General features: G+C 44.1%; 39 protein-coding genes, 1 tRNA gene and 1 rRNA gene (1 of these 41 only partly in view). 25 read left to right on the top strand and 16 right to left on the bottom strand.

The genetic code is table 11. The annotated features are described in order from the left end of the window. The 7 genes from AC5WJX_RS09845 to AC5WJX_RS09875 all read left to right on the top strand — a co-directional run. Positions 1 to 154, top strand: the final stretch of a protein-coding gene (locus AC5WJX_RS09845) for a Pycsar system effector family protein (RefSeq protein WP_494484366.1). Its footprint begins 1,064 nt before the window's first position; the window shows 154 of its 1,218 coding nt (coding positions 1,065–1,218); its start codon lies beyond the left edge, outside the window; its stop codon occupies positions 152 to 154. 1 nt (position 155) lies between these two features. Further along, positions 156 to 2,180, top strand: coding sequence for a polyphosphate kinase 1 (gene ppk1, locus AC5WJX_RS09850; protein WP_494484367.1), 2,025 nt, complete (start codon positions 156 to 158; stop codon positions 2,178 to 2,180). Positions 2,181 to 2,192: 12 nt separating this feature from the next. Then, positions 2,193 to 3,068, top strand: a complete 876-nt coding sequence (locus tag AC5WJX_RS09855; protein WP_494484368.1) for an SdiA-regulated domain-containing protein — start codon at positions 2,193 to 2,195, stop codon at positions 3,066 to 3,068. Between the two features lie 6 nt (positions 3,069 to 3,074). Then, entirely contained in the window at positions 3,075 to 4,181 is a 1,107-nt protein-coding gene (locus tag AC5WJX_RS09860) for a metallophosphoesterase (protein WP_494484369.1), read from the top strand. A 51-nt stretch (positions 4,182 to 4,232) separates the two neighbouring features. Beyond that, positions 4,233 to 6,599 carry a GAF domain-containing protein gene (locus tag AC5WJX_RS09865; RefSeq protein ID WP_494484370.1) on the top strand — a complete coding sequence of 789 codons (2,367 nt, stop codon included), beginning with the start codon at positions 4,233 to 4,235 and terminating at the stop codon, positions 6,597 to 6,599. Between the two features lie 34 nt (positions 6,600 to 6,633). After that, positions 6,634 to 9,195, top strand: coding sequence for a BamA/TamA family outer membrane protein (locus AC5WJX_RS09870; protein WP_494484371.1), 2,562 nt, complete (start codon positions 6,634 to 6,636; stop codon positions 9,193 to 9,195). 108 nt (positions 9,196 to 9,303) lie between these two features. Continuing rightward, entirely contained in the window at positions 9,304 to 10,596 is a 1,293-nt protein-coding gene (locus AC5WJX_RS09875; protein ID WP_494484372.1) for a metallophosphoesterase, read from the top strand. A gap of 385 nt (positions 10,597 to 10,981) precedes the next feature. On the opposite strand, the gene leuS is transcribed toward AC5WJX_RS09875, so the two are convergent. Further along, the gene (gene leuS / locus AC5WJX_RS09880; RefSeq protein WP_494484373.1) at positions 10,982 to 13,768 is read right to left on the bottom strand and encodes a leucine--tRNA ligase; all 2,787 of its coding nucleotides are present in this window, start codon (positions 13,766 to 13,768) and stop codon (positions 10,982 to 10,984) included. Between the two features lie 213 nt (positions 13,769 to 13,981). Between leuS and AC5WJX_RS09885 the strand changes: the two genes are divergently transcribed. Together AC5WJX_RS09885 and AC5WJX_RS09890 are read left to right on the top strand one after the other, a co-directional pair. After that, positions 13,982 to 15,610 (top strand): sodium/sugar symporter, encoded by a 1,629-nt coding sequence (locus AC5WJX_RS09885; protein ID WP_494484374.1) that lies wholly within the window; start codon positions 13,982 to 13,984, stop codon positions 15,608 to 15,610. Positions 15,611 to 15,637: 27 nt separating this feature from the next. Continuing rightward, positions 15,638 to 16,501 carry an inositol oxygenase family protein gene (locus tag AC5WJX_RS09890; RefSeq protein WP_494484375.1) on the top strand — a complete coding sequence of 288 codons (864 nt, stop codon included), beginning with the start codon at positions 15,638 to 15,640 and terminating at the stop codon, positions 16,499 to 16,501. Between the two features lie 376 nt (positions 16,502 to 16,877). Here the strand turns inward: AC5WJX_RS09890 and AC5WJX_RS09895 are convergent, their stop codons facing one another. The 4 genes from AC5WJX_RS09895 to AC5WJX_RS09910 all read right to left on the bottom strand — a co-directional run bounded on the left by AC5WJX_RS09895 (position 16,878) and on the right by AC5WJX_RS09910 (position 19,149). Next, the gene (locus tag AC5WJX_RS09895; RefSeq protein WP_494484376.1) at positions 16,878 to 17,051 is read right to left on the bottom strand and encodes a hypothetical protein; all 174 of its coding nucleotides are present in this window, start codon (positions 17,049 to 17,051) and stop codon (positions 16,878 to 16,880) included. 206 nt (positions 17,052 to 17,257) lie between these two features. Next, positions 17,258 to 18,061 carry a type I methionyl aminopeptidase gene (map, locus tag AC5WJX_RS09900; RefSeq protein ID WP_494484377.1) on the bottom strand — a complete coding sequence of 268 codons (804 nt, stop codon included), beginning with the start codon at positions 18,059 to 18,061 and terminating at the stop codon, positions 17,258 to 17,260. Between the two features lie 48 nt (positions 18,062 to 18,109). After that, complete coding sequence (locus AC5WJX_RS09905; RefSeq protein WP_494484378.1) at positions 18,110 to 18,994, bottom strand: hemolysin family protein; 885 nt, start codon at positions 18,992 to 18,994, stop codon at positions 18,110 to 18,112. Further along, entirely contained in the window at positions 18,991 to 19,149 is a 159-nt protein-coding gene (locus tag AC5WJX_RS09910; protein ID WP_494484379.1) for a CNNM domain-containing protein, read from the bottom strand. Before AC5WJX_RS09910 ends, AC5WJX_RS09905 begins: the two co-directional genes overlap by 4 nt. Positions 19,150 to 19,551: 402 nt before the next feature. Between AC5WJX_RS09910 and AC5WJX_RS09915 the strand changes: the two genes are divergently transcribed. From AC5WJX_RS09915 to AC5WJX_RS09950, 8 genes are all read left to right on the top strand, one after another. Further along, positions 19,552 to 20,430 carry a cell division protein FtsX gene (locus AC5WJX_RS09915; RefSeq protein WP_494484380.1) on the top strand — a complete coding sequence of 293 codons (879 nt, stop codon included), beginning with the start codon at positions 19,552 to 19,554 and terminating at the stop codon, positions 20,428 to 20,430. Further along, a complete protein-coding gene (locus tag AC5WJX_RS09920) occupies positions 20,430 to 20,654 on the top strand; it encodes a DUF3098 domain-containing protein (protein ID WP_494484381.1) in 225 nt (74 codons plus the stop codon). Before AC5WJX_RS09915 ends, AC5WJX_RS09920 begins: the two co-directional genes overlap by 1 nt. A 9-nt stretch (positions 20,655 to 20,663) precedes the next feature. Then, positions 20,664 to 21,458 (top strand): undecaprenyl-diphosphate phosphatase, encoded by a 795-nt coding sequence (locus tag AC5WJX_RS09925; RefSeq protein WP_494484382.1) that lies wholly within the window; start codon positions 20,664 to 20,666, stop codon positions 21,456 to 21,458. After that, the gene (truB, locus tag AC5WJX_RS09930) at positions 21,458 to 22,186 is read left to right on the top strand and encodes a tRNA pseudouridine(55) synthase TruB (protein ID WP_494484383.1); all 729 of its coding nucleotides are present in this window, start codon (positions 21,458 to 21,460) and stop codon (positions 22,184 to 22,186) included. Before AC5WJX_RS09925 ends, truB begins: the two co-directional genes overlap by 1 nt. A 2-nt stretch (positions 22,187 to 22,188) precedes the next feature. Further along, on the top strand, positions 22,189 to 23,052 hold the full coding sequence (locus AC5WJX_RS09935) for a YitT family protein (RefSeq protein ID WP_494484384.1): 864 nt from the start codon (positions 22,189 to 22,191) through the stop codon (positions 23,050 to 23,052). A 10-nt stretch (positions 23,053 to 23,062) separates the two neighbouring features. Next, on the top strand, positions 23,063 to 23,995 hold the full coding sequence (locus AC5WJX_RS09940) for a bifunctional riboflavin kinase/FAD synthetase (RefSeq protein ID WP_494484385.1): 933 nt from the start codon (positions 23,063 to 23,065) through the stop codon (positions 23,993 to 23,995). A 76-nt stretch (positions 23,996 to 24,071) separates the two neighbouring features. Further along, positions 24,072 to 26,291, top strand: coding sequence for a cation:proton antiporter domain-containing protein (locus tag AC5WJX_RS09945; protein ID WP_494484386.1), 2,220 nt, complete (start codon positions 24,072 to 24,074; stop codon positions 26,289 to 26,291). A gap of 26 nt (positions 26,292 to 26,317) precedes the next feature. Continuing rightward, entirely contained in the window at positions 26,318 to 27,358 is a 1,041-nt protein-coding gene (locus AC5WJX_RS09950; RefSeq protein WP_494484387.1) for a DUF2157 domain-containing protein, read from the top strand. On the opposite strand, the gene AC5WJX_RS09955 is transcribed toward AC5WJX_RS09950, so the two are convergent. Together AC5WJX_RS09955 and uvrA are read right to left on the bottom strand one after the other, a co-directional pair. Then, a complete protein-coding gene (locus AC5WJX_RS09955) occupies positions 27,359 to 27,982 on the bottom strand; it encodes a LysE family transporter (protein WP_494484388.1) in 624 nt (207 codons plus the stop codon). A gap of 14 nt (positions 27,983 to 27,996) precedes the next feature. Further along, positions 27,997 to 30,798, bottom strand: coding sequence for an excinuclease ABC subunit UvrA (uvrA, locus tag AC5WJX_RS09960; protein ID WP_494484389.1), 2,802 nt, complete (start codon positions 30,796 to 30,798; stop codon positions 27,997 to 27,999). 264 nt (positions 30,799 to 31,062) lie between these two features. Here uvrA and AC5WJX_RS09965 point away from each other — a divergent pair, with 264 nt between their 5' ends. The 4 genes from AC5WJX_RS09965 (at position 31,063) to recA (ending at position 34,174) form a co-directional block, all read left to right on the top strand. Next, complete coding sequence (locus AC5WJX_RS09965) at positions 31,063 to 31,638, top strand: RNA polymerase sigma factor (protein WP_188624780.1); 576 nt, start codon at positions 31,063 to 31,065, stop codon at positions 31,636 to 31,638. A gap of 84 nt (positions 31,639 to 31,722) precedes the next feature. Continuing rightward, complete coding sequence (locus AC5WJX_RS09970; RefSeq protein ID WP_494484390.1) at positions 31,723 to 31,923, top strand: hypothetical protein; 201 nt, start codon at positions 31,723 to 31,725, stop codon at positions 31,921 to 31,923. Positions 31,924 to 32,353: 430 nt separating this feature from the next. Beyond that, entirely contained in the window at positions 32,354 to 33,028 is a 675-nt protein-coding gene (nth, locus tag AC5WJX_RS09975) for an endonuclease III (RefSeq protein ID WP_494484391.1), read from the top strand. Between the two features lie 132 nt (positions 33,029 to 33,160). After that, a complete protein-coding gene (gene recA, locus AC5WJX_RS09980) occupies positions 33,161 to 34,174 on the top strand; it encodes a recombinase RecA (protein ID WP_440432167.1) in 1,014 nt (337 codons plus the stop codon). Positions 34,175 to 34,332: 158 nt separating this feature from the next. Here the strand turns inward: recA and tsaD are convergent, their stop codons facing one another. Beyond that, the gene (tsaD, locus tag AC5WJX_RS09985; RefSeq protein ID WP_494484392.1) at positions 34,333 to 35,334 is read right to left on the bottom strand and encodes a tRNA (adenosine(37)-N6)-threonylcarbamoyltransferase complex transferase subunit TsaD; all 1,002 of its coding nucleotides are present in this window, start codon (positions 35,332 to 35,334) and stop codon (positions 34,333 to 34,335) included. 78 nt (positions 35,335 to 35,412) lie between these two features. On the opposite strand from tsaD, the gene AC5WJX_RS09990 reads away from it, so the two are divergent. Further along, positions 35,413 to 39,948, top strand: coding sequence for a translocation/assembly module TamB domain-containing protein (locus AC5WJX_RS09990; RefSeq protein WP_494484393.1), 4,536 nt, complete (start codon positions 35,413 to 35,415; stop codon positions 39,946 to 39,948). A gap of 1 nt (position 39,949) precedes the next feature. On the opposite strand, the gene AC5WJX_RS09995 is transcribed toward AC5WJX_RS09990, so the two are convergent. The 3 genes from AC5WJX_RS09995 to AC5WJX_RS10005 form a co-directional block, all read right to left on the bottom strand. Next, entirely contained in the window at positions 39,950 to 41,161 is a 1,212-nt protein-coding gene (locus AC5WJX_RS09995) for a bifunctional 3,4-dihydroxy-2-butanone-4-phosphate synthase/GTP cyclohydrolase II (RefSeq protein WP_494484394.1), read from the bottom strand. Between the two features lie 236 nt (positions 41,162 to 41,397). Then, the gene (locus tag AC5WJX_RS10000; protein WP_494484395.1) at positions 41,398 to 42,831 is read right to left on the bottom strand and encodes an LptF/LptG family permease; all 1,434 of its coding nucleotides are present in this window, start codon (positions 42,829 to 42,831) and stop codon (positions 41,398 to 41,400) included. 29 nt (positions 42,832 to 42,860) lie between these two features. Further along, positions 42,861 to 43,241 carry an START-like domain-containing protein gene (locus AC5WJX_RS10005; RefSeq protein WP_188624774.1) on the bottom strand — a complete coding sequence of 127 codons (381 nt, stop codon included), beginning with the start codon at positions 43,239 to 43,241 and terminating at the stop codon, positions 42,861 to 42,863. A 108-nt stretch (positions 43,242 to 43,349) separates the two neighbouring features. Between AC5WJX_RS10005 and AC5WJX_RS10010 the strand changes: the two genes are divergently transcribed. The 3 genes from AC5WJX_RS10010 (at position 43,350) to AC5WJX_RS10020 (ending at position 44,467) form a co-directional block, all read left to right on the top strand. Then, a tRNA-Met gene (locus AC5WJX_RS10010) sits at positions 43,350 to 43,426 on the top strand. Positions 43,427 to 43,829: 403 nt separating this feature from the next. Further along, the gene (locus AC5WJX_RS10015) at positions 43,830 to 43,958 is read left to right on the top strand and encodes a hypothetical protein (protein WP_494484396.1); all 129 of its coding nucleotides are present in this window, start codon (positions 43,830 to 43,832) and stop codon (positions 43,956 to 43,958) included. A 53-nt stretch (positions 43,959 to 44,011) separates the two neighbouring features. Continuing rightward, positions 44,012 to 44,467 carry a nuclear transport factor 2 family protein gene (locus AC5WJX_RS10020; protein WP_494484397.1) on the top strand — a complete coding sequence of 152 codons (456 nt, stop codon included), beginning with the start codon at positions 44,012 to 44,014 and terminating at the stop codon, positions 44,465 to 44,467. 38 nt (positions 44,468 to 44,505) lie between these two features. Here the strand turns inward: AC5WJX_RS10020 and AC5WJX_RS10025 are convergent, their stop codons facing one another. The 5 genes from AC5WJX_RS10025 to rrf all read right to left on the bottom strand — a co-directional run bounded on the left by AC5WJX_RS10025 (position 44,506) and on the right by rrf (position 48,786). Beyond that, entirely contained in the window at positions 44,506 to 45,573 is a 1,068-nt protein-coding gene (locus AC5WJX_RS10025; RefSeq protein ID WP_494484398.1) for an SDR family oxidoreductase, read from the bottom strand. 143 nt (positions 45,574 to 45,716) lie between these two features. Beyond that, positions 45,717 to 45,944 carry a hypothetical protein gene (locus AC5WJX_RS10030; protein WP_440432181.1) on the bottom strand — a complete coding sequence of 76 codons (228 nt, stop codon included), beginning with the start codon at positions 45,942 to 45,944 and terminating at the stop codon, positions 45,717 to 45,719. Between the two features lie 18 nt (positions 45,945 to 45,962). Continuing rightward, the gene (locus AC5WJX_RS10035) at positions 45,963 to 46,511 is read right to left on the bottom strand and encodes an SRPBCC family protein (RefSeq protein ID WP_494484399.1); all 549 of its coding nucleotides are present in this window, start codon (positions 46,509 to 46,511) and stop codon (positions 45,963 to 45,965) included. Positions 46,512 to 46,589: 78 nt separating this feature from the next. Further along, entirely contained in the window at positions 46,590 to 48,362 is a 1,773-nt protein-coding gene (locus tag AC5WJX_RS10040) for a S8 family peptidase (RefSeq protein WP_494484400.1), read from the bottom strand. Positions 48,363 to 48,674: 312 nt separating this feature from the next. Further along, positions 48,675 to 48,786: ribosomal RNA gene (gene rrf / locus AC5WJX_RS10045) — 5S ribosomal RNA — on the bottom strand. Positions 48,787 to 48,935 lie beyond the last annotated feature (149 nt).

Consider the following 48,935-nt stretch of genomic DNA (forward strand, 5'->3'; position numbering starts at 1 on the left):
TTATCTTTACGGAAGTTTAATCAAAGACATTTACTCGCAAGGTATAGTGCTTGGCAGAAAATACCGTTTGTTGAGAATTGCTTATAATGTATTCATGTTCGGAATTATTGTTTCTGTACTAGGATTTATCCTGGCTGTAGCGTTTGAAGTATAACATGAATGAATACACCTTTTTTAACCGTGATCTGAGCTGGCTCACCTTCAACCAGAGGGTGCTGGAAGAGGCTGCCTCTGAAAAGGTGCCGCTGATGGAGAAGATCAGGTTCCTTTCCATTTACTCTTCCAATCTCGATGAGTTTTACCGGGTACGTATGCCTGTGTTGAAAGCTGTGGATAAGGATATTCAAAGTGATGACTTCGCCTACCGTGAAGCGAAAAGGCGCATAAACCTGCAACAACAGCGATATGGGGAAATCCTGCGCAAAATCATCATTCCTGAACTGGCCGCGAATAACTACCATTGGCTTTACCGGAAAGACATTCCGGAGAACATTGCCGCTACGGTGCGTGCGCTATTCGACGATAACATAAAACCCTTGCTAAAACCTGTTTATATGGAACAGGCAAATACGGCCTTCTTTGCAGAAAACAACAAGCTGTACCTTGGTGTTGTGCTCCGCAATAGTGCCGATATCGAGCAGCTGCTGATGCTAAATATCCCTTCAGACGTTTTGCAAAGGTTGTACGTAGTTCCGGACGGAGAGATCAAACACATCTTGTTTATAGACGACATCATTCGTTTCAACCTACAAAAAATGTTTGAGCATGATACTGTAACGGCAGCTTACGCCGTGAAGGTAACCAGAGATGCCGAACTGCACCTGGAGGAAGAAGTAGATGAGAATATTATTGCTGCGATGGAAAAAGAACTGGCCAAGCGCGATTTTGGCATTGCCTCAAGGTTCCTTTGTCAGCCTGATATTCCCCTCCGACATCTCTATAAGATGGTTTATGCACTTAATCTGCAGCATTCGTCGATCGTGTTGGGTGGCTTTTATCATAATCTTAAGGATTTAAACAGCTTTCCCTTAAACGGACCGGAGTTCAACTATCCCGATTGGCCAGCAATGCAACTGTTTCCACAGGGAAATGAACGTTCCATCTTTGACCGCATACAGCAGCAGGATCTGCTGATAAACCTGCCTTATCAGTCGTTCGAACGGATACTTCATTTTTTTGAAACCGCAGCTACAGACCCAGCAGTCACAGAAGTTTATTGCACACTGTACCGGGCGGCCAAGAACTCCCGCGTAGTCACTGCATTGATCAATGCGGCGAAGAACAACAAGAAAGTGGTGGTGATGTTGGAGTTGAAAGCCCGCTTTGACGAAGAGAATAACATCAAATGGGCAACAAAACTTAAGGCAGCAGGTGCAGAAGTCATTTACAGCAGTGTGAAGTATAAAGTCCACGCGAAGGTCGCAGTCGTAAAAAGAAGCTCCAGCCAGGGCATCCAACGGTTTGGCTTACTGTCGACCGGAAACTTAAACGAGAATACCGCGAAGTTCTACACCGATCATGCCTTACTTACCGCAGCGCCAAACCTTTTGCAAGAACTCGAATCGCTTTTTCAGTTTTTAGCTACTCCGAAGAAGACCATGGCACTAAAGAAAGCGTTGAACTTCCAGGAGTTATTGGTTGCGCAGTTTAACCTTCAGGATCAATTCTTATTACTTCTTGAGCGCGAGATACAGTTCGCAAAAGCCGGTCGCCCCGCAGCCATAACCATCAAACTGAATAATCTGGAAGAGCAAACACTGATCCGCAAGCTTTATGATGCCTCCAATGCCGGCGTGAAAATTAAACTGATCATCCGGGGTATCTGCTGCCTCATACCCGGGGTGCCGCGGCAAAGCGAAAACATCCGCATCATACGGATCGTAGACCGGTATCTGGAACATGGGCGGATTTTTATCTTTCATAACAATGGAAACAAAGACGTATTTATGGGCTCCGCAGACTGGATGAACCGGAATATTTATTCCAGAATAGAAGTATGCTTTCCAATCCATGACCCAAAACTGAAGACACAGCTCGAGCAACTCCTGGACATTCAACTCAACGATACTGAACAAGCAGTACAGCTGGACCCGATGCTCCAGAACATCCCTATAGCTCAAAAAAACGGAATACGTGCACAGGAGGAAATTCATAAGCTGCTTAGGGCGGCTCAATTTTAAACAGGAACTATCATGAAGCAAGCACTATCGAAAACACTTCAATTGTTGGTAATGCTGAGCATTGTCTCTTTTTTTGCCTGTAAACCCAAAATTAAGAGCAGTGCCCAGCAACCAGCGTTGAACTATGATTTGACGGCATCTGAGAAATTCAACATGCCCGAAAGCCTGTTGGAAATCTCCGGAATAACCTTCAACAACGATGGTCCCTCAAGCATCTATGCGATTCAGGATGAGGACGGCCGCCTTTTTAGCCTAAGCTGGGGCATAAAAAAAGCCAAGAGCATCAAGTTTGGTCCTAAAGGCGATTATGAAGATCTGGCCATTCTAAACGGAAGAGTGTATGTAATTACCAGCTCAAGCGACTTCTACAGCTTTCCACTGAATGCTGACAATGATGATATCAGTTCAATGGTACAACATTGGGAAAACTTCCTGCCGAAAGCAGAATATGAAAGTCTATATGCTGATGTAAAGGAGCAAACCCTGTATGTATTGACAAAAAGTGCTGGAAAGAAAAAACGTAATACACTGGGGTATAAAATCAAGATCGATACCAACAGCAAAGACCTGGGTACCATTTCGGAATTAAAGTTTGACCAGGATGTCGTCGAAAAACTGGGCTTTAAACTGAAGTCAGGCTTGCGTGTATCGGCAATTACACGGCACCCGAAAAGCCTGGAATGGTACATCCTCTCTTCTGCAGAGAAACTGCTTGTTGTTGCAAGCTCTGACTGGCAGATCAAAGCGGTATATGACCTTGATTCATCAACGTTCAACCAGCCTGAAGGCATCACTTTCGATAAAGACCTGAACCTGTATATTTCTAATGAAGGCGACGAAATCACGAATGGAAATATCCTGAAGTTCAAACCCTTGGTTACAAAATAAAGAACAATGAGAAAGCTCTTAGGCATCTGCTGCATATTCCTCTTAAGTTTTACCAGCAAGGCACAAGATAGCAGCACCATTGTTTCCAGGCTGATCTTCATTGGCGACGCTGGTGAAATTGATCCAGAACAAAGTCAGGTTATAAGTCATGCTGCTGAGCGGGTACTTCCGGGGAAAACAACTGTGGTTTATCTCGGCGACAACATTTATCCAAAGGGCATGGGCCTACCCGGCAGTGTTGAGGAAAAGGAAACGGGACAGGTGCTACGTTCACAGTTCAGTCCTATGCGGGCAAAGGGCGCCAAAGTATATTTCATTCCGGGTAATCACGATTGGGATAAGTCGGGCCCACAGGGCCTGGCGAAAGTCAAAGCCCAATCTATATTCCTTAAAAACCAGCAAGACGCTAACCTGCGAATGGTGCCCGAAAACGGATGTCCCGGTCCTGTCCTGCTACCCATTACCGCAAACCTTTCCATTGTTACTTTCGACAGCGAGTGGTGGGTGTACCCCCATCAGAAAGATACCGGGGAAGCAGCATGCGCCTGCAACAGCAAGGGGGAAGTGCTCAGGCAAATGAAGTCGCTGGCAGAAAAACACAAAGATCAAATCCTCCTACTTGCTGCCCACCATCCCTTCCGAAGCTACGGCATCCATGGTGGCAGATTCAGTTTCATGCAACATCTTTTTCCACTAAGAGACCTCCATAAAAACCTATATATTCCACTCCCGGTGCTCGGCTCCATCTACCCGTTGATCAGACGTACCTTCCCCGGCCCGGAAGACCTTAGAAATAAAGCATACAAGCAAATGATCAATGGCGTTGATGCTGCATTTACAGGAATACCGAACCTCATCCATGTCGCGGGACATGACCATGGACTCCAATTTATCAAAGAGAATGACTACATTCAAATTGTCAGTGGTGCTGGAACGAAAACCAGTGAGGTTGTCAGGGGCAAACATGCGCTTTATGGCAAAGCAGTTCAGGGGTATGTGGTCATGGACCTATTTCCAGACAAAAGCCTCAACATCAAATTTTACGAAGAGCAAGCAGGCGGAATAGCCGAAACGTTTAGATTTGTAAAACATTATACGGCAATCACAGATTAGTTCTTTATCCCTAGAGATAGAAGGCGAACCGTTAAAAAATATATTTACTAAATGCAAGCACTTACGGTTGATTTAACCAGGCAATACCCCGATCTGACACCAGGAATCAATGGCGCAGAGACCAAATTCTGTTTACAACCTTTTATTGATTATCTGGAAAAAAGAATTAGTGCTGAAACGACTGCCAAACGAAATATCTTCAGCTATATTCTGGACCAGTTCAAGAAATTCCCAGAGTTGGAGGAGCCTATCGATCCGGAAAATCTCACCAAATATACACCGCTGTTTGAGCTGATCTATACTTCTTTATCCCCGATTCTTGCAGAAGAAACAGAGCACCTTTGGGCCTTGTCAGCCCCACTTACCGGGACGTTCTATTTCGGTACACCCGCTTTTTACAGCGTACTGGTCGACCCTTTGAGCAAAAACCTCCGGGCGGGTCTGAACCTGCCCTCACTCGACCAAATGCGTGACAGTCTGCTAAAGACCTTTTACAATATTGTACTGGAAAAATACTACGATGTTAGCTTGTCGGGTTGGGATTTCACCATCAAAACCCTTATAGATCCTAAAACACAGCTGCTTAAATATTACCAGCTACATGTCAACAACAGCTTCGTGAAAATCCATACCGATATGGAACTGCCTAAGCTCAACCTGGAGAACTTCAAAGACAACCTGCTTGGTGAAAATAACACCTTGCATTTACTTGAACGCCTGATGCCCCCAGAGCGCTTTCGCCTGGAAGGCTTTGCCGTGGTGGAGATGATTGATGTTACCGCAACACATGCCTTACAATCCATTAAAGATGTGATCATTGCACATAATGAATGTGCCAGTGGCAGTTATGATAAAGGTATCTCAAAAGCACTAAAGACCATCGCCGGTACCAATGCGCTGGAGTTCGGTATTCTACCTTATGTAAGGCTGAGCGGAAAGACGCTGCTTGATGATCACTCCAGCTTCAAGAGTATTCTCCTTACCTATGTCAATCAGCAGGAAAGTGCCAGCAATGCAAGACTACTATTGGAAGAGTACCTGTCTAACCCCAGAACCCTGATCTTTCCTGAAATCCTGGAGCAAGAGCAACAGGAATATCCAATATTAAAGCTTTTGAGTAAAAGTGGCATCCGTTCGTATGCCTTGTTTCCGCTCTACTATAGTGGTAAGCTGGTGGGCTGCCTGGAAATCTATGCCAAAAACCCAAGATATTTAACGGCTAAAACGCTTTCCAAGATTGAAGCAGCCTTTCCTTTACTTGCTCAACTCTTCCATAACATCGCCGCTGATTTCAACAACGAGATCACCAGAGTAATCACGAGTAAATTCACCGCCATTCAGCCGGCAGTAGCATGGCGCTTTAATCAGGCGGCATATAATTATCTTAGATTCGATTGTAAAGAGAAAGACCTGCCGATAGAGCCCATTGTATTTAAAGACGTGCAGCCCTTCTATGCCGCTATTGACATGAAGGATTCCAGCGTTTCCCGCAACCTGGCTATCCGAAAAGACCTGAATACCCATTTTCAGGTGCTTGAGCAAACCTTTAAAGCTATCAAAGAATCTACAGAAACGGACGTCATGAAAAACCTGCCTGATCAGGAACAGGTATGGAACTATAAAAAGGAAACGCATCTGAGTGACCGGCAGATCATCCGTATCGAAGACTACTTGATCCGGCAGCTGCCGCCATACCTGCGATTGTTAAAGGAAGCAAGGCCAGAGATTGGGCGCATCATCGATCACTACTTTGAACAAACCGCCCTTAATGGGCCTCTATACCAAAACCGGAACCTCTTCGAGCATAGTATGCAGACGCTTAACCGCAGCATCAATGCCATGTTAGACGACTTCAATGCAGATATACAGAATACCTTCCCATGCTACTTTGAAAAGTTCAGAACAGATGGCGTTGAGTTCGATATATATCTAGGGCAGTCCATTACACCAGATCGCCCAATGCCGGCAGATCTGCTGCAGGTTTTCAGATTTAAACACCTTGCAGCGGTCGCAAACATCGCCCGTGCTGCGCATAACCTGATTCCTGGCTTACCGATCCCCTTACGAACTACACAGCTTATCTTTGTTCATGAGAAATTGATCGACATCAGCTTCCGGCCTGATGAGCAGCGTTTTGACGTAGAAGGCGGTTATAACATCCGCTATCAGCTGGTGAAAAAGCGCATTGATAAAGCGCATATTAAATTCACCGATGAACGACTGACACAACCTGGAAAGCTCGCAATTGTTTATATGAATAGATGGGAAGCCGAAGAATACCTCAACTACTTTAACATCTTGGCAACGCAGGAGATCTTGAAATCGGACGTGGAATTTTTAGAAATTGAAGAATTACAGGGTGTAGAAGGATTAAAAGCGTTAAGAGTAAGTCTTAACCTTGACAGCTTACCCAGCTGAAATGCTTTGCTGCCAACAAGAAAATTAGCATAAAATGAAGAAATTCCTATTATCCCTTTGCATGCTTTCACCCCTGCTCAGCCTTGGGCAGCAATATGATCCGGAGCAGTTTATCATTAAACCGATTGCACCGGAATATGACGCGGTAGGTTCGCTGCACCGGAAGTTCTTCGGCGAGAACTACCGAAGTCTCTGGGCTACACCTGTAAAGCTGCGTATACTGAACATCCAAAAAGAACAGGGTGGCTTGAAGATCCTGAAGCTTGGTGGTGGCAATCAGACCAAGTCCATACGTTTCGTGGACCCTAAAGGAAAAGAATGGGTGCTTCGAACCATCCAGAAATATCCAGACCGTGCACTGCCGGAAGGATTGAAAACCACAATCGCAAAGGATATTATACAGGATCAAGTATCTACGGGGCATCCCTTTGGTGCTCTGATTGTTCCGCCCCTGGCAGATGCACTGCAAATTCCACATGCTAATCCAGAAATCGTTTATGTGGGTGATGATCCTGACCTCGGTGAATACCGCCAGGAATTTGCCAATGCGGCCTACCTCTTTGAGGAACGTGAGCCTTTGCAATTTGAAGACACCGATAATACGGAGAAGGTGCAGACGGAATTGCAGGAGGATAATGATCATGTTGCCGACCAGCGGCTAACACTAAGAGCCAGGCTGCTGGACTTTGTCATCGGCGATTGGGATCGGCACGAAGACAACTGGCGCTGGGGAGATGAGAAAAAAGGTGGCGTTACCACTTACATTCCCATTCCACGGGATAGAGATAAAGTATTCTATAAAACCAGTGGTATCCTCCCCTGGGTGCTTTCCCATCAGTGGCTGAAGGCAAATCTTCAGCCCTACTCAGCAGGGATCAGAGATGTAAAAACATGGAATTTTAACAACCGGTATTTCGACCGCTATTTCCTTACCGACCTGAATGAGGCTGACTGGCGTGAGGAGATCAAGTATGTGCAGCAACAGCTTAGTCCCGAACTGGTAAAACAAGCACTCAGCTTACTCCCACCTGAGATAAGAAGTCAGAATGAAGCGGAAATCAGCACAAACCTGAACGGTCGCATTCAGCAGCTGGAGCAGATCGCTCTGGAGTACTACAGGTTCCTGGCTAAGACCATTGACATTCCCGCTTCGGACAAGCGCGAACAGTTCAGCATTAATCATCAAGCTAACGGCGACCTTGAGCTTCGGATTGAGAACATCAAAAAGGACAGCACCCTGGGCAGAAGCATTTTCCATCGTACTTTCAAAGCAGATGAAACGGAGGAAATCCGCCTATATGGCTTTGGGGGAGATGACATCTTTGACGTTAAAGGCCAGGCAAGCGCTCCCATTCGGCTGAGGTTTGTTGGCGGCGCGGGTAATGATCGCTTCAACATCGCAGAAAGCTTAAAAGGCGGTAAAAAGCCTTTCATCTATGACCGGCAGGATGAACAGAATCTGGTTCCATCAAGATCATACGCTAAACTCAGGCTGGCAAATGATACCGTGGTAAATTCCTTTAACAAGCGCAGCTTCGTTTTCGACCAGCTTGGTCCGCTGTTCAGACTTAATTACAGCATCGACCGGGGACTACAGCCAGGTGTCGGTCTGATCTACCAAAAACAAGGGTTTCGCAAAACACCCTATGCTTTCCATAATGAGTTTTGGATCAACTACTCCACCGGTCGGCAAGCTTTTCACCTTACCTATGAAGGAGACTTCAAGGAAGCGATCGGGAAAAATGATCTGAAGATCGATGTAGATTACCTGGGTCCAAACAACCAAAGTAACTTCTTCGGACTAGGTAATGACACCCGTTTTGAAGATGAAGAACCAAGGGAGATCTCCTTTTACCGGAACAGATATGATTATCTAAATGCAGATATAAAATTAAAACGGGAAGTTGTCAAGAACCTGACGCTTGAAGGTGGCATTTCCACCGAGTTTTACAGCAGCAAATCTTCCAGAAATGCAGAACACTTCCTTGGCGAATACGATCGGCTTAATCCTGCGCAGGATGTATTCAACAACCGCTTTTACGCGGGACTTATCGGACTGATCACCTATGACACCAGGGACAATGAGGCAATTCCAACGAAAGGTATTTACTGGCAAACCGCAATCAGCGGGAAACAGCAGGTAGCTGAAGCGCAAGACCGTTACGGCTACTTGCGTTCGGAGTTCAGGTTTTACCTGAACCCTGGTAATTCCGGATTGGTGATCGCGAACCGCATTGGAGCTGGAACAACATTCGGAGACCCAACATTCTTCCAGCGCATGCAGCTGGGTGGCGCAAGAAACCTCCGCGGTTTTCACAGTAACAGGTTCACCGGAAAATCTGCAGTATACTATAACCTGGACCTGCGTCTGAAGCTTTTTGATTTTACATCTTACATTACCCCCGGGGAAGTGGGTATGATTGCCTTCAATGATGTCGGTAGAGTTTGGGAGCCTGGAGAATCCTCCTCAACCTGGCATGATGGTTTTGGCGGAGGCCTGTATGTAAGACCAGCGGAGTTGATCCTGATTCAAGGAACGGTGGGCTTCTCCAGAGAAGGTGCTTTACCCTATATCTCCGTTGGATTTTCATTTTAAGACTCAGGCAAGTGTATTCACGACTGACCGGAATTCATAAACCAGGAAGGCCCATGTAACGAATGTTCAAAAGAAGTATCCAATGCAGAAAATTTGAACAGGTTATCAATGAAGAAAGCAAGTGCATTTTTTAAAAAGGTTTTCAAATGGGCGGTCGGCCTTGGCATAGCCTATTGGGTTATAGCCACCTTATTCTTTGGACATCAAAATATCGACGAGCAAACCGGAAGGTACAGCTTCTACTGGTCTGGATTAAATGCACTCTGGCAAAAGAATAGAACTTTTGGGTTTAAATCAGAAGGCAGGGTTAAAACGAGTTTCGACGGGATTGATGGCCCTTACGTCATCGACAGTTTAGTGTATCAGGTTAGCGCGAAGAATCAGTTGACCGCATCACTCCTCGATAGTAGCCAGTCTGTTATGGTTCGTGTGAACAACGAAGATCTGGACAGCTTTCGGGTACATCTAGACAAGACATTACAGCAACAGCCAGAAACATCACCCATGCCGGAAAAGCTTATTGCCATTTCAGATATCGAAGGGAACTTCAACGGCTTTTACAGCTTCCTGATAAAGAATAAAGTGATGGATAAAAGCTATCGATGGACCTTTGGAAAAGGTCATCTGGTGCTGAACGGCGACTTTGTGGATCGAGGAGAACATGTCACGGCAGTACTCTGGTTAATTTACCACCTGGAACAGCAGGCTGCCTTGGCGGGTGGAAAGGTTCACTACATTCTCGGGAACCATGAGATCCTGAATATGTATGGTAATACTTCCTATGCAGAATACAAGTACCGTGAAGCTGCCAAACAGATTAGCAAACAAGCCGATTGGAACCCTGCAAACAAATACCTCTATGGTGAAAAGTCCTTCTTAGGCCGCTGGCTGCGGAGTAAAAACGTCATGGAGAAGATTGGGGATTACATCTTTGTGCACGCAGGTTTAAATAAAATACTTGTTGAAGAAGGTATCACACAAACCCACATCAACGAAATCGCCAAAAAGTACTATGGACGCAATCCAGATGCAGACAGTCTGGATAGAGCAGCTTACCTGACCTTAAAATCAAATCATAGCCCGTATTGGGACCGTACGCTATCCATGAACATCTTCTACAAGATACAATATTTCTATAGAGCACCTTTCAAGCCAATACCCTCCGCACAAAGCCAGCAGGATCTGGAGAAAGTTCTAAACTACTATAAGGCCTCAAAGATCATTATCGGACACAGCATTGTCAGTGATATCAAATCTGCCTACGAGGGTCGTGTAATTAAGATAGACCTGAAACATGGTCAGGATAAATTCAGTGGAAAAACGAAGGGCCTGTTGATTGAAAAAGGACAGCTTTATATTCTGGATGATCTGAATGACCCTTCACAACGCATGCGCCTCTGAACTTCTAGGCCTTATGTTAATAAGTCTACACTTCATCTGAAGCCTGCTGATCATTCAGCCTGCGCTTGTTGACTATGGCGCAGGAGCTTCTGCAATAGCCTAGTCGCCTGTTTAAGATATAGACACACCAGTACAACACCAGTCAGCAAAAAAGAGTCTAATGCATTCCTGCATTGATTGCCGGATGTTGAAATTGGCGTTCTTTGGTTATAAACATTAGCTGTTAACAACTATGTTAACTAGTGTTTATATGCTGTGCAATAGCTGTTCATAACCCTGGTATAGATGTTAGTTACTCACAGGCAATAAAAAACGCCGCATCTTCAAAAAATGCGGCGTTGTGTTATCAACATTAAATGTTAACAACTATGTTAGTTAGTGTTTATTAAACCACAATGTTCACAATTCTACCCTTCACAACAATCACCTTTTTAGGCGATTTACCATCAAGATACTTCTGAACCTGTTCGTTAGCCAACACAAGTTCCTCGATCTCCTTTGCTTCCATTGTAGAACTGATACTCAGGTTCATACGAGTTTTTCCGTTAACAGAAATCGGGTAGCTGATCTCATCTTCAACCAGGTAATCCGGATTAAATGTCGGATATGCAGCGTAGGATAATGTACCTGCTTCATTACCTAACAAGGTCCAAAGTTCTTCACATATATGTGGTGCATAAGATGATAGTACAATCACCATATCCTGGAGGATCTGCTTGTTGTTAGACTTTAGGTCCGTCAGTTCATTCACCGCGATCATGAAGCTGGAAACAGATGTATTGAAAGAAAAACGTTCAATATCATCCTGAACCTTCTTGATGATCTTGTGCAATGCTTTCAACTCCGCTTTCGTAGGCTCGGCATCACTTACCTTGAATTCCCATGCATCGTTATGGAACAACCTCCAGAACTTTCTCAAAAACTTGAATACACCTTCTATACCATTGGTGTTCCAGGGCTTACTCTGCTCTAGTGGTCCTAAGAACATCTCGTACATCCTCAAAGTATCAGCACCATAGTTCTCGATCAACACATCCGGGTTCACCACGTTGAACTTAGATTTTGACATCTTTTCCACCTCAACGCCACAGATGTATTTACCATTCTCCAGAATAAATTCAGCGTCTTTGAACTCCGGACGGAAAAGCTTGAACTTCTCGATATTCAGTACCTCATTTTCTACGATGTTCACATCCACATGTAGTGCAGTGGTTTTATAGCTGCCTTTAAGCCCATGAGATACCAGGGTGTTTGTGGATTTACCATCTTCGTCCATCACGCGGTAAACAAAATTACTGCGGCCCTGGATCATGCCCTGATTGATCAGTTTTTTGAAAGGCTCTTCCTGTTGCACATAGCCAAGATCTTTAAGGAACTTGTTCCAGAAACGGCTGTACAGCAAGTGACCGGTAGCATGTTCCGCACCACCGATATAAAGATCCACATCCTGCCAGTAGTCGATCGCTTCTTTAGACGCAAAAGCTGCCTCATTTTTTGAATCCATATAACGGTACCAGTACCAGCTGGAACCTGCCCAACCCGGCATGGTGCTCAATTCGTATTCATATTGCTGCTCGTAGCTCCAGTTTGTGGCCCGGCCCAGCGGAGGCTCACCAGTTTCTGTAGGCAGATATTTATCTACCTCAGGCAGCAATAAAGGAAGCTCCTCTTCTTTAATCAGGTATGGAATACCGGCTTTGAAATACACCGGAATCGGCTCACCCCAGTAACGCTGACGCCCAAATATGGCATCACGCATACGGTAGTTGATTTTCGCTTTACCCGCCTTGTTATCTTCCAGCCATTTGTTCAAAGTATCAATGGCTTCTTTGTAGCTCATACCATTGATGATACCAGAGTTGATGTATTGACCTTCTTTGGTCGGATCCGCCTGTTTATCCAGGTCGGCTTGCCTATCTAAGATCTGCAGGATGGGCAAACCGAAATGCGTAGCGAATAGCCAATCGCGCTGGTCACCACTTGGAACACCCATCACTGCACCAGTTCCGTAACCTGCAAGTACGTAGTCGGCAATCCAAAGCTGCACCCTTTCACCACTTACCGGATTAAGCACATAACGGCCGGTGAAAGCACCAGAAACCGTCTTGGTATCTGCCATACGGTCCAGCTCGGACTTTTTACGGGTTTGTGCGATATAGTTTTCTACCGCTTCTTTTTGTTCAGGTGTGGTCAGTTCCGCCACAAGCTCATGCTCCGGCGCAAGTACCAGAAAAGATACCCCATAAATTGTATCCACACGCGTGGTGAAAACTTCGATATGGCCGGTATGATTTTCAATTGGAAACTTCACGCTAGCACCAACACTCTTGCCGATCCAGTTGCGTTGCATTTCCTTTACTGGCTCCGAAAAGTCAACCGTATTCAGACCTTGAAGTAAACGTTCTGCGTATGCAGAAATGCGCATGCTCCATTGCATCATTTTCTTCTGCTCTACCGGATGACCGCCACGTTCAGAATAACCGCCGATCACCTCATCATTTGCAAGTACCGTCCCAAGTGCCGCACACCAGTTCACAGTACTTTCTCTTAAGTATGTTAAGCGGTACTTCAGCAATTCTGTTTGTTTAGCTTCTTCGGTCATTGCTGCCCATTCCGAAGCATCAAATGTAAGCACATCCTCATCTGCCGCAGCCTTAATGCCGGCACTGCCAGAAGTTTCAAACTTCGCAATCAGGGTACTGATGTTTTCCGCACGGTCAGTTTCTACATTATACCAGGAATTGAACAGCTGCATGAAGATCCATTGGGTCCACTTGTAGTAAGATGGTTCACTGGTACGGATTTCCTTGCTCCAGTCGAAAGAAAATCCGATCTGGTCCAGCTGTCTGCGGTAGGTATTGATATTCTGCTCGGTTGTCAATGCCGGATGTTGTCCGGTTTGAATCGCATATTGCTCTGCCGGCAAACCAAAGGAGTCATAGCCCATCGGATGCAGCACGTTGAAGCCTTTTAATCTTTTATATCTGGAAAAAATGTCAGAAGCAATGTATCCTAGTGGGTGTCCAACATGTAGTCCGGCACCTGATGGATACGGGAACATGTCTAAAACATAAAACTTCGGTTTGTCAGTCGTTTGCGCTGCTTTAAAGGTTTGATTTTCTGCCCAGAAGCCCTGCCACTTTTTTTCTATTTCTTTGAATTGATAATCCATTTTCCGCTATTTCCTATGTATACGGCGAAATTAAAGATTATTTACCAATTGCGAAATCAGGAAGCCCTTTAGTACCTGGCCGAATCATTCAATAACAGGTTCAGCGTGTGGCTATCATCAGGTTTTACGACTTTTCAGAAAATAATTTGCAGTAATTCAGAATTTTAAAAAGAATTATTATCAAATTGAATCAACCAAATTTCTAGCCGGCACATGAATCACCTTTCCGTTTACGACTACGTCATCTTTTTAATCTACTTTATTGTAATTCTAAGTTATGGATACTGGGTTTATCAGCGAAAAAAGCAAACACGAACGGACACCAAGGATTACTTTCTGGCTGAAGGTTCCCTAACCTGGTGGGCAATTGGTGCCTCAATTATCGCGTCAAACATTTCCGCAGAGCATTTCATTGGCATGGCGGGTTCGGGATTTGCTATGGGACTTGCCATTGCAAGCTATGAGTGGATGGCTGCTGCCACGTTGATCATTGTAGCTGTTTTCTTCCTCCCCATCTACGTCAAGAACCATATCTATACCATGCCGCAGTTCCTGTCGGGACGTTATAACAACACCGTAAGCACACTCATGGCCGTATTCTGGTTGCTGGTATACGTCTTTGTGAATCTGACCTCCATTTTCTTTCTTGGTGCACTGGCAATAGAGACTATTACAGGTATCCCCTTTTATGTTTGTGTAATAGCTCTGGCTATTTTCTCTGCAATCATTACACTTGGTGGCATGAAAGTGATTGGCTACACCGACGTGATCCAAGTGTTGGTGTTGGTGCTTGGAGGACTGGTCACCTGTTATATGGCACTGCAACTTGTCTCTGACAAGGTAAACGGCAACGGCATCATTGACGCACTTGGGGTGCTGCGGGTTGAAGCGGATGATCATTTCCACATGATCTTCTCCAAAGGGCACAAATATTATGATGATCTGCCGGGTATTGCAGTTCTTGCCGGTGGTCTTTGGATCAACAATCTAAATTACTGGGGATGTAACCAGTATATCGTTCAACGTGCACTTGGTGCCGATCTGAAAACCGGACGTGCGGGATTGCTTTTTGCCGCATTTCTAAAATTGCTGATCCCGGTTATTGTTGTAATCCCAGGCATCGCCGTATTCGTGCTTTTCCAGCAAGGTTATTTTCAAACGGAAATGGTGGACGCTAATGGTACGGTGAAGCCAGATCATGCTTACCCAGTATTGATGAACCTATTGCCGGTAGGCATAAAAGGATTGGCCTTTGCGGCGCTCACCGCAGCAATTGTCGCCTCCCTGGCCGGCAAGTGTAACAGCATTGCAACCATCTTTACCTTAGATATTTACAAGAAATTCATCAATCCTGAAGCCACGGAAAGCAAAATGGTGAGCATTGGCAGATGGGCCGTAATCATTTCCTCATTGATTGCCATTATTGTGGCACCTGCATTGCGGAGTTTTGATCAGGTTTATCAATTTATACAGGAGTATGTTGGATTTATATCTCCTGGCGTATTTGCGATATTCCTTTTAGGGTTCTTCTGGAAGAGAACAACCTCCAGGGCAGCACTCACCGCAGCGTTACTCACCATTCCATTATCTGTACTGTTCAAGTTTCTGCCCACCCTTACCGGCGGTGCAGTTGAGCCGATTCCATTTTTAAACCGGATGTCCTGGGTGTTCTGCATTATTCTTATCTTAATGTATCTGATCACTGTTTCAGATCCCGAGAGTAAGAACAATCCGAAAGGACTTGAAATCAATAAAGAAATGTTCAGGGTAACGCCTGGCTTTATCGTCGCCTCTGTTGTGATATGTGGTATTCTGGCGGCACTATATACGGTTTTCTGGTAACTAGATATCAACTAAAACAACTTAATTATGAAACAGCTAAGCGAAAAAGAAAAGTCACCACTATCGAGTCTTGATGTATGGGAAGACGATGTTGTCGCAAGATACCCCGAACCTGCGAAGACAAAGTCTGAGTTTAGAAGTTATGACAGCGAGTCGGACAATCCGATTCGGGAATTCTACCGGCTTAACCACACCTATCAGACCTACGATAATGTCTTAGCTAAAAAAGCGAAGTTTTTGAAGTTCGAACAAATGGAGATGCCTTGGTGGTCGGCCATGGAGTACCTGAATACACTGGTTGATGATTCAGATCCGGATACCTCATTGGATCAGCTGCAACACCTGCTGCAAACGGCAGAAGCGATCAGAGCGGATGGTCACCCGGATTGGTTTGTATTAACGGGCTTCATTCATGACCTGGGTAAGGTGCTCTGCTTGTTTGGTGAACCACAGTGGAACGTTGTGGGTGATTCCTTTCCAGTAGGTTGTAAGTTTTCTGACAAGATCGTGTTTCCAGAGTTCTTCGAGGCCAATCCTGATTCCCATGATGGAAGGTTCAACACGAAGTTGGGCGTTTATTCCGAACACTGCGGTTTGGATCAGGTACATATGTCCTGGGGCCACGATGAGTACATGTATCACCTCACCAAAGACTATCTTCCCGAAGAAGCCTTGTATATGATCAGGTATCACTCGTTCTATTCACAGCACCGGGAACATGCCTATGATCACCTGCTTAACGCGCATGACCACGAAATGTTTAAATGGGTGGATAAATTCAATCCTTATGACCTTTATTCGAAAAGTCCAAAGGCGCCGGTGCTTTCGGAATTGAAGCCTTACTACGAGGATTTGATTGCGAAATATTTGCCGCCAACCGTGAAGTTTTAAGTTAAGAAAATGAAGTTATAGATAGCGCAGAAACTGCCCTATCTATAACTTAGCATTTAAGTTAAGCTGCATTTAGCTATTTCTTAGCTTTTTGATTTTCTCAAGCTCAATCACATCGATCTGATCTTTCGGCCTATTTACGACCTTTTTATTCAGGATAAGCTGATTGATATGGAGGAAAGGAACCTGTATTCCTTCAAAGTCTGCAATAGAGGCACAGTTAAGACAATCTTGAAAAATATATTATTCAAGACCTTTCATGGTAGTCATAACGTCTAATTCCTGGTGGCAAATCCGCCCACCATTATATACTGCACATCATTACTGTTTAGCAAGCTCCAAAAGCGTAACAATGCTTCATCCATAATATCCATATTTATTTATGGATGATTTTAGCCCTCTTTAGTGTAGCATTGGTACGAAGCATTTTTGTAAATAATATCAATTTTTCGATGTCAGGCCTAAAAACATCTCTTTTTAGACGCTCAATATCATCAGTATGGGAGATAATATCAGCCTCAAACTTGCTTAACACCACTTCCTTTTTCATAACAATGTTTCCTTGTTTTAGACAGCAATTTACGCATTTTGATAACCATTGCGAGAGGTATATGTTCTTAACGATTCAAATCTGCTTTGCTGAAGACGTTTATTAGCATCTAACTTCGATTCCACTTCCCATCAATACTAAGATAACATTTCCTACAAAAAAGCCCCGCATCGCTGCAGGGCTTCCAAAAAATAAATAAAACCTAACTAATAGTAACTGCTGTTCAAATTCACATTCTGCTTTTCTGCAGCCTCAATTCTTGTAAAATCTGAAAGTATAATTGGTGTGCCTTTTTTAACACATACATTATGTTCAAAATGTGCGGCTGCCAGGCCGTCCTCAGTGGATACGGTCCAGCCATCTTCTAGGGTATAAATATCTGGGCTCCCTAATGAAATCATCGGCTCAATTGCCAGAACCATATTTTCCTGCAGTTTTTTACCAGTACCTCTTCTGCCATAATTTGGCACCTGAGGATCCTCATGCATCTGGCGACCAACACCATGACCTACAAATTCCTTGATCACGCCATAGCCATGCTGACCATGCGTGTATTGCTCGATCGCATACGCAATATCACCAATTCGATTTCCGGTTACGGCCTGCTTAATGCCTAAATACAATGACTCTTTGGTCACCTTTATAAGTTGCAGAATCTCGGGTGTGGTTTCACCAACGATGAAAGTATAGGCATGATCTCCATGAAAACCGTTTTTGGAAATCACCGTATCGATGGTAATAACATCACCATCTTTAATCACGTAACTACCAGGGAAGCCATGTACAACTTGTTCATTCACGGAAATACATAAAGCATAAGGAAATCCGTGGTAGCCTTTACAAGATGGTAAACCTCCATTATCCCGTATAAAGGTCTCGCCAAGTGTATTCAAAGAAAGCGTTGTAATACCCGGTTTAATTGCTTTGGCAACCTCTGCGATGGTGGAACTTACCAGCAAACAACTTTCCCGCTGTATCTCTACTTCTTCATTCGTCTTATATAAACTCATTCAATCTAAACTTTCTGCAAAGATACGAAGGTCGGGAATCTCCAATGTTTATGCAAGGTCAAGTTCTGTAACAGCAACCTTGTCAATACGCACACCATCCATATCTAAGATCTCAAACTTCAGGTTCTTAACCCTGACGATATCACCGGCATGAGGCATGGACTTGAGATGATAGATCATAAATCCCGAAATTGTGGTATACTGTCCAATGTTTTCCTCAATCACTTCGCTGGAGAAGAACTTGTTTATTTCGAGAATGGTAGTACGCCCATTGATCAGGTGGCTGCCATCTTCCCGTTTGGTTATGTGCTCTTCCTGAATTTCATCTTCATCCGGTAAATCCCCTACGATGGCTTCGATTAAGTCATGCAACGTAATTATTCCACGCACACTACCATATTCGTCAACAACGACCCCCATATACTGCTTCTTGCCTTTGAAAAGGTTCAATATTTTAAAAGCTGGCGTATTCTGGATCACGTAAATCGGCCTTAACAAGATTTGACTGATATGAAAATCGGGACGATTATAGTTCTCCAATAAGTCTTTAATGGAGACCACACCCTTCAAATTGTCGAGCGTACCCTCGCCTACCGGGAATTTCGAATGTGCACTTTTGGTAAATTTGGCTAAAATCAAATCCTTCGACCAATTATAATCTATCCATTCCACCTCTGAACTGTGGGTCATCATTGACTTTGCCGTTTGGTCAGTAAAGGAAAAAAGATTCTGCATGGCCTGACTTTCCTCTGTTTCAAGCACGCCCTGAGTACCGGCGGTTTTCAACATAAATCTTAATTCATCCTCACTCACGCGCTCACCTTCGGTTTCTTTAATCCCGGTTATTTTTAGAATCAATTTTGTGGAAATCGACAGTAGTTTCACAAAAGGAAAGGTGATGGAAGTAAAAACTTTGATAATTGGTACAATCACCAATGCAATACCTCCCGATTATTCATGGCAATAGTTTTTGGTACCAACTCCCCAACCACAATGGTAAAGTAAGTAATACCGCCAATCACAATAACGAGCGAGATCGTGTCTACATAGTTCGACGGCAGTCCCCAGCCCGAAAGTAGTCTAATCATATCATCCGTAAGCGCTGCCTCTTGATGTTTTTATCAAATGTAACCATTTGTATTCAATGTGAATCTATGAGCGATCTCGATCAGTTTGGTCGAAGTGCTAAGGCTGTTTTAAGATTGCGGAATTGGATACCCGGAAACAAGGATTATCAAGGCGTTAACAAGGGGTTGACAGGGGGTTGACAAGGCCTTGACAAGGCTAAAGCTTTGTTAACCCCTTGTCAACCCCCTGTTAGTGGTCCGTATACCACAACTGGCATGTTAAGAAATGTTAATATTGACCTCCCACTATGTTACTACACTGAGTTTTTGCGTTTAAGCAATTTTAAAAACAAGCATTAAAGGGATATAATTTACTTTACTACCTTATATTTTTTTATTTTCGCAAAACATAAATAGAATTACATGGAAGAATTTGAAGTAAGCGATGCTTCTAAGAAGACTAAAACCATTTACATATCCACCATATTTAGTATTGCCTTGGTTCTGGTTATGCTGGGTATGCTTGGCCTGATCCTGGTTCACGCCAAAAACCTTTCTAATTACGTGAAAGAGAACATTGTGCTTAACATCATTGTAGATGAGGGTGCAAAGGAATCTGATGTGCTTCAGCTGCAGAAAGAACTGGATGCGAATGTTGCCATCAAACAGACCCAATATGTGAATAAGGAACTTGCCGCTAAAAATTTAACGGATGATCTTGGTGAGGATTTCGTAAACTTCCTTGGTTATAACCCATTGCTTTCTACGGTAGACGTGTATTTAAAGGCTGATTACGCCAACAATAAAAGTATTGAAACACTGAAAACGCAGCTGGCGAAAAATCCAGTGGTGAAAGAAGTGATCTATCAGAGTTCATTGATCGACATGGTCAACCAGAATATCAATACCATTAGCTTGATTATCCTTGCATTTGCGGGTATTCTGTTGCTGATCTCTATCGCCTTGATCAACAATACCATCAGATTGGCCATCTACTCTCAACGTTTTCTGATTAAGAGTATGCAGCTGGTTGGTGCAACCAGAAACTTCATCCGCAAGCCTTTCATTCTGATCGCAGCATTGCACGGTTTAATTGCTGCATTAATCGCGATCATCATCTTGCTTGGTTTCTTATTCTATGCACAAAGGGAAATTCCTGAGATCGTGATCCTGAGAAACTACACCGAATTCGGTATTGTGTTGCTGTTCCTGGTGGGTGTAGGCATCTTCATCACCGCTATTAGCACGCATTTTGCTGTTACCAGATACTTACGTTTAAAAATTTACGATCTATATAGATAATGTTAGAAAGAAAAACTCCTCCTGTACATCAGGATACCAACAATGAAATGGTTTTCACCAAAAAGAACTACCAGTTACTGATCATCAGCATGCTGATCGTTGTTTTTGGATTTATCCTGATGATTGGCGACACTGACATCTACGATGTACGTAAGACATTGATCGCGCCAATGGTTGTTTTGTTTGGTTTTGGTTTTGGCGTTTACGCTATTTTAAAGAAATAAGCGTAATACATGACCTATCTACAAGCACTGATCCTTGCAATTATCGAAGGGTTAACCGAGTTTTTGCCCGTTTCTTCCACAGGACACATGGTTATCGCCAGCTCAATCATGGGTATTGGTGAAGATGATTTTGTTAAACTATTTGAAGTCGCCATTCAGCTTGGCGCAATCCTGGCCGTAGTGGCCCTTTACTGGAAAAAGTTTATCGACTTCAGCAAATGGCAGTTTTATTTGAAATTGCTCATCGCTGTGATTCCGGCTTTATTCTTTGGATTTATATTGAACGACTTTATCGATAACACCTTAGGTAACCCGATCTTTATCGCGGTTGTACTGTTGGTAGGTGGCGTGATATTGCTGTTCATTGATAAGTTCTTTAAAAATCCTACCATTTATGATGAGCAGGAAATGAGTAATCTTACCGCATTCAAGATTGGATGTTTCCAGGTACTTGCAGTTGTTTTTCCAGGATTAAGCCGCAGTGCAGCGACCATTATCGGCGGTATGCAACAGAAGCTAACCAGAAATGCCGCAGCAGAGTTCTCGTTTTTCCTTGCAGTTCCAACGATGTGCGCTGCCACGGGATATAAGCTCCTTAAAGGTTACGAGCTTCTGAATGCCGAGAACGTTAAGCTTCTGCTTTTTGGAAACGTGGTTGGTTTTATTGTTGCAATTATTGCAATCAGATCATTTATCGGTTACTTATCCAAACATGGATTTCGTATTTTTGGCTGGTATAGAATTGCAGTCGGACTAATCATTCTCGGATTGTACTTCGCCAATGTACCACTCGTAGTCGCATAATGTCTGAAATTATAGAAATGCCGGTTCCGGCAACAACATTCCCGGAGTTTAACTTCGCTGAAGGGGAACTTTTACTCATCAACAAGCCATACAAATGGACCAGCTTTGATGTTGTAGGAAAGTTAAGGAACTCCTTCAAACCGCTTAAACTTAAAGTGGGCCATGCTGGAACGCTTGATCCGCTCGCTACCGGATTGCTGATCATCTGTACCGGTAAACTCACCAAACAGATCGACACCTTCCAGGCGCAGGAAAAGGAATACACGGGAACCATGATCCTTGGCGCCTCTACCCCGTCCTTTGATATGGAGACGGAGGTAGACCAGGAATATCCTACTGATCATATCACGGAAGCGCAAATTCATGCAGCAACTGCGGCCTTTATTGGCGATATCCAGCAATATCCACCTGCACACTCTGCGGTGAAAGTAAATGGAGAACGCCTTTATGTTAAAGCCCGGCTTGGTGAAAAAACCGAGTTGCGGTTAAGAAATGTGACCGTATCAGCGTTTGAGATCACGAGAATTGCCTTGCCCGAGGTCGATTTTCGCATCGTTTGTAGCAAAGGCACTTATATACGTTCCCTGGTATCTGACTTTGGTGCAGCTTTGAACAGCGGCGCTTATCTTTCAAAACTTACCCGGACCCGCAGCGGCGATTTTTTGCTTGAAAATGCTTTCGAGGTTCAGGAACTTGTAACCCATATCCGTAGTTTAAAACAAGCATAACGATGGCCGATCGTGCAGAAAACAAATATCTTCACCTTTTTAAGGAGATATTGTTCATTGGAGCCGGTGTAACTTCGGCTTGTTTTGGGCTGAAAAGCTTTCTGATGCCAAACGGTTTTATTGATGGCGGCGTAACTGGTATTTCGCTGTTGATCACTAAACTGACCAGATTGGAGCTTTACTACTTGATCGTAATCATTAACATTCCTTTCGTGATCCTGGGTTTCCGTCAGATCGGGAAAACCTTTGCCGTAAAGACTTCTATAGCTATCGTCCTGCTGTCGTTGATGCTTGCCGTAGTACCTTTTGAACCCATTACGCATGATAAATTATTAATCGCGTTTTTTGGTGGACTATTCCTCGGTGGAGGTATTGGCCTGGCCATGCGCGGTGGTTGCGTTATCGATGGAACCGAGGTGCTCGCCTTATATATCAGCAGAAATAGTGTACTTACGGTCGGGAATATCATTCTGATCTTGAACATCCTCATCTTCTGCGTTGCTGCAATTCTTGTGAACATTGAAACAGCATTGTATGCCATTCTTACCTATTTGTCAGCTTCAAATACTGTAGACTATATCGTAAACGGCATTGAACAATACACCGGTGTAACCATCATTTCTGACAAGAATGAAGAAATAAAAGCTTTCATTATCAATGACATGAAACGCGGCGTAACGATATACAAAGGTGAAGGTGGTTATGGGATTAAAAAAGACATTGACATTTTATATACAATTGTCACGAAAATTGAGATGAGCAAACTACAGACCGCCATCAGACAGATTGATGGGGATGCTTTTGTGGTTCAGCAACAGATTGCAGACCTCAAAGGTGGTGTAGTGAAGAAACATGCCTTACATTAACGATCAAGCTTTGAAAATATACCATCATTTATCGGATTTCAAAAAACTGGACAACGCTGTTGCAGCGATAGGAACTTTTGACGGCGTTCATTTTGGCCACCGTAAGATCATCAGCCGTTTGGTGGAAACTGCCAGGGCAACTGGTGGAGAGACGGTAATATTAACCTTTTTTCCGCATCCGCGCTTGATCCTGGATCCGGAAAATCAGGATTTGAAGATGATCAATACCATTAATGAAAAGGCTGCCATTTTAGAAGAACTTGGCGTCGATCACCTGATCATCACCCCTTTCACCAGGGATTTCTCCAACCTTAGCCCCGATGAGTACATTAATAATGTTCTGGTCGGCACGATAGGTATCAAACACATTATCGTGGGTTATGACCATCGCTTTGGGAAGGACCGGAAAGGTGGTATGCAACATCTTATTGCTGCCGGCAAGATCAGAGGTTTTGATGTGGAAGAGATTGCGGAACAAGATATCCATGACGTAGCAGTATCCTCTACCCAGATCCGCAAGGCGCTGTTATGTGGCGATGTTGCTTTGGCGGCAACCTTCCTCGGTTACCACTTTAGTATCCGTGGCCGCGTGATTAAAGGCGACAAGATTGGCCGCACCATTGGCTTCCCAACAGCAAACATTTTTGTAGAGGAAACCTATAAACTCATCCCTTCTGATGGGATCTATGCCGTTACTGTGACATTGAATGAAGGCAGCTTCAAAGGCATGGCTTATATCGGTCAGCGTCCAACCATCAATGGTATGACGCGAAACATTGAAGTCAACATTTTTGACTTCAATCAGGAGATCTACGGGCAGGATATCACCATGACCTTTATGGAATTTCTACGCCATGACGTGAAGTTTACCGGTCTCGAGGCATTGAAACATCAGCTACAACAAGACAAAGAAGATACGCTTAGCTTTTTCAACAAATTGTAGAATTAACGTTCCGAAGCCCGATTTCGGGTCAAAAAAGCTTGCTTTTTGCTTATATTAGGCCAAACCGCATTCTTTTATGAGCCATCTCCCTGTATTAATTATAGATCTTGCTTTAATCCTTGCTGCTGCTGGAGTAACAACACTGCTCTTTAAGAAAATTAAGCAGCCGTTGGTTTTAGGCTACATTCTGGCGGGATTACTCGTTGGTCCACACATCAAATTTGTGCCGACTGTTACCGACAATGAAAGCATTCACATCTGGGCAGAAATTGGTGTAATCTTCCTTTTGTTTAGCCTCGGTCTGGAATTCAGTTTTAAAAAGCTGGTCAAGGTTGGCGGCTCCGCTTCCGTTACTGCAGTGGTAGAAGTGGTGTCCATGCTGTTAATTGGCTTCGCTGCGGGGATCGCTATGGGTTGGTCTACCATGGACAGCATATTTCTCGGCGGCATTTTATCGGTGTCATCCACTACGATCATTATCCGTGCATTTGAAGAGCTCAATGTAAAACATAAGAAATTTGCCGGACTGGTGTTTGGGGTGCTCATTGTGGAAGATCTCGTGGCGATTTTACTTTTGGTATTGCTATCCACCCTTGCAGTGAGTCAGCAGTTTGCCGGTGTGGAAATGTTAACATCCATCCTGAAGTTGTGCTTTTTCCTCGTGCTTTGGTTCATTGCCGGTATTTTCCTGATTCCGACCTTCCTGAAGAAAACCAGGAAGCTGATGAACGATGAAACGATGCTCATTGTAGCGATTGCCTTGTGTTTATTAATGGTACTGCTGGCAGTAAAAGTTGGCTTCTCTGCAGCACTTGGCGCCTTTATTATGGGCTCCATTCTGGCAGAAACCACACAGGCAGAACATATTGAACATCTTACCAAATCTGTTAAGGACCTCTTTGCCGCAATATTCTTTGTTTCTGTAGGTATGCTGATCGATCCGAGCATCCTGATTGATTATACGGTACCAATTCTGATCATTACACTGGCAACCGTATTTGGAAAATTCCTAAGCTCTGGTCTTGGTGCCTTGATCTCTGGGCAGCCGCTGAAAACAGCGGTTCAGACGGGGATGAGTCTGGCACAGATCGGAGAGTTCTCCTTTATTATCGCAACACTTGGTTTATCGCTCAAAGTAACCAGCGACTTTCTATATCCGATCGCTGTTGCGGTCTCTGCCATTACAACTTTTACCACCCCCTACCTGATCAAAGCGTCGGAACCCTTTTACAATTTTCTGGAGCGTACGCTACCTAAGAAATGGGTGGCAGGTATTCAACGATACAGCAGTTCTACCGCTGGGATCACCACGCTGAGCGACTGGAAAATTCTTTTACGTGCCTATACCACAAATACCGTTATACATTCCGTCATTCTGATTGCACTTGTTTTCTTTGGATCAAAGTATATTCAGCCTTTTATCACGGAGCATATAATCAACGGTGACCGTGGCATCATCATCAGTTTGATCCTGACCTTGATTTTGATGGCCCCATTTGTCTGGGCACTTTCCATCAGAAGGATGCAGCGTAATGCATATTCACATCTTTGGTTAAACAAGAAGTATACACGCGGGCCGCTGATTGCACTCGAAGTGCTGCGAATAGGCCTGGGCACTTTCTTTGTAGCCTTTTTGATCTTCCAGTTCTACGACACCTTTGTGGCAACTTTGATTGCAATGGCAATTATCATCGCAGGAATATTCGTGTTTTCAAGAAAACTACAAAGCTTTTACGATCGACTGGAAAACCGGTTCCTCGGCAATTTAAATGCCCGCCAGGCACAACATGCACCAGAAATTCTTCCTTGGGATACCCACCTCACCGAACTTGTGGTATCGCCGGATTCGGTGTTGGTTGGCCAAACACTGGTGGACCTTGCCGTGCGTGAAAAGTACGGGATCAACATTGCCTTGATTGAAAGGGGGAAACGAATGATTCCGACGCCAAGCCGGGATGAACGCCTTTATCCACATGATAAAGTGCTCATCATCGGCAGTGACGATCAACTGGCAACGGTAAAACCCTTGTTTGAGGGTCAGGGTGACGCGAATGAGGCCTATGATTTTCCTAAAAATGAAATGACCCTGCAGAAGGTTGTCATCAACAGCCAGTCTCCAATCTATAAACAAAGCATCAGGGACTCCGGTATTCGGGAGAAATCGCAGGGCTTGGTTGTCGGAATTGAAAGAAAGGGTATTCGCATACTGAACCCGGATTCCAATCTCGTATTTGAAAATGAAGACATTGTGTGGATTGTAGGAAATCACAAAAAGATTCCCGAGCTCCTGAGATAAATTTACCACCGAAAACACCTTTTAGAATGAAAATAGACCAGGAGAAAAGTGACTTCCTTGACGAAATGCTTGACCATTGGAAGGCTGAACGACTGCTCAGTGAGGATGACGTAAGGCGTTTAAAGAACAGCTATGAAACCAAGTCCTTCGACTGGCGACGTTTGGCGCAATACTCCTTCTGGATTGCCATGGCTTGCGGGGTGATCTCCCTGGGTGCCCTACTGATCGACAAAGACATCCTGACCTATCTGGAAAAACTTTATGATACCCCTGATATTCTAATTAGCCTGCTTTCGGCTGCAGCTGCTGGCGTATTATATTACTACAGTTTTAAGCGAAAAAAGACCCATACCTCGCAAGTATTTAGTAACGATGCCATGGTATTCTCTGCTGTAATGCTTACCGCAAATGCCATAGCTTACCTCGGGAAAAGTATTGGGAAGGGAGATGCAAATTATCCGCTGCTCATCTTGTTTTCCGTGTTCGTTTATGGCTGTCTGGCATTTGTTTTTCGTTCGCGCCTGATCTGGATCTTTGTACTAATATCGCTCGGTGCCTGGTATGGTACGGAAACGGGGTATCTCTCCCGCTGGGATATGTATTTCATCGGTATGAACTACCCCTTGCGCTTCGTCGTATTCGGTTTTGTGCTCACTGCGGCTGCGCTGTTGTTGCGCAAAGTGAAAGCCTTTACTTTTTTCCAGCCCGCTACCTATATCTGTGGCATGATCTATCTGTTTGTTTCCCTTTGGCTGCTTTCCGTGTTCGGCAATTATGGCGATCTGGACGAATGGGCGGCTGTGCGACAATTGGATATGTTCTACTGGGCAATCATCTCCGCAGCAGTATGTGCGGTTAGCATCTTTGTGGGGCTTAAGTACCGCGATGATATCGCACGTGAGTTTGGGATAACCTTCCTGTTTTTAAATCTTTATACCAGGTATTTCGAATATTTCTGGGACAGCTGGCATAAGGCCTTGTTCTTTTGTGTACTTGCCGCTTCCTTTTGGGTAATTGGACGCAGGGCAGAAAAGATATGGAACCTGGAGTTCCTTAAAAACAAGTAATTAGGACTTAATGATCTGTTCGTAAACAACCTTGATCAAGTGATAGGCAGAAAGTGCAAAGAACAAGATGGCAATGCTTTTATTGATGACATAGCTGCTCAGGGTAAACTTCTCCTGGATGTATTTCGCAAATCTGGCAAAACCATATAAGACAAGACCTGCGCCTATTCCAGAACCAATACTGAAGGTGGTAAGAGAAAGCGTACCGGTGTCAATCCATTCATGAGAGATCAGATAGGTTCCCAGAAATAACCAGTAAGGTACTTGCATTGGGTTCAGGATACCTAATAGAATGCCGTAACGCACACTGTCCTTCTTAGAGGTATCTGTTTTCGGCATCTCTTTTCTGGAGCGCCAGGTAATTGCGCCAAGCACCAGAAATACAACGATCATGGCAATGTCTATGATGCGGTCGAGCTCCACACTGGTTGCAAACCACTCCACAAAGCGCATGATCACGAAGGTAAACAGCATTTCGACCAAAGAGAAGGAGATGATGAAATAGTACGCTTGTTTTAACCCTTTGTTGAGTGTGATCTGCGCAGCAGTGAGGTTGATGTTACCCGGAGGAATGTAGCCCACCGCATTGCAGATTATTCCCAGTAAAAGCGTTAAAACAAGCATGGCCGAAGATACAATTATTTCAAATGCTCGGCTAAATACTTACCTGTATAGGATCCTTTCTGTTTGATCAGATCCTCTGGTGTTCCTTCAAAAACAAGCTTTCCGCCCTGATCACCACCTTCCGGACCAATGTCGATCACCCAATCTGCTGATTTGATCATGTCCATATTATGCTCAATGACCAGGATGGTGTTACCCTGTTCGATCAGGGTGTTTAGTGCCACGAGCAGTTTCTTGATGTCATGGAAATGAAGCCCTGTTGTCGGCTCATCAAAGATGAACATGGTCTTGCTGGCGTTATTTCCCTTGATTAAAAACGATGCCAGCTTGATACGCTGTGCTTCACCCCCGGAAAGGGTATTAGAGGACTGCCCCAGGTGTACATAGCCTAAGCCCACATCTACGAGTGGCTGCAGTTTGCTGATGATCTTGGGCTCGTTTTTGAAAAACTCCAAGGCTTCATCTATCGTGAAGTCAAGGATATCGGCCACGTTTTTATCCTGATAAGTTATATCAAGTACCTGCTGTTTAAAGCGCCTTCCGCCACAAGCCTCACAAGGCAGGAAGATATCGGCCATAAACTGCATTTCTATCTTCACCTCGCCCTCTCCAAGACATACATCACAGCGGCCACCTTCTACGTTAAAGGAATAAGCGGCAGGTTTTAGCCCTGCGGCTTTCGACGCGGGTAGTGCCGCGAATAAAGATCTGATGTCGTCCCAGGCTTTTACGTAGGTTACCGGATTTGATCTGGATGACCTGCCGATCGGATTCTGGTCTACCAGCTCTACCTGACTTACCAGGTCTGTGTTACCGAAAATGCCGTCATACGCACCGGTTTGCTCCCCGGCATAATTGCCGATGGCCTTTTGCAATGCGGGGTATAGAATCTTTTTAACCAAGCTGGTTTTTCCCGAACCGGATACACCACTTACCACGGTGAAGATGCCCAACGGGAATTTTACATCGATGTTCTTAAGGTTGTTCTCTCTTGCGCCTTTGATCAGGATATGGTCCTGCCATTTGCGCCGCATGGTTGGTATCGCTATACGCTCTGCACCGGAAAGATATTTACCGGTGAGGCTCTTTTTGTCTTTGATGATCTGGCTGTAGGTACCGCTGAAAACCAGGTTTCCACCGTGTGTACCGGCTTCCGGACCAATATCAATGATGTGATCTGCAGCTTTCATCATCTCCTCTTCGTGTTCCACAACCAGCACGGTGTTGCCGACATTTCGGAGGGATAACAGGACCTCGATAAGTTTATTGGTGTCTCTTGGATGCAGTCCGATACTTGGCTCATCCAGCACGTAGATGGAACCGACCAGACTACTACCCAGGGAAGTTGCCAGATTAATGCGCTGCGACTCCCCTCCCGAAAGGGTGTTTGATAAGCGGTTCAGGGTTAGGTAACCCAAGCCGACATTGTTCAGGTACAGAATACGGTTTACAATTTCTGACAAGATGCGTTTGGAAATCTTTTTATCGGTTTCCGATAGTTCAAGTTTATCAAAAAAGGACTGTATGGTTGACAAAGGCATTAAAACCACGTCAAGGATCGACTTACCGCCTATTTTCACGTAGGAAGCATCCTTTCTTAAGCGGGTACCTTTACAATCCGGGCATACTGTTTTTCCGCGGTAACGGGAAAGCATTACGCGGTACTGAATCTTGTAGGTGTGTGATTCCAGTTCCTTGAAAAAAGCATCAAGACCTTCGAAGTACTTATTTCCGGTCCAGAGCAGCTGCTGCTGTTTTTCCGTAAGCTCACTATATGAACGGTGGATCGGGAAATTGAATTTATCCGCATGCTGAATCAGCTTGTTCAGCCACTCGCGCATCTTCTCGCCTCTCCATGGCGCTATGGCGTTATCGTACACGCTTTTACTTTTATCGGGGATGACAAGGTCTTCATCAATACCGATAACATTGCCGTAACCCTCGCATCTTTTACAAGCGCCGTAAGGGTTATTGAAGCTGAAGAAGTTTGGTGTCGGTTCTTCGAAGCGGATACCGTCCAGCTCAAAGCGATCGCAAAAGTGGTTTACCTTTTGTTCGTGCTCTACAAAGCAGTCGCCTTTACCTTCGAAAAAAGCCGTTTGCACAGAATCTGCGATTCTACTTAGCGTTTCTTCATCATCGTTCACCACGATACGGTCGATTAGGATCTTTATCGTTTCTGAATCCTTGAGTTCAGCATCTTTGAAGCTTTCATCTTCTAAAATGGCCTCGATCTTAAATAACTTGTCGTTCAGGTACACCCTTAAAAAACCTTTTTGCAGCAACACTGCCAACTCTTCTTTGATAGAACGGTTGTTATGTGGATGCAGTGGGCAGAAAACAGTTGCTACCGCATCATTGCCAAGACTGGTGATGAAGTCTACCACTGTTGATACAGTATCTTTTCTCACGATTTCGCCTGACTCCGGGGAGTAGGTTTTTCCGATTCTGGAGAAAAGCAGTTTAAGGTAATCGTATATTTCCGTGGAAGTACCAACCGTTGAACGTGGGTTGGAAGTGATTACTTTCTGTTCTATGGCGATGGCAGGTGCAATACCTTTGATGTAGTCGACATCGGGTTTATTCATCCGGCCCATAAATTGGCGGGCATAAGATGAAAGGCTTTCGACGTACCGGCGCTGCCCTTCGGCATAGAGGGTGTCGAATGCCAGTGATGATTTTCCAGATCCAGACATACCGGTTATCACAACAAGCTTGTTCTTAGGGATGGCAACATCTATGTTTTTGAGGTTGTGCACCCTGGCTCCTTTGATGATAATATTTCTCTGTGGATCTTTCTCTAGTTCTTTACTCATTTATCTGTCCTGGATTCTTGCAAATATAACCCAATTAACTTAATTTAAGTTTTTTGGCCTGCCGCAATAAACTGGCCTAAGATTGATTTTTTAAGATTTTTTAACACTTCTTTGGCTGAATTGTGGAAAAAAAATGCTTCTTTTGAAAAGAATAACACAATATTTTGAAACCCCATCTTAAACCCCAATAAGGAGAAGCGCTATAGATAAAAACTCTACTAAATATTTTTTAGCAAAAGCAAGGAATTTAGTATGGAAGCTCCTATGAAGTTACAGTTAAACAGTGACCAGGATTTAGTGAAGTTATACCTTAACGGTGATGAATCAGTGTTGGAGGAACTTTTACGAAGACACAAAACCAAAATATATACCTCTATTTATTTGTTGGTAAAGGACCAGTATCTGGCGGAAGATATTTTCCAGGATACCTTTATCAAGGTAATTAACACACTTCGCTCCGGTCGTTATAATGAAGAAGGCAAGTTTTTGCCCTGGGTACTGCGTATCGCACATAACCTGGTTATCGATTATTTTAGAAAAGAAAAACGTACGCCGGTAATTACCAGCGCTGATGGCACCGACATCTTGAGCCTGTTACAGGTTAATGAAGAAAGTGCCGAAGACCGTTTATTGCGCGAACAGACCCATGCCGATCTCCGTGCGATGATCCATCTGCTGCCTGATGAACAAAAGGAAGTGCTGATTATGCGTCACTATGCGGACCTTAGTTTTAAGGAGATTGCAGATCTTACCGAGGTTAGCATCAACACTGCCCTGGGAAGGATGAGATATGCCCTTAGTAACCTGAGAAAAATGATGAAAGTTAAGGAAGTGACCTAATTCATAAATACACATTTTTTTAACGTTGAAGGTAAAATAAATGTTGACTTGTTGCGTTTTGATATAAAACTTAAAAACAATTTGATGCTTATGATAAAAACCTTTACTACAACGAATTGTGTAAACATTTTACATCAATCACAGGAAGCCTGTAATGCGCAGCATATGGATGAAAACGATGTAAAACTTTATGAGAGTCTAAAGCCCGAACTGGACAGGTTGTACTACACACCCTCCGACGAACTGATAGACCGCATTTTGGCTTATTCTAAAACAAGCCTCTAAGCATTGAGCTGCCCGAAAGGCAGCTTTTTTTTTAGGGTGTTGTGCCTGCAGATTGGTAAGAGCTTAGAACTTCTTGTCTGGCTTCTTGTCTATTTAATTGAAAATTTAGTTCGCTTGTAGGTGAACCATCTGTCGTATTCATAAATTCTATTGAAAGTTTCGTCTGATCGTGGATTTTTCATCGGGTTTTTAGGCTAGCTTAATCGCAGGTCAGAGATGCTGATGACCAACGACGTTCTTTGTTTTTGCTGAAGTGTTTTCTTTGACATGTAAAGCCTTAACCTGTTTGCAGGGATTCGAGTGCTGCTGATGCTTATGGATTGCTTTAGGTCAGTTTTACGGTCTTTGCGTTGTTTGCCGTTGATTGTTTAAGGATGGTAATATTCAGTTTGCCGCATTTCTGTTATCGAATAGTGGATTATATTTGTGTATGCTTAAAAAAGAAAGGTATCAGCAGTTTGTGACGCACTTCGCTGCAAAACAACCTGATGCTGAAACTGAACTCATTTACAACAATCCCTACCAACTACTGGTCGCTGTGATCTTATCAGCACAGTGTACAGACAAGCGAATCAACCAGATTACCCCTGCCCTCTTTCAACGCTTTCCCGATGCGAGGGCCTTGGCAGATGTTACGCCTGACATTGTTTTCGATTACATCAGGAGTGTGAGTTATCCAAACAATAAAGCTAAACACCTGGTGGGCATGGCAAAGATGCTCGTGAATGACTTTAACAGTCAGGTGCCATCCGATGTTAAAGAATTACAGAAGCTGCCTGGCGTGGGCCGGAAAACAGCAAATGTAATTGCTTCAGTGGTTTACAACGCACCTGCTATGGCCGTGGATACGCATGTGTTCCGGGTTTCGCGCCGGATCGGGTTGACGAATGGAAAAACAGTACTGGCGGTGGAGAAGGATCTGGTTAAAAATCTGCCGGAGGAACTGATTTACATCGCACACCATTGGCTGATCCTGCATGGTAGATATGTTTGCGTGGCAAGATCTCCGAAGTGCAGCATCTGTGAAATTACCCATATGTGCAGGTATTATGAAAGGATTACAAAACCAACTAAAAACATTAGTTTAAACAGCGAAAAAATATAATTATTTAAGGATCAAAGCTTTTTTATTGATAAAATAAATTGTACTTTTGCTAAAGTAATTAGCACAGACACACTGAATAATTGTTTTTCAAAACAATAGATATTCTATATTTACTCAAAGAATTTTAACAATATGAACCCAAACGCAGAAAAATTAAAAGCATTACAGCTTACCCTGGATAAGTTGGAAAAATCTTACGGTAAGGGTACTGTAATGAAGCTAGGCGATGCCGCAATAGAACAAGTCGAGTCGATCTCTACGGGTTCTATTAGTTTGGATATCGCTTTAGGCATTGGTGGTGTTCCTAAAGGCCGTGTGATAGAGATCTATGGCCCGGAGTCTTCAGGTAAAACCACATTAGCTACACACATTATTGCGGAAGCACAGAAAAAGGGCGGTGTAGCTGCGTTTATTGATGCAGAGCACGCGTTTGATAAATTTTATGCAAAGAAACTTGGCGTCGACGTAGAGAACCTTTTGATCTCTCAGCCAGATAATGGTGAGCAGGCACTTGAGATCGCTGATAACCTGATCCGTTCTGGTGCAATCGACGTGATCGTTATTGACTCGGTAGCTGCATTGGTACCTAAAGCGGAGATCGAAGGTGAAATGGGTGATTCCAAAATGGGATTACAGGCGCGTTTGATGTCTCAAGCTTTACGTAAACTTACAGGTACCATCGCTAAGACCGGCTGTTGCTGTATCTTCATCAACCAATTACGTGAAAAGATTGGGGTGATGTTCGGTAATCCGGAGACCACTACCGGTGGTAACGCATTGAAATTCTACGCTTCCGTACGTTTAGATATCCGCAGAACTTCTCAAATTAAAGATTCTGATGAGGTTTCTGGTAACAGGATCAAAGTGAAGATCGTTAAGAATAAAGTAGCTCCTCCTTTCCGTATTGCGGAATTTGACATTATGTTCAATCAGGGTATTTCTAAAGTTGGTGAGATCATTGACCTTGGTGTTGATTTTAACATCATCAAAAAAGCAGGTTCATGGTTCTCTTACGGAGATACTAAACTTGGACAAGGCCGTGATGCCGTTAAACAATTGCTTTTAGACAACCCAGAGTTATCTGATGAGATCGAAGCAAAAATCAGAGAAGAAGTTACCGGTGAAAAACTGGAAGAAAAAGAATAATCTGATTGCGTGACCGGAATCTAAGCAATCACCAATTCCAATAAAGGCATAGCATAATGCTATTATTAAAAACAAACAGCCCTGCATGATGAGTGCAGGGCTGTTTGTTTTTAAGGTATATGGATCAGGTTTGTTTTAAATAAACCTTTTGCAATACCCTAGAAAGGCATTCTGGATAGTGGCGCAACATCCTGGCCAACAAAGTCCTGGTTGATGTACTTGTAATGCGCAGCCATCGCGATCATGGCTGCATTGTCAGTGCAGTACTGAAATTGCGGGATGTATGTTTTCCAACCTAAGTCCTCTTCCATCTGTTTCAATGCTGCACGCAAGCCAGAGTTCGCGGATACACCGCCGGCAATTGCAATCTCCTTGATCCCGTATTGTACCGCTGCTTTCTTCAGCTTACCCAATAGGATCTGTACAATGCTATGTTGAACAGAGGCACAGATGTCATTCAAGTTTTCCGTAATAAAGTTTGGATCCGCTTTTACATGATCCCTGATGAAGTACAGGATAGCGGTTTTAAAACCACTGAAGCTATAATCCAGGTCCTTAATCTGTGGCACTGGAAACTTGTAGGCTAAAGGATTTCCAAGCTTGGCATGTTTATCGATCAACGGTCCTCCGGGATATGGCAGGTTCAGGATCTTGGCTGTTTTATCAAAGGCCTCACCCGCGGCATCATCCAGGGTTTCCCCTACGATCTCCATGTCGAAATAGTCCTTCACCAGAACAATCTGGGTATGTCCACCAGATACCGTGAGGCATAGGAATGGGAATGCCGGTTTAGGGTCATCGATGAAGTGCGCAAGGATATGGGCCTGCATATGATTCACAGAGATTAAAGGCACATTGAGCGCCAGCGCAAAAGACTTTGCAAAGGAAACACCCACCAATAAAGCACCCAATAAGCCTGGCCCTTGGGTAAAAGCGACAGCATCAATATCCTTTTTGTCAACCTGAGCATCAAGCAGTGCCTGATGGATTACAGGCACGATATTTTGCTGATGAACCCTGGATGCAAGTTCGGGGATTACACCGCCATAATTTTGGTGAATTGTTTGGTTTGCTATAACATTGGACGTAATTTTACCGTTGTTACAGACAGCAACGGATGTTTCATCACACGAAGACTCGATAGCAAGAATTATAGACACGATTTTTATTTATTAAGCTACAAAAATATCAAAAAACTATTAAAAATAATTCTTTGGCTGATTGCATCGGTTTTACTGTTGGTTGCTGTTCTTTTATTCTCCCTCCAGTTTAAACCGGTACAGACGTATGTCGCGAAAAAAGCAGCGGCATACCTTTCGAAAGAGCTGAATACCAGCATCTCCGTCACAGGGTTATATTTAAAACCTTTCAAGTCTGTAGTACTGGAAAATCTGGTGGTGCTTGACCAGGAAAAAGACACCTTGCTAAGCATGCCAAAGTTCATGGTCGACATGAACCAGCTATCCTTGAAAAAGCGCATTGTTGACGTGAACACCGTACAATTAAATGACGGTACCATTTACCTCAAACAATATAAAAGCGGTAAGAGCAACCTGGATTTTATCATAGATTACTTTGATTCGGGCGCCCAACCTACAACACCAAAAAAGAAGAAAGCTCCTTATAAGATCACTTTTGGAAGAGTGATCCTCAACAACGTCGGTTTCCGCTATGTAAACCAGAAATCATTGGCTAAGGTTCAAGGGGTAAACTTCGATGATGTGCATTTATCTGCACTGAATGGCATATTCGAGCAGTTGAACACCACGGATCACCTGATGCAGGCCAACATCAAAAACCTGACCTTCAAAGAGAAAAGCGGGTTTTACCTGAAGAACCTTTCTGCATTTACAACAATAGACTCTAATCAGATCGAACTGCAGAAGCTTTTATTGGTGACGAATGAAAGTAGGCTAAGGGACTACTTTCGGATGAAGTTTAAGAGTTTCAATGACTTTAATGACTACATCAACAAAGTGCGTATGAAGGCGAACTTTAAGGATAGTCACCTGTCTTCGAAGGACATCGCGTACTTTGCTCCTCAAGTTTCGGAGATGAACCTAAGCCTGGATATTGATGGGCGGATTGATGGTCTGGTAAAAAGCCTGGATGCAAAGGCACTATCGGTTAGGGCTGGAAAGGCAACCTACATCAAGGGCGACTTCGTAGTGAAAGGGCTCCCATACCTTAACGACACCTACATGGACCTGAAGGTCGATATGTTGGGCACCAATAAAAAGGACCTGGATGAGCTATTTACGAGGACCACGGGCAAGTCGGTAAAGGTTATTCCTGCAATCGTTTCGAAATTTGGCAATGTGAATTTCAATGGCCGTTTTACCGGCTTCCAAAATGATTTCATCGCTTACGGGGAGTTTAAGACTAAACTTGGCCGCCTGGTATCAGATGTAAACATGAAGATCAGTAAACAAGGCATTCCCTCATATTCCGGAAATGTCAAAAGCTACAACTTCAACATTGGCGAACTTTTGGATGAGGCATCTCTCGGCCGTGTGTCTGCTAGCGTAAATATTGAAGGTGTAGGCATGGAAATTCAAAGCCTCAAAGAAAAGGTCAACGGAAAGATCGACTATATTGACTTTAACAATTACCGGTTCCGGAATGCCGTCGTAAATGGAACCTTCGATAAAAAACTATTCGATGGAAGTCTGAAGCTAAACGACAAAAACATCAACCTGCTTTTTGATGGTACCGTGGATCTAAATCCAAAGCTGCCGGTGTTCAACTTCAACGCAACGTTGAAGGAGGCGAAGCTGAAGTCCATCAAGCTCATTAAGGATTCGTTGAAAGTAGATGCAGTATTCGCCACCAATTTCAGCGGAAACAACCTGAATAATATTCAAGGGAACCTGCTGATATCGCACGTCAAGCTCACCAACCCTAAAGGGGTCTACAATGTCGACTCCCTGGAGCTGAACGCTGCAGGCCTGGGTACGGATCGTACACTTTCGATCCGCTCCGATATTTTTGATGCAAGTATTAAAGGCCAATATGACCTCAATTCTATTCCCGCCTACTACCAGGCGCTGGCAAAGACCTACATCCCCTCGCTGAAAACCTCTTCGACTAAATACAACGATCAGATCTTTGAGTTCAACCTCCTGGTGAAACGTTTTGAACCAATTGCAGAGCTGGTAGCACCAGGCCTGGAGATCGAGGATCAGGCGATATTGGTTGGTAATTTCAACTCCAAAGCTAACATTGCGACCCTAAACGGCTTCGTACGCAAGATCAAATATCAAGGGGTGACGGTCAACAATCTGATCCTGGATGAAAATACCACCACTAACCAGCTACAGGCCATCATCACCTCAGACCGTGTGGACCTTAATGACAGCTTGTACATCAAGAACGTCAATATATCTAACGTGCTGCGCAATGACAGCCTTGCCTTAAACATCAAGCTATCGAACGCTGACGATGTCAACCAACTTGACTTAAATGGGCTGGTAGAATTTGCTGGTGATACGACAGCCAGGGTCAGTATATTACCTTCACTAGTGAAAATAAATAACGAGGACTGGAAAATTGAAGAAAAGGTAAGGATCAACTTTGCCAACGGCAAAACGGAGATCAGGAATTTTGAACTTACAAACGGTAGCCAGATGTTAAGCATCAACGGTAGCCTTTCTAAAAACCCGGCCGATCTGCTGAACCTCGGCCTTAAAGACTTTAGCCTGGAAACACTTAATCCCTTCGTGAAAACGCTGGGCATTAAGTTGTATGGAAAAGCGAATGGATATACCAGGTTTGCCAGCCTATTGGCTTCGCCGAAGATTAGCGACAGCCTGAGGATTGACTCACTCATGTTGAATGAGACTTACATCGGCAGCCTGGTCGACACCTCCTCATTCGATGGTACAAAAAAAGCAGCAAACATCTACACCAGGATATTTACAAACGATGCGGAGACCTTTAAGTTAGATGGCCAGCTCGACCTTGCAGAAAAACAGATAGATCTGGATGTAATCATGAATGAAAGTAAGCTTGCTGTACTGGAACCTTTCGTGAAGAATCTAGTTTCTGACCTGAAAGGCAGCATTTCTTCCGACATCAAAGTGCGCGGTTCATTCGAGAAACCAGAAATTAATGGTAAGATCGGTTTAAACCATGCACAGCTCACCGTAAATTACCTTAAGACCGCTTATACGATCTCACAATCGGTAGAGGTTGATAACAGCGTTATCCGGATTGATGACCTGCGTTTGAAGGACATTAATGGCAACATTGCCACTGCAAATGGCTCGGTGGATTTAAACAACATTAGCAATCCTGTGCTGAATATCGACATTGACGCGCAGAACTTCATGGCGCTGAATACCAGTTCTAAAGACAATCCGCTGTACTTTGGACAGGCTTTCGCATCAGGAAACTTCCGGTTCAAAGGACCAGTAAACCAGATGTTCATCGGTATAGATGCCAAAGCGGAAAAAGGAACCGTCTTCAATCTGCCACTCAACAGCTCGGAAACGGTCTCCAGTAAAGACTTCATCACCTTTGTACCTAAAGACACTGCTAAGGTGGTTAAAAAGGCCACCACGTTCGAAGGTTTAACCATGAGCTTCAAGCTTTCCATCGATCCAAATACAACGGCCAATATCTTTACAACATTAGGCAATCTCAGTGGCAGAGGTAATGCAGACCTGAACCTGGAAATCAACAGCTACGGCGACTTTGAGATGTCTGGCGACTATATCATCGAGTCCGGTAACTTCGACTTTACCGCCCAGGAAGTTATTAACAAGAAGTTCACCATCAGGCAGGGCGGCAGTATCCGCTGGACTGGAAATCCGCTGAATGCACAAATCCAGCTTAAGGCCATTTACTCCCTTCGTGCAAGTCTGGGCGAGCTGTATACGGCGGCAAACAGAACGACTAACAATACTGGAAACGATCGGGAACTTACAGAGGTTGAGATGGGTCTATCAGGACTGCTTCTAAAACCAGACATCAAACTGGACATCTTCTTCCCATCCAATCCAGGAATTAAAGAGGAATTCCAGGCCTACTTCAACGACATGAACAACATGAACCTGCAGGCATTGAGTCTGATCATCAGAAGGAGCTTTGCGCCGGGAACTGGTGCCGATCTCGGTGAGCAGTTAACTTCAGGGGTCACGAGCACCGCAACAGAATTGCTGTTCAACCAGTTCAACAATGTGCTTTCCTCTCTAAATCTCGACTTTGTCGATATCAATATCAGATCATTAAGCGAAGCCAATGCATCCTTTAAATTCTTCAACGAACGGATTGTGTTAAACGCAGGTATTGTTGACAGGCGAAGCAGCAATGACCTTGCCCTTATCGGATTTTCCAAAAACAATGTAGGTGGCGAGGTGGAAGTACTTGCACTCATCAAAAAAGATGGTTCCCTGGTTGGTAAGCTTGCAAATAAACCCCCAACGCAGCAAAACCTGTTTGTCAATTCGGGAATAAACCAGTACAACAACAACGTCACATCACTCGGCCTGATCTATACCCAGCAATTCGATTCCTTCAAGGAATTTCTGCAAAAAATAACCGGAGAATTCAGACGTAATCAACAAAAGAAAGCGGCACAGGAGCTGGCAGAGAAAGAAGCTGCAGAGAAGAAAGCACAGCAGGAAAAGGAGAAGGCCGCCAGAGAGAAGGAAGCGAGACAGGTACCAGTAAATGGATCTACCAGCGCCCGGAACAACGACAGGGAAGTTCCTAAACGAGAACAGCCCCTGAATACAGAGGCTGTTCTTGAAGATAGACAAAGGAAAAAATAGCTTAGCCTTTCATAATATGATGACCCATTTTATCTCTTTTAGTTTTGAGATATTGTTCATTGTGCACGTTGCTTTGAATCTCAATCGGAATATTCTCCACGATCTCTAATCCGTAACCAAGTAGGCCGGCACGTTTTGTTGGGTTATTAGACATTAATTTCATTTTAGTTACCCCTTGCGCACGCAAGATCTGTGCACCTACGCCATAGTCGCGCTCATCTCCTTTAAAACCGAGTTTAATGTTGGCTTCAACGGTATCAAAACCAGCATCCTGCAGGTTGTAAGAGCGTAGTTTGTTTACCAGACCAATACCGCGGCCTTCCTGATTCATGTAAACAATCAGACCTTTACCTTCACGTTCAATCATCTCCATCGCTTTATGCAACTGCGGTCCGCAATCACAGCGGCAGGATCCGAAGATATCGCCAGTCATACATGAACTATGCACACGCACAAGTACAGGCTCATCTTCCGCCCAGGTACCCTTACTTAAAGCAAGGTGCGTAGCGTTGTTGTCAATCTGAGTGTAAGCAGTCATCTTAAATTCACCAAATTCTGTAGGCAGGTTCACGGTAACTTCCGGAATAACCATGCTTTCTTTAGACAGGCGGTAAGTGATTAAATCTTTAATCGCTACAATTTTCAGCTGGTGCTGTTCTGCGATTTTTATTAGATCTGGAAGACGCGCCATTTCACCATCATCCTTCATGATCTCTACAAGTACACCAGCAGGTTCCATACCCGCTAATCTTGCAAGATCAACAGAGGCCTCTGTATGCCCTGAACGGCGTAGTACCCCACCGTCTTTTGCCCTAAGCGGGAAAATGTGGCCCGGTCTACCCAACTCTTTGGGATCTGTATTCGGGTTTATTAAAGCTTTTATGGTTTTTGAACGGTCGGAAGCAGAAATACCAGTAGTACAACCATGGCCAATCAGATCGACAGATACCGTGAAATTCGTTTCGTAAGCAGCAGTGTTTTTTCCAACCATCAACTCGAGGTTAAGCTCATCACAACGCTGTTCGGTTAAGGTTGCGCAGATTAAACCTCTGCCGTAAGTTGCCATGAAATTGATCACCTCTGGCGTGGCATTCGCAGCAGTGGTTACGAAGTCACCCTCATTTTCCCTGTCTTCATCATCTACAACTATAATTACTTTACCAGCTTTTAAGTCTTGAACGGCTTCCTCTATCGTATTTAACTTGATGTCCATTGTTAGAATTTTAAAGTACTAAACGCTGGTTATAACCAACCAGACCAATTTAGAACCTATACAAAGTTACAACCTTAAAAGATATTTTCGGGCAATTTATATCACAGATAAGTAATCAATCCTTTGAAGAAAATCAACACCTATTTTCAAATAGAATGCCTGCTGTTTGTACCTGCAATCCCTTTAGTTACTGCTGCTATTTTAACAGCCGATTGAAACAGATTGTACGCGATACCTTACCCAGCAATCTTCTTTTTCCTTTTAAAAAGATTGATCACTAAGCTCTTGTAATATCCGGCATCAAACAGTGCAGAATCAACCGTTGCTTTATACGTCAGGAAACCTGCGAGCGGGCTCAGCAGTATAATAGCCATCCATGCACCCGCAACCGGTTGCAGGTTACCTTGCACCGCAGATTTTTCGGACACGGTAGAAATGATGTGGTAGATCAAAAAGAAAATTACAGCCATCACTACCGGTAAGCCCATACCGCCTTTGCGGATAATGGCGCCAAGCGGTGCGCCAATAAAGAACAGCAATATACAGGACACCGCAAGCGTGTACTTCTTCCAGTATTCAATATCGATTTTGATCAGGTTGATCGATTTCTCCTGGTGCTCCGTTTTACGCACTACAGCAGATTGATGAACGGCATTCGCGATATCCAGCGCACTTTGAGCCACCATTGCTCGTTCATCTTTAGGAATATTATTCATGACATCGCCTTTTACAACGATAGGTTTAATTTTGATCTTGGTATATCCTTTAGTGTAATTGTTTTGCTTGTAATAGCTACCGATGTTCTCTTTCGCTACTTTGTTTAGGCTATCCAGTTCCTTGGTCAGCGAATCCTTTTTATGAACCAGACCTTTCAAATTAAGCATCGCATTGTTGGACCTGAAGCTATTCTCATCCGTCTTATTCATCTTAAAGCTAGAGAGGTCAAACGGAACATCCGTTTGTTTAAAGCGTATGCGATATAGTTCCTGACGGGGATTATAGTAGGAATTTTTGCCCGGGGATTCCTGATAACGCACGCCATCTTTAAGCTTCAAAAGCAAGGTGTTATTATCAGGCGTTTTATTCATGGTGCCTTCTTTCGCCATGATGATGTTGGCAATATCGTTTTTGTCGTTCGCTTGATAGATCATGATGCCTTCAAGGCGACCATCGTCCCATTTCTTATCCACGCGGATACTGTATCCAGGAATACTGTTGTTGAACACCCCTTCTTTAATCAGGAAAGCAAGCTTTTTATTGCGGATGTCCCAGAGCAAAGAACCAAACTTGAGATTGGTCTTTGGAAGCATGTATTCAGAGAAGAGAAATGCACTCACAGAGAGCATGATGATGACCACAAACAAGGGCATCATTGCTTTTTGAAGCGAAACACCTGCAGATTTTATCGCTACAAGCTCATAGTTCTCCCCCAGGGTACCGAAGGTCATGATTGAAGATAAGAGTACCGCCAGTGGAAGTGCCATAGCTACCTGGGCAGCAGAGGCATAGAACATCAGCTCCAGAATTACATACCATTCAAAACCCTTCCCGATTAAATCGTCGACGTACTTAAACAGGAAAAACATGAGCAAGATAAACATCACCACAAAGAACGTGACGATGAAAGGCCTTACAAAGGCATTGATCAATAGAATATGAATCTTTTTCAAGATGCAAAGGTACGCAAAGGTGTTTAAAATCAGGCACCGATCACGCTATGTAAATAGGTAATCTGGTTGTCCCAGATCTGGGTACGTTCGTTTAAAGTTTCATCCGTCGCGAAGTCGGTAATTGACAGTGCAACATCATTGGTTAGCTCGTCCTGCACGATCTCCATTTCGAAATAACAATGCGGATCATCTTCAAGCCATTTGAATTTCACGAGCCTGTTCTCTTTTATGCTAAGCAGCTTCGCTTTTTGCACTTCCCCATCCCAGCTGAAAGTGTAAACCTGATCACGGAACAATACATCATCGGCAAACCATTGCGAGAGTCCATTGGGTTCGCTTATAAAGCTAAATAAGATACGCGGTGACGATTTTAACTCGTACTCTAACGTAAATTTCTTCTTTTCTGACATTGTAAGTCCCTCTTCCTGAATTTAATCGAACAATTTTAATTTTTTTCTTTCTAAAGAAAAGTAATTTATTCTATATTTGCAACTCTTTAAAAAATAACCATAATGCCCGGCGGGGTAGCTCAGATGGTTAGAGCGCAGGATTCATAACCCTGAGGTCGGCAGTTCGATCCTGCTCCCCGCTACCAGGAAAGCCAATATAACATTAAACTGTTATATTGGCTTTTTTTATGGCTTTAATTCTTAAAGCAACGCTTTACCAGGCTGATTTTTAGTATCTTAACTTATTGATTCAGCCCTATGATATACCGGTTGTTTACTGCTACCTCACACCTCCGTGGGTATTTCAGGATGTATCATCTGCTACATTTCAAGTTCCAGGGTACGGATGTGAGTCCCCGGAATTGTATTATCCGCGACCAGAGCAGTGCCTCACCTTCGATCCGCTGGGCGCGTTACTGGCATCAACAAACACGAAGGCGATACGCAAACGCTAGGTTACAGCTACCTCTCTAGGCAACAAACCGCTCCATATGAACTACAGTTCAGCGGAGAATACCTGATGTTGAAAGTCATTTTAAACAAGGAGTATTGTACCGCTTACTCGGCATTCCCGTACAGGAATTCGGAAGCAACTATCTTGATGCTGAACAGGTTATTCCAAAGGATGTACAGCTGGTTAACGACCGTCTCTGCATTGCAGCAGCTATGAAAACATGATCGAAGATTAAAAGCAGTGTCCATCAACCGCATTTAAAGAAATTTCAAGCGTTATGAAAAATTTAAAAACACCAATTCTGCTATTACTTACTTTAGCTGCGCCCTTAAGCTTATCGGCTCAGAAAGCAACAGAGTCACAGATCAGACAGCTGGAGGCCTTGGAGGTTCAAGCTGTTCTAAAGGGTGATACAACTACCCTGTTCAATAAACTCTGGGCACCAGAATTCATTGTAAATAACCCTGCAAACCTGGTGGTCACCAAAAACGATGTGGCAACCCTGATTCGCAATGGGAAACTCAACTACGAACATTTTGATCGCATCATAGAAAAGGTTTCCATTGTTGACAACATCGCCATTGTGATGGGCCGGGAGGAGATCCGGGCCCAGGGCGTTAGCGATCATGCGGGCAAAGCGCTCACCAGACGATACACGAACATCTGGATGAAACGAAATGGAAGCTGGAAGGCCATTGCCCGGCAAGCTACAATCGCCGCGGTGGAACAATAACTACCTTCCAGCCTGCATAAACATCTTATACCATACCATTAAGGTATGATCCGCTCGGCGCGCAGGGTTTCAAACAACTCGTAAAAAGAATCCTTCGTAGCCTTATAAGCCGTAAAGCCCAATTTCCTGCTTTTCGCCATATCCGTCATCACCTCTATAGGCCGGCCTAGATCCAGATCGGTGTGCCATGGAGAAGCCAGGCGCGCCAGATCAGACTCTTTCAAGTTGTACTTATCAGCCATCTCCCGCCAAAGAACATGGTCGCGGGCCATTTCTGCTTCAAGCGGCTGAACCTCGCCATCCCAGCCTGCAACCTCAACATCAAACCATGCCGCAAGCTGCTTCCACAGCCAGCTCCAACGAAATACATCACCATTGCTGATGTTAAAAGCCTGATTTGCTGCCGCCTCAGTAGTAGCTGCCCAAAGTAGCTGTTCTGCAAGAATTCTGGCATCCGTCACGTCCGACAGTCCATTCCACTGTGCTTCAGAACCCGGCCAGCGGAAGGGCCTGCCCGTTTCCTTACATATGCTAGCATAGACAGCCAAAGTGGTGCCCATGTTCATGAGATTACCCACCGCTTTGCCAATCACACTATGCGGACGATGAATACTCCAGGTAAAACCATCGCGTTCAGCTGCCCCATAAACCTCATCTTCCTGTGCGTAATAGAAGTTCTCAATTTCCAGGCGCGGATGCTCCTCCCTCACCGGGGTTTCCGGAAGCGTCCCAGATTTTGCATAGGCATCGAAAGGACCCAGATAATGCTTCAGCCCAGTCACCAGTGCCACATGTTTAACCGATTTCTTAGGGGAAAGCACGTCCAGAACATTGCGAACCATACTGCTGTTTACCGCAATATTCTCCGCTTCCGTGTCTTTACGCATCCATGTGGTGATGAAAACGTGTGTAGGCGCGATCGATGCCAAAGCTTTTTCCAAGCTATCCACATTTAATAAATCGGCTTGTACCGGATGCAATCCTTGCATCTCTGTATTTGGGTTTCGAGCAAGTCCATACGTAATCCAACCTTCAGCAATCAGCTTTTCAGCAAGATTGCTACCGGTGATGCCGCTGGCACCTACAATTAATGCGATATTATTCATGTTATAAGCAACGATACAGAGGAGATTTTGTTTCCGGTTAATTACTAAAGGCGGAGTGGCCGGGTACGCGGAACAGGCGCAGGGAAAGAAAAGCGCCGACCTGCAATGCAGACCGACGCTTTGAAAGCCATATTCATATTTATCTACTTCTTGACCGGTTGTAAGCCACCGCTGGAATCTACGGTTAGTCGATCAGTACTCTCTTTAACTGCACTATCCACCAACTGGAGTGAATCTGAAGAGGATGTATCAAAGGATGTGGTATCGTTGATGGTACTATCTGCTGCAGCATCATTATTTTCAGGGGAGCTACCACAGGCGGCCAATCCGATTGCGGCTACCGCCAGCAAGGAGAAAAAGTATCTTTTCATATATAAGGGTTTAGGTTATTATTGATCTTGTAGCGGATTCTGACTGCCATAATCAGGTTTACCTTCCTGGTCCATAGCAGAACTGCTGGCATCCTGTTGTGGCGCATCATCATTCCCATGGCCAGACTCCAGGAAAGAAGCAAGTTTGGAAAGCTCCTCATCCCAGGCAGATGCCTTTGGTTTTAGAGATTCCTGCTGTTCATCTTCCAGCTGACTGATGCTTATGCTACTACCCGAATCTGAGCTTTCAAACAGCACTTCCAGCTTGTAGGCACTGTTTAATTTCTCATCAGGCAATTGCCAGTTCCAGGTATATACAAGACGCTTATGCGGCTCAACTTCCTGGTAGCTGCCATCTATTTTCAGGCTTGTGCCCTCCTGCCCTTCAAACTGGTAAGCGATCTTTCCACCTTCACGCATTTCATTCTCCACCTGGATCAGCGTTAAGCCCATCGGCTTCCACCATTGTTTCAATTGTTCAGCATCTGTCCATGCCTTGTATAAAGCCTCTACAGGAGCTTGAAAGGTTTTATTGGCATGCAATGTCGATTGTCCATTAGATTCCATAAAGATGATTTTCTTGTTAAAACATCCTTCAGAAAATATTGTGTTAAAATTCTAAATAAAACTGTATCGCACAACCTTTTAGTTTGCGTGCTGCGTCATCTCAGCAGCCAGTTTCATCGCATTGTAAGCATTAACAATTCCGCCTGTACGGGATAGCTCCGAAAACAGAATCCTGCCGGACGCCCCCTTTCCATCCTGATGTTTGACCTTACGATCCACCTTTCTTACAGATTTAAGAATGATGTCTTTCACCTGCAGCGCCGATAGCTCGGGATAGTAGCTTAAGATCAATGCAGCAAGTCCGGAAACCACTGGCGCAGCCATACTTGTACCATCAAATTCCTCATATTTGGATCCCGGAACAGTTGAATTGATCATGAATCCCGGTGCAAAAACATCTACGGTGTACTTCCCGTAGTTGGAAAAGGATGCTTTAAGTTCGTCATCCTCTTTATAGGCACTTGCACCTACTTCAATCCAGTTTTTTGCATGTGGAAGATCAAATTTTGTGGTGTCCAGCAAGGGCTTAAGCGGCCCCTTACCTCTATTCAATCGTGGATCCGGACTGGATGGCATCCGGTTACCTTGACCACGCAGTGGCGGTGGCGTAAAAAGATCTTCAATAGGTTTCTTGACCTTCTTGTAATATGCTGCGGAAGCCTCGCTATCGTAATACTTTGTTGGAAACACATCTGCCTTATCGTTGTTCAGGTTATCATTACCGGCAGCATGAACCAGTAACACACCTTTTTCTTCCGCGTATTTAATAGCTTCGTCAACTACAGCTTTGTCCCATTTGAAGTTCTTACCAAAACTCATGTTGATAATCCTTGCACCATTGTCTACCGCATATCGGATGCCGTTCGCAACATCTTTATCGCGCTCATCACCCTCTGGAACCACACGGATAGGCATGATCAACACACTTTCTGCCACACCCTTTATCCCAATGTTATTCGCACGGTTCGCCGCGATGATCCCGGACACATGGGAGCCATGTTCCGCCCGCGGGCCCATTACATCGTTGTTTCCATAATTGCGCTCACGTCCGTTAGCATAATCATCACCAACCAGACTATCACGAACGTCATACTTAGGATTCAAATTATACTTGAGTGTAATCTCGGTACCTTCGTAAGCCTTTTTAATGTCTTTATAGAACTCGGGATAACCGCCACTTTCTCTGCTACCTTTACGAATGATCTTTTTAACCTGCTCTTCAATCTCGTCCCCGGGCTTGTAAGCCTCGATGTCCTCAAGTGAAGGCATCTTTTTCTTAGTCACTGAAGCTACGGAGTCCAGAAGTTGATTAATGGCGAAAAGAACCCGGTAATTCTGGTCAGCATCATCATATTTTCTACCGAGTTCGGCAGTTACGCGCCGGTATAATGCGAATTCCTCCTTGCTCAGGCTGTCCAGGTTCTTGGTGCTGGTGGTCGATTTATACTTAGGACTAAGCTTCCGGTAAATTCTTACCAGTTCCAGGTTGTCATAAACCAAATTCCCCTTCTTAGAACCAATGAAGTTCCATCCATGTACATCATCGACATAGCCGTTTCCATCATCATCAATGCCGTTACCGGGAATCTCCTTTTTATTCGTCCAGATCTTACCCTTCAGGTCTTCATGATTGATGTCTACACCGCCATCAATTACGGCTACGATTACTTCCTGTTTAGCTTTTTTGCTATGGAGCAACTCTTTATAGGCTTTTTCGGTACTGATGCCGAAATAACCACTTTCAACAACATCTAAATTAAACCAGTTTTCAGGTAACTTAACCTTCTTGTCTTGTGCCTGACTACCAATGCTGCAGCAGAGCAGCAATAACCATATTAATTTATATCTCATCTATGTATTTGTGTGTTAGCCTAACCAAAAATAATGCCTACTGTAAGCAAGAACTTAAACGCAGTTCAACTTGCAGATGATACAAAATAAAGGTAACATTCCCGAAGATAATCAAAAGGAACCCGAGGCCGAAATACCAGAAGGTCATAGAAGAAATCAACCAGTTTCCCTTATCTGAGAAGGTTGAATAACATTATCTCAACATTGGAACTTATAAGAGGCATCCACGGCTCATTAATTAGACTAACAAAATCTAAAAACCCGTATAAACAAGAAAAGCCTGCAAGTTTATACTTACAGGCTTTCTTTAAGATTTGGCACCGACCTACTCTCCCACGTGTTACCGCAGTACCATCGGCTCTGGTGGGCTTAACTTCTCTGTTCGGAATGGGAAGAGGTGGACACCACCGATATAGGCACCTAAATATTTTTAATGTTATTTAAGCTATCTATCTCTCGATTGATTGGTATTCAATAACAATGACATATTATTGAAAGAAGTTAGTTCCAGAAGAACAAACAACAGTATTCTGCTTTTGAAAGCTTCGGATGATTAGTATTACTCGACTATGC

This window comes from Pedobacter sp. NEAU-ZC8 (genome assembly GCF_059278965.1).

Bases quoted from the DNA above. Each gene is read 5' to 3' on its own strand.
- ppk1 (WP_494484367.1), top strand. From the start codon at position 156: ATGAATGAATACACCTTTTTTAACCGTGATCTGAGCTGGCTCACCTTC.
- AC5WJX_RS09855 (WP_494484368.1), top strand. From the start codon at position 2,193: ATGAAGCAAGCACTATCGAAAACACTTCAATTGTTGGTAATGCTGAGC.
- AC5WJX_RS09860 (WP_494484369.1), top strand. From the start codon at position 3,075: ATGAGAAAGCTCTTAGGCATCTGCTGCATATTCCTCTTAAGTTTTACC.
- AC5WJX_RS09865 (WP_494484370.1), top strand. From the start codon at position 4,233: ATGCAAGCACTTACGGTTGATTTAACCAGGCAATACCCCGATCTGACA.
- AC5WJX_RS09870 (WP_494484371.1), top strand. From the start codon at position 6,634: ATGAAGAAATTCCTATTATCCCTTTGCATGCTTTCACCCCTGCTCAGC.
- AC5WJX_RS09875 (WP_494484372.1), top strand. From the start codon at position 9,304: ATGAAGAAAGCAAGTGCATTTTTTAAAAAGGTTTTCAAATGGGCGGTC.
- leuS (WP_494484373.1), bottom strand. From the start codon at position 13,768: ATGGATTATCAATTCAAAGAAATAGAAAAAAAGTGGCAGGGCTTCTGG.
- AC5WJX_RS09885 (WP_494484374.1), top strand. From the start codon at position 13,982: ATGAATCACCTTTCCGTTTACGACTACGTCATCTTTTTAATCTACTTT.
- AC5WJX_RS09890 (WP_494484375.1), top strand. From the start codon at position 15,638: ATGAAACAGCTAAGCGAAAAAGAAAAGTCACCACTATCGAGTCTTGAT.
- AC5WJX_RS09895 (WP_494484376.1), bottom strand. From the start codon at position 17,051: ATGAAAAAGGAAGTGGTGTTAAGCAAGTTTGAGGCTGATATTATCTCC.
- map (WP_494484377.1), bottom strand. From the start codon at position 18,061: ATGAGTTTATATAAGACGAATGAAGAAGTAGAGATACAGCGGGAAAGT.
- AC5WJX_RS09910 (WP_494484379.1), bottom strand. From the start codon at position 19,149: ATGATTAGACTACTTTCGGGCTGGGGACTGCCGTCGAACTATGTAGAC.
- AC5WJX_RS09915 (WP_494484380.1), top strand. From the start codon at position 19,552: ATGGAAGAATTTGAAGTAAGCGATGCTTCTAAGAAGACTAAAACCATT.
- AC5WJX_RS09920 (WP_494484381.1), top strand. From the start codon at position 20,430: ATGTTAGAAAGAAAAACTCCTCCTGTACATCAGGATACCAACAATGAA.
- AC5WJX_RS09925 (WP_494484382.1), top strand. From the start codon at position 20,664: ATGACCTATCTACAAGCACTGATCCTTGCAATTATCGAAGGGTTAACC.
- truB (WP_494484383.1), top strand. From the start codon at position 21,458: ATGTCTGAAATTATAGAAATGCCGGTTCCGGCAACAACATTCCCGGAG.
- AC5WJX_RS09935 (WP_494484384.1), top strand. From the start codon at position 22,189: ATGGCCGATCGTGCAGAAAACAAATATCTTCACCTTTTTAAGGAGATA.
- AC5WJX_RS09945 (WP_494484386.1), top strand. From the start codon at position 24,072: ATGAGCCATCTCCCTGTATTAATTATAGATCTTGCTTTAATCCTTGCT.
- AC5WJX_RS09950 (WP_494484387.1), top strand. From the start codon at position 26,318: ATGAAAATAGACCAGGAGAAAAGTGACTTCCTTGACGAAATGCTTGAC.
- AC5WJX_RS09955 (WP_494484388.1), bottom strand. From the start codon at position 27,982: ATGCTTGTTTTAACGCTTTTACTGGGAATAATCTGCAATGCGGTGGGC.
- uvrA (WP_494484389.1), bottom strand. From the start codon at position 30,798: ATGAGTAAAGAACTAGAGAAAGATCCACAGAGAAATATTATCATCAAA.
- AC5WJX_RS09965 (WP_188624780.1), top strand. From the start codon at position 31,063: ATGAAGTTACAGTTAAACAGTGACCAGGATTTAGTGAAGTTATACCTT.
- AC5WJX_RS09970 (WP_494484390.1), top strand. From the start codon at position 31,723: ATGCTTATGATAAAAACCTTTACTACAACGAATTGTGTAAACATTTTA.
- nth (WP_494484391.1), top strand. From the start codon at position 32,354: ATGCTTAAAAAAGAAAGGTATCAGCAGTTTGTGACGCACTTCGCTGCA.
- recA (WP_440432167.1), top strand. From the start codon at position 33,161: ATGAACCCAAACGCAGAAAAATTAAAAGCATTACAGCTTACCCTGGAT.
- AC5WJX_RS09995 (WP_494484394.1), bottom strand. From the start codon at position 41,161: ATGGACATCAAGTTAAATACGATAGAGGAAGCCGTTCAAGACTTAAAA.
- AC5WJX_RS10005 (WP_188624774.1), bottom strand. From the start codon at position 43,241: ATGTCAGAAAAGAAGAAATTTACGTTAGAGTACGAGTTAAAATCGTCA.
- AC5WJX_RS10020 (WP_494484397.1), top strand. From the start codon at position 44,012: ATGAAAAATTTAAAAACACCAATTCTGCTATTACTTACTTTAGCTGCG.
- AC5WJX_RS10025 (WP_494484398.1), bottom strand. From the start codon at position 45,573: ATGAATAATATCGCATTAATTGTAGGTGCCAGCGGCATCACCGGTAGC.
- AC5WJX_RS10030 (WP_440432181.1), bottom strand. From the start codon at position 45,944: ATGAAAAGATACTTTTTCTCCTTGCTGGCGGTAGCCGCAATCGGATTG.
- AC5WJX_RS10035 (WP_494484399.1), bottom strand. From the start codon at position 46,511: ATGGAATCTAATGGACAATCGACATTGCATGCCAATAAAACCTTTCAA.
- AC5WJX_RS10040 (WP_494484400.1), bottom strand. From the start codon at position 48,362: ATGAGATATAAATTAATATGGTTATTGCTGCTCTGCTGCAGCATTGGT.